Raw genomic sequence first — 57,671 nt, 5'->3', positions numbered from 1 at the left:
AATGATTGCGGGAACGACGTCGCGGCCGAGCTTGACGTTGATCGTCTTGCGCCCGTTGAGATTCAGCAGCTTGGCGAGCGGGCTGGATACCCATACGATCCGCTCGGGCTGCTGCGTGAAATGGACGTTACATAGGGTCAAACTCATGGAATACCCTCCCAGATGATCGAAGCAGGATGTATCGCGCGTAGGCGAGCGGTCTATCCGCGGCTAGCTGAACGGCCGCCGGTCCGGCGCACGTCATGGCGGCGCGGCCGGGCTTGGTGTTCGCTTCCAGGAACCAGATTCGGCGGTCCCGGTCGATTCCGTAATCCAGTCCGAGTTCGGCGAAGCGGCCGTACAGATGTTCCAGTCGGGCGACGACGGCAAAGGAGACGCGCTCGACGTCCTGCAGCAGCTCCGCGGAGGCCGCTTCCCCGAACAGGGCGGACAAGTAGTCGTCCGCATTTTTCGCGCGGCCGCCGCCGTGCAGGTTCGCCGTCACCGACCCGATCAAGCCGCAGCGCACCGCGGTCCCCGTGCGGGTCCAGCGCCCGCTGCCGTCCTTCTGCATGAGCACGCGCAGGTCGTAAGGTTCGCCTTTCACGCTTCGCAGATCGAGCAAGGGCTGCATCAGATAGGCGCGCCTGCCGATCCACCGGTCGATGCGACGCAGCGCCTCTCCCTGCTCCATCCGATCGTAGCGGAACGGCCGGTTGGCGGCGTCGCGGCCGGTCATGGCGATCGCGTCCGCTTCGCGCTGCCGGGTGACGGCCATGACCCTGCGCCCTTGCGAGCCGTGCGAGGGCTTCAGGAACGCGGATTCACCTTGCGACTGCAGCCAGCCGGAGAGCGAAGCGGGACCGCGATAGCGCGCGCTGGGCGGCAGGATCGCCCGGACGTCTTCGCAGCGGGACAGCGCCCGCTGCACCTCGGCTTTGCCGGGGAGCCTCCCGTTGAGCAGCGTGAACCGGCCGTCCGATCTCATCCGATACAGGCCTTCCCGGTATCGGTACCGCGCCGCGGCGCCATCCGGCCAGGCCCGGTCGTAGAGGACTTCCGGCGCTCGCGCTTCCGCGCGGAGCCAGCCGCCTTCCGGCGACCGCCGCCAGCCTTGAACGGTGCGCTGCGCGCCGTCCCAGGTCGACGGATCGAACGCGAACGCGTCCAGTCCGTGGCGTGCAGCGGCTTCGAGCAGACGGCGCACGAAGAACGCCTCGGCGAACGGCTGCGGACTTACGGTCCGCGTCCGCTCGCTTACGAGGATCCCGAGCGCGATGGCGCGCGGACCGCGGTCCGCCGCGTCCGGCCTTCGGGCTTCGCGCCTTGCGACGACGACGCGGCGAGGCGCGTCGTCAAAATCCGGAGAGATAGCGGGCATATTGAATCATCATCCGTACCGAAGGACGGATTTTCCCCTCGTTTAATGGTGTATTATCGTTCTTGGACGGCTTCGAATTCACTTCCAGAAGCCAGATTCTGCCGGACGTATCGAGCGCGAGATCGATGCCGAGCTCGCCGAAGTGGGCGGGGATGTGCGTCTCGATCCCGCGGGAGATGTCGAGCGCAGCCCTGTGCAGCCGGGCGGAGGCGTCCTTGCGGCTCGCGAGCGGCAAGTTCGACTTGGCGACCGAGTCCCGCACGGTGGCGAGCGTTCCCCCTCGCGCCAGGTTGGAGACGTAATGCTGGTTGCCTGCGGTCCGGCCGACGATGGAGGTGACAGTCCATTTGCCGGTCGCGTTCTTCTGCGTAAGGGCGCGGAAGTCGATCGGCCGCCCGCCTGCGTCGATGAGCGTCAATCCTTGCTGAATCAAGTACCGTACTGTCTTCATTTTGCCGCTGATCGCGGAGAACAGCTTCAGCAAGTTCGGGTACGTCTGCCGCTTTGCGCCGCCCGTCGTCGTGAACGACGCCTGCCAGCCTTCCTGCCCGGCCCTGGACAGCCGAATGATCCCTTTGCCCAAGCTGCCGCGCACCGGCTTCAGGAAGACGACCGGGTACCGCGAACACATGCTCTTGAGCATCGTATAGTTAAGCAGAGAATGCGAATCGGGCAAGTATCGCTGCAGGGAAGCGTCCGTCTTCAGCGCGCTGAACACCTCGGACTTGTCGAGGAATTTCTCGTTGAACACTTGCGCGCCGTGCCGCTGCTTGATCTCGCCGAGGAACTTCTGAACGCTCGGACGGTTCTCCAGTTTGCGGGAAGTCAGGCGATTGTTGACGACGTCCGGCGCGGGCAGCGTCGTCTTGTGCCAGCCCGATTGATATACCCAGCCCTCCACGTTGCCGCCTTGCCCCCCGATGCCGTCCGGGGTGAAGAAATAGACGAACGCGCCTTGGTTGCGGCAGGCGGTGACGAGTTCCCGGCAGAACATCGTGATGGAGCCGAACGGTTTGTCGGGCTGCTGCGGATACTCGCGGCTGACCAGAACGCCGATCACCGGTCCCAGGGAGAGGGTGCGCGTCGCTTGGCGATACTGCATGCGCAGCGGCGTGCCGGTCTGGATGCCCATCCGCCTGGCCAGCGAATGGCTGATGCGCAATCCGTCGTAGCGCGGAACGGAGACGACGGTTACGGATTGCTTGAACGATCCGAATTGAAGAACAAGATGCTGTTGGGCCGGGATTTTGGCTTGCTTCATCACGGATTCCCCCAGCATCAGGACGTCGTCGGCCATCACGCCGGAGCTGATGACTTGAACGTCGATTTTTGGGGTAGGCATGGTCGTACTCCTTCCACCGTGCTTCTAGACTTTGGCGAAGGCTTCTAATGGGCTCTCGTAGGCGACCTTTCCCGGGGGCAGGCGAGAATACTCCATCATATGAGGACATCTATCTATAGGTGATTGGCCACCATTGCCCAAAAACACTATACTGAAGAGGACGGCGAACGGAAGAAATCGAAAGCGCGAATGGATGAAAACGCGCGCTGAAGCGGGATAAAACGGTTTCCGAACAGCCTTGCCGCGCGAGCGGGCGGTCGGCGGAAGCGCTGCCGCCGGCCCGGCCCAAATGCGGCGGAGCGGTCTTCCGACCGAGGAGAGCGGCGTCTCCGGACGCCGCCGCGTTCGGACGGGGAACCTTAGACATCCAATCGGGCTGAGGCGTAGGATCGGAAGAGGTTTAGTTGCATTTGTGCAACGGTTTCAGCTGTATGGAGGGCTTTGGCGCGTTTTAGTTGTAAAAGCACAACATATTCGGAAGAATTCCGGGTAAAACGCCAAAAATGGCCTAACAAGTTGTACGTTTGCAACGAAATGGCCTTTGGACGATTTATTGACGAAATAAGTTGTTCGTTTGCAACGAAATGGCATTGGACGATCACTTGGACGACATGGGATGCACGATAGCATCTAGCGTTCTTGTCTGCGATCATGGATCGGGGAGATTGGAAGTGAAGCGCTAGCGCAAGAGAGGGGGATCCCCCATTAGCGAGCGCCGGTTCGAGAGAAGCTTCGGCGAAGCGGTGCTGTCTATCGATGACGTGCACGGAGATTACGAAGGAGCGGCTTATGACGAGACGACATCATGCCGGCTCATTTGGACAGGGAGGCGGACGAGATGAACGGAGCCGAAGCATGGACGCGGCTCGAGAACGGTTGGATTCAAATCAAGGTGCCGCTGCCCTTCGCGCTGCGATGGGTCAACAGCTACTTGCTGCCGGGAGACGGCGGCTTCACGGTCGTCGATCCGGGACTGCGGTCGGCGGAGACGGAAGCTTGCTGGCAAACGGCGCTCGCGGCGCTCGGCATCCGATGGGAGGAGGTGGCGCGGATCGTGCTCACGCACCATCACCCGGACCACTACGGCCTGGCCGGCTGGCTGCAGCAGCGGACGGGCGCGCCCGTCTATCTGTCGGCTACGGCGCACGGCTATGCCCGCCGGCTGTGGGGCGAGGGAGAGACGTTCTCGGCGGAGCTGATCGCGGCTTTCCGGGCGCATGGCTTGCCGGACGCGCTCGTGCCGGCGATGCAAGCGCACTTGGATAGCGTGAAGACGCAAGTGTATCCGCAACCCCAGGAGGTGCGGACCGTCGGCCCGGGCGAGAAGCTGGCGTTCGGCGGAGCCGAGTGGGCGCTGATCGGCGGGGAGGGGCACGCGCCGGGGCACCTCTCGTTCTACGACGCGGCCTCGCGGCAGCTGCTGTGCGGAGACCAGGTGCTGCCGGACATCACCCCCAATATCGGGTGGATGCCGGATGCGGACCCCGATCCGCTGGGCGCGTATCTAGACAGCCTGGCGGCGATGCGCCAGCTCGCGGTCGGCCGCGCGTATCCGGGCCATCGCGATCCCTTCGGCGCGTTCGGCGAGCGGGTCGAGGCGCTGATCGGCCATCACGACCGCCGGCTGCGGCGGATGGCCGAGCTTGCCGCCGAAGCGGGCGAGCCCGTGAGCGCGTTCGCGATGTGCGAGCGGCTGTTCGGCGCGCGGCTGCAGGGCAACGCGCACAACCTGCGGTTCGCCATGGCCGAGACGATTGCGCACCTGGTGCGCCTGGAGCTCGGCGGCGTCATGGCGCGAATCGAGGATCGGCATCCCGGCGCGGCGGAGTCGGAGGGGCCGTTCGTCCGCTTCGCGTTGACGTAGGGAGCGGGCGGCGGCACGGAAAGCCGCCATGTCCGCATCGCTTCCGGCTTCGCCAAAAAAGCCTTAGCCAGACCGCCGTCACGGATGCGGCAAGTCTGCTAAGGCTTTTTTTGGCGATTGCGAATCAGACCTCATCTCCGTCTTGCAGCACGTCCATCAAGAGCTGCAGCCGCGGCGCGATGCTGCCGGGGATGCCCTCGTGTCCGTAGTAGCGGTAGACGGCGATCTCTTTCTCGCACGCCAGATGGTTGTAAGCGGCGAATACCGTGGACGGCGGCGTGATCGTATCGACGAGCCCGACGCAGACCCAAGTGCGGCATTGAACGCGGGGAGCCAGGTTCATGACGTCGAAGTAAGCGAGCGTCTCCCGCGCCTTCGCCTCGATCTCCGGATAGGAGGAATAGCGGCGGAAGTATTCGTTCAGTTCGCCGTACGGTCCGTCGGGCGCGATATCGATCGCGCGGTCGAAGTTAGAGAGGTACGGATATTCCGCGAGCGCCAGCTTCGGCGCGTCCGACAGCGCGGCCGCGGCGAGCGTGATCGCGCCGCCTTGGCTGCCGCCGACGACCGCGATGCGCGAGGCGTCCACCTCGGGCATCCCCTGCAGCACCTCGATCGCCCGCACCGCGTCCATATAGACGCCTCGGTAATAGTAGGTCTCGCGGTCCTGAATGCCCTTCGTCATCCAGCCGGAGACGTGCCCGTTCGGGGAGACGACGTTGTCGACGCTCTCGCCCTGCTGGCCGCGGACGAGCATCTGCAGCACGGCGTAGCCTTTGAGGGCCAGGTTCACCGTGTCGTGCAGATTGTGGTCGCTGCCCCAGTTGTAGCCGTGATACTGCACGATGCCCGGCAGCGGGCGATCGCTGTCGGGCAGGGCCAGATAAGCCTCGATCCTGGCGTGGTTGAAGCCTGGGTAGAAGACGCGGTACACCGTCAGACCGCGCACCGGATAAGGCATGCGCGCGCGCTCCGACTGGAGCGGCACCCGCGCCAATTCGGCCAGCGTGTCCGACCAGAACGCGTCGAAGTCCGGCCGTTTGGTCAGCTCGGGCCGGTAGGCCCGAAGCTGCTCCAACGGTAAATCGAATGGCTGCAACATGGCTGTTTCCCCTTTTCCCCGTCATACAGAATTTTATGTTTCACGCCTAATCGTTTCTGTATGACCTCCGATAAAAACGTCTCGTCCTCTTCCAAGGATGGTGAAGCCGTTTTTACTTGGAAGCGAAAGGTGTCCGGCCGCGCAGCCGCGCGAATGTCGCGCAGCCCGCAGCCGGAACGATTCCTTCGGTACCGCCGTTCGGTTCTCCCGCCCCGTACGACGGACAGGCCGCCGCCGAGACGAACGGTCCTCGGATCCTTTTCGCAAGGATAATTCGACGGCACGCTCCGCGGTTCCTCTTTTATTCGGAGAAATGATCCTTTTATTTGCCTTCTTGCTCCAATGCCTCCTGGACCGCTTCGCGCTCCGCTTGCTTGCGATGGGCGATGCGGCTGGAAGCCGCGGCCGCGATCGCGCCGACGATGTCGTCAAGGAACGTATGGCAATCCTTGCCGTTCTTCTCGTTCAGCTTCTTCAGCACGCCCGGCTTGAACTTGTCGACGTAGCCGAAATTCGTGAAGCCGATGCTGCCGTAGACGTTAACGATGCTGAGCGCCAGCACTTCGTCGCAGCCGTACAAGCCTTCGTCGTGCTTGATCATATCCTGCAGCGGCGGGAGGAGCTTGCCTTCCTCCGCCAGCATATCCAGCTGTATGCCGGTCAAGATCGCGTTCTGCACTTCCCGCTTGGATAGGACGGCCTCCACGTTCACGACGCACTCGTCCAAGGTCAGCTCCGGGAAGTAGTCTTTCTGAAGCAGCATGACGAGCTGTCCGATCTGTTCTTTGGCGACGCCGCGCTTCGTGAGCCATTCTTCGGTCGCTTGCGCCACTACTTTGCTGTTGAGTCGGTAAATGCCTGGATTGGACATGGTCAGCACCTCTCTCTTCGCATCCATCATGGAACTCGCGCCGGACCCCGGTTCCATAGTTATGTGTATTCCCCGTCCCGGCGATTAGGATCGATTCCGATCTTCTCCTTGCCGACGCATGGACAATCTGTACATAAATATCTCGGGGGCTCGTATACATAGTACTACAATTCGGGGGATGTGAAAAACCAAGGGCTCCCCCGCACGGGAGGAATCGTTCATGATATCCAATGCCATGCGCAGCCGCTCCGCCAAACTGCTGGCCTCCGCCGGCCTAGCGCTGGTCATCGCGGGATGCAGCTTCACCGGCACCCAGGGCGCGAAGACGGAGCCGATCGATCAGCCGCCTGCCGATGTCGAATCGCAGATGCTTCAAGCGACGGAGCAGCAGCCGGCATCGGCGGGCGTCGCCGACGGGCTGACGGTGTATCTTCAGGACCGCAACGGGTTCGTCGCTCCGATGACGCTCAGCCGGCCGCAATCGGAGAACCTGGAGAGCGAGGGGGCCGCGTCCCCGGAGGAGACCGCGCTCTCCTGGATGACCGCCGATCCGAAGCTGGCGCAGCAACTGCCGCCGGGCTTCACGCCCATTCTTCCCCAAGGGACCAAGATCAAGTCGGTGGACAAGGATCTGGAAACCGGCATCGTCACGATCGACTTCGCGTCGCCGCTGCCGGCCATTCCGGCTTCGCAGGAACGCAAAGCGGTCGAGGCGCTCGTGTGGACGATGACGGAGCTGCCGGGCGTGGAGAAGGTACGGCTCGAACTGGACGGCAAGCCGCTCACGGCGATGCCTGCGTCGGGACTGCCGCTCGCGAGCGTCCTCACGCGCGACATGGGCATCAACCTTGAGCAGGCCGCCGGCGTGCAGGCGAGCCGCTCGATGGCCGTCACCCTGTACTTCTCCGCCAAGACCGCGGAAGGCGAAGGCTACTTCGTTCCGGTCACCCGTCTCGTCGAACGCCAGACCGACCGGGCGCGCGCCGCGTTGAACGAGCTGATCAAAGGACCGAGCGATACGAAGAAGCTGGACCCGGTTCTCGTAGCGGGCACGTCCGTCGAACAGCTGTCCGTGCTGTCCGATACGGTCGTCGTGAAGCTTCAAGAGAAGGGATGGGCGCCGAAGCTGCCCGTACCGGAAGTGCCTGCGGATATGATGCAGGCGCTCGTCCTGACGATGACGGAAGCGACCAAGGCCCCCAAAGTGCAGCTCGCGCTGAACGGCAATACCGAGCTGCTCGATTCGGACAACCGCTCCTACGCCCAGCCGGTCACCCGGCCGACGCAGATCAATGCGTTGTCCCGGTAAAGCTTGATTGGCTTGGCGAAGGTACCCTGCAGCCTGGCGGCTATCGGACCATGCCCGTGCCTTGGATCTTGACGTCGGTCCGCACTTCGAAGCGGATATCCGGATAGATCGACTTCCAGTGCTCCCAGGCTTTCTGCCGGCCACGGTGGATGGCGAGATAGTGCAGGCCGAACCCGTAAGGGTCGACGCCTTGGTCGCGGATCTTGTAGAGCAGCTGTTCGGTCGACTCGGAGAAGCGCTTGCCCATTCGCCGCTCCAGTCCGTGCCAATCCGCCTCCAGCACGCGCGGCGGACTCTGCTCCAAGAAGCCCGTCGCGCGGACGTGCAGGACGACCTTCGGATCGGTGCCGCCGACCATGGTGATCCAGCTTCGGAGCCTGGTGACGGCCATGACGATCCGGCCTTTCTCGGAAGGCATCGCCATCACCGCTTTGCGGATATCGTTGGCGGTCATATTGAACACTTGCGTCTCTTCCGGATTCAGGATGAGACGTATTTTGTTTTTGTCGAGCAGCGCCACGCGGTTGATCTGATAGGCATGCTGAGAGCTGCGGGCGACGGGGAGGATCGGGTCCAATCCGGTCTCGTACTCGCGGCGGTACAGGTCGAACATGTACTCCGTGACGGTATCGGAAGCCTCCGTGCCTTCATTGCCGAACGTGAGGAACAGCGCGTTGCCCGGATACCGCTCCGAGATCGGCTTCGTATGCAGGATGGAGGCCGCGTCGGGATCGCCGACCATGATGTTGGAGACGCCCTGGATATCTCTCCTGCGGGCAAGCCATTGCATGGCATCCTGGAATCCCTGCTTCTCGAGCATGCCTCTGCCGAAGACGAATTCCCGGCAGTGTCCGAATTCCAGCTCTTTGTCGACGTTGGACTTCAAGTGCCTCACGGCTTCGGCGATCGACGCCGCATCCACCGTCTCCACCTGGGCATGCGCGGTGCCGGCTTCGACCTTGGACGAGGTGAGCGCGAGACGGAGCGTGACGCGGTAGGGCTTCTCCGGATCGTCGGTTTGGTCGAATCCGGCCGATACGACGAAGAACCGCTTGTCGATGTCTTTCAATTGGCAGCCGCCAAGCGGCAGTACGAGCAGCGCCAAGAGCAGCCAGCCGACGCACGTTCTTCTCATGATCCGGTCGCCTTGCTCGCGGGATTGCCGGACGATTTCGGCGGGGCGCGTCTCCTCTGCTTGCTCCTCCGATCCATATAGACGAACAGCAGCAGCAGGGCCGTCAGGATCACCTCGATGAAGAATCGGCTTACCAGCCAGATCTCGCTCAATATGCGATTGCGCAAGTCGTTCGTAAAATAGGCGTACGCGAACGTGATCGCGGCCAGCGCGATGCAGACGTACCAATTGACGGCGGGCACGCGCGGCTGGTCCGTCGCAGGCGGGTATCTGCGAAAGCAGGCTTTGAAAAATTCCATCGCCGTATGCCACGTGTTCATGACGAACAGCAGCGAGAGGAGCGTGTAGAGCAGCAGGAAAAGATACAGGACGCGTTGGATGAACCCGTACTTCATGATGAGGCAATCCGTCGTTACGCTCCAAATATACAAGTAATTCCCTACCGCTTGGGTACCGTGGAATCCGATCGGCACGAAGAAGGAGACGAGAAGGAACATGGTGCCGATCAGCGGGATGATCCAGCGGTAGCGGAGCTTGTAGCCGGGCTTGGTCAGGCGGTTGAACAGGGTCGCGTTCATGGCGCCCGAGAAGACGAAGGTCGCGGCATAAAAGGAGATCGCGGACGGGGGCTTGGTGACCTGGTTCGCGACGATCCAGATCGCATCCCAATCCAGCCAGGGGCTGAGCATAGCCTTGAGCAGAATCCAGAAGATCATAGGCGTGCTTAAGATCAGCAGCATCTCATTCGTGAATTGAACGGAGCGGGAGCACCTGGAAGCCGCCCAGATGCAGGCGATCGCCATGATCGTCAAGTTGATGTACGGACTCGTCTCGGGATTGAAGAACAGTCCGATCGTATTCGAATAGGAGTAGAGGACGATGATGCCCCCGGTTGCCCATATGACGATTCCGATGCCGTTGAGGAAGCACGCCAGCCACCGGGGCAGGAACCGGTCGAAGATCTCGGGCAGACCGAGACCGGGGAAGCGCTGGAAGCAGGATGACGTCAAGTAGGCGATGAGCGTGCCGGCGGCGATCGCCAGCGGTATGGCCGATACGCCGCCGCTGAACCGATGGCTGATGAGCAGCGCGGGGACGAGCATCATGATGTTCATCAACCCGACGTAAACGACATGATAATAGTAGAACCGGATCAAACCCGGATCACCCCGCTTTCTGATGCGCTGGATTTCGCTTGTTCTTTTTCTTTTTCTCGTTGATGAACAGGGCGAAGTACGGCTCCCCGAAACTGCGCATGTTGCACAGGTAAACGATCAGCATGAACAAGGTGACGACGACGCCGATCAAGCCGGAGAAGATCGATACGGCGACGAACAAGTACTTAAGGACGCGGATGAAGTAGCTGAACGTCGAATTGGGGATGACGAAGTTCGAGATGGCCACGACCGAGGTGACGATGATCATGATGCTGCTGACGAGCGCGGCCTGCTGAGCGGCCTGTCCGAGAATCAAACCGCCGACGGTGGCGGCCGTCGAACCGACGAACCGGGGGAGGCGGATACTCGCTTCGATCAGCGCTTCGATCATGAACAGCATGATGAGCACCTCGATGAACGAAGGATAAGGGACCGCCGCCCGGCTGCCGTCGATCGTGAAGGCGAGCTGGACGCGGAATACTTCCGGATTGTACGAGACGACGGAGATGTACAGCGCGGGCAGCGTCAAAGTCAGCAGCATGGCGATGTAGCGCAGGACGATCAGGAACCGGCTCATCCAGAACGGCTCGTAATAATCGTCCATCGCGCTCAGAAAGTCGAAGAAGCGGACGGGCATCAGTAGGACGAACCGGCTCCCGTCCAGCATGATGACGATCTTGCCTTTGTTCAGATGCATCGCCGTACGGTCCGGACGCTCCGTCACCAGGATGACCGGGAACATGCGGTGCCGCTTGTGGGACATGAGCTTGACCAACTGGCCGGCGGCCAGGATCAGATTTTTGTCGACCTCGTCGAGCCGGGAACGGACCTCTTTGAGCGTCGTCGGGTCTACCTTGTCCCGGTCGTACAGGAGCATGATTCGGGATTGGGAAGCGATGTCGTTCTTCTCGTGCCATTCCACGCCGAGCGACTTCGAATTGTACAGCGTGCGAATCAAGTTCAAGTTGAGGTCCAGGTCTTCCGTATAGGCGGATTGAGGACCTTGCAGAGACGCCTCGACTTGGGTCGGATCGGGCTTCGTCTGCATCTTGCGGATCGCGCCGAAAGCGAAGGTCTCGCCTTCGTACTGCAGCAGGACAAAGCCTTTGAGCAGCAAGCCGGACCACTCCTCCGGCTTGTCGGCGCGAATGAACCCGAGATCGGCATGCAGCATGCGGCGGAATTCGTCGGGATCGAACCGGTAAGAGAAGGGGACAAGGATGCCGTCCTTCACTTGATTGATATCGCACATGCCGGGGAAGAAGCAGAACTCCATCTTGGTATAGCCGTTATCCATCGTCTCCGTGATGAGATCGTCGGGGTTGCCGAGCTGATCCCGGACTTCTTTGAGCATTTTCCCTTCCCTCCCTTCTATTTCCATTCCGCTTTAGATTGCCCGGATAGCGGCTCGTCATACGAAAGCGGCGGAAGCGGCCAGGCTAGCGGAAGCCGGGGGTGCTTTTGCCCATGGACTTTGGTAAAATGGGAGGGATTTCGGCTATGCGCTGCTGCCGGGCTACATTGAGGAGGAACATCCATGAGAACGGACGGAAGAAACCCAAGCGACCTGAGACCGTTCGCGGTCACGCTTCATCCGAATAAATACGCAGAGGGCTCCGTGCTCATCGAAATGGGAGACACGAAGGTGCTGTGCACCGCGACGGTGGACGAGAAGGTGCCGCCGTTCCTGAAGGGACAGGGCAAAGGCTGGGTGACGGCCGAGTACGCCATGCTGCCGCGAGCGACGCAGACCCGCAATCAGCGGGAGTCGATCAAAGGCAAGCAAGTGGGCCGCACGATGGAGATCCAGCGGTTGATCGGCCGGGCGCTCCGCTCCGTCGTGAGCCTGGAAGCGCTAGGAGAACGGACGATCACGCTCGACTGCGACGTGCTGCAAGCCGACGGCGGGACCCGCACCACTTCGATCACCGGGGCGTTCATCGCGCTCGCGCTCGCTATACATAAGCTGTCCGCCCATACGAACTTCGCGAAGTATCCGCTGACGGACTATCTGGCTTCGGTCAGCGTCGGCTCGCTGCAAGGACAGACGCTGCTCGATCTGAACTATGCCGAAGATTCGAAGGCGAAGGTCGACATGAACGTCGTGATGACCGGCGCGGGCGCCTTCGTCGAAGTGCAAGGCACGGGGGAAGAGGCGCCGTTCACGCGTTCGGAACTGGACGAGATGCTGGCGCTCGCCGAAACGGGCATCGCGCGGCTGATCGCGCTTCAGCGGGAGACGCTGGGCGAGGCGGGCGCGCGGATCGGGACGGCCAAAGTATGATCCGGTCCGGGGATACGCTGCTCGTCGCGACGCGGAACCGGGGCAAGACGGCCGAGTTCCGCGCGGCATTCGCGGGTCTCGGCGTTGAAGTGCGGGACTTGAACGATGCGCCGGAGGGTATTCCGGACATCGTCGAGGACGGCGCGACGTTCGCCGACAATGCGCTGATCAAGGCCCGGATCGTCGCGGAGGCGACGGGGCTGCCCGCGCTGGCGGACGACTCCGGGCTCTGCGTCGACGCGCTGGGCGGCGCGCCCGGCGTGTATTCGGCCCGCTATGCCGGCGAAGGGGCGACGGATGCCGACAACAACGCCAAGCTGCTCCGCGAACTGGCCGCCGCCGGCGCGAGCGCTCCGGCCGGAGCCGCCGCCGGCGCGCCGGGCGCCCTTAGCGCCGCCCGCTTCGTCAGCGCGCTCGTCCTGTACGTCCCGGGCGGAGAGACGAAGACGTCCGAAGGCGACGTCGGCGGGTACGTGATCGCGGCGCCGCAAGGCGATGGCGGCTTCGGCTACGATTCGCTGTTCTGGCTGCCGGCTTACGGCCGCACGATGGCCGAGCTGACGACCGCGGAGAAGAACGCGGTCAGCCACCGCGGCGAGGCGCTGCGGCGGCTGCTCGCGCAGCTGTGATCGGCCGCCGCTGACGGCTTGAAGCGAATAGGAACATGTGAACACCCTACCATCCATTTGGATGCGTAGGGTGTTTTTTTGTAAACCATTTAGAATTTATAAGTTTCGTGTTTATCCGTTTCTAAAGGGTCTCCGATCAAAACGTCTCGCCCTCTTCTGAGGACGGCGAAGCCGTTTTTACTTGCACGACCGTTGGAAAGTATCATTTTTCGTTGCACAGGCAAATTTTAATGGCGCTTACAACCCGCTAAACTTAAGGTCAACCAGCACAGCGATACAGGAGGAATGAACGTGGCGCAGCTCTCCGCGCAAACCAGCAAACCAACCGCCAAGCGGTCCGGCAACGTGTTCGTCCGGTATTTCCGGCAGTGGGACATTCAACTGATGGTATGGCCGGGTTTGCTCTTGATCTTCACCTTCAGCTATATCCCGATGTACGGGATTCTGACCGCCTTCAAGGACTATAACATTCTGAAAGGGTTCGCGGACAGCCCCTGGGTCGGGTTCAAGCACTTCCAGGACTTTTTCTCGAACCATGACTTCGCCCACGTCATGCGCAATACGATCATCATCGCGCTGCTGAAGCTTGCGATCGGCTTCCCCGCTCCGATCATCCTGGCGCTCATGCTGAACGAGGTCCGGCACGCGTTCTTCAAGCGGCTCGTGCAGAGCGTGACTTACTTGCCGTACTTCCTCTCGTGGGTCATCGTCGCGGGAATCGTCATCTCGATCCTCTCGGTGGACAACGGCAGCATCAATATGGCGCTGCAGGGCGTCGGATTGATCGACAGCCCGATCAATTTCCTCTCGATCCCGCAATACTTCTGGACGATTCTGATCACGACGAACGTGTGGAAGGAAGTCGGCTTCGGATCGATCGTGTTCCTCGCGGCGATCGCGGGCATCGACCCGCACCTGTACGAGGCGGCGGAGATCGACGGCGCGAGCAAGTTCAAGATGATGTTCCTCATCACGCTGCCTTCGATCATGCCGGTCGTCGTCATCTTCCTCATCCTGGCGATCGGCAACCTGCTGAGCGCCGGCTTCGAGGACATCCTTCTCCTGGCGAAGAACCCGCTGCTGCGGGGCGTGTCGGACGTCATCGACACGTACGTGTACCGGATCGGCATCGAGAACATGCGCTATTCCTTCGCGACGGCGATCGGATTGTTCAAGGCCGTCATCAGCGTCATCCTGCTCGTCATCGCGAACCAAGCGGCCCGCCGATCCGGCAACAGCTTGTGGTAAGACGGCAACATTGAACTAGGAGGCCCACCGAATGCACAGATTGAACGCAGGCGACCGAACGATGCTGTACCTCATTTATTTCCTGCTCGCGCTGCTGACCTTCTCGACGTTCTACCCGTTCTGGAACGCGCTCGTCATCTCCTTCAACGCCGGCCAAGATACGTCGCTGGGGGGCGTAACCTTCTGGCCCCGCGCGTTCACGCTGGAGAATTACGATATCATTTTCAAGGACGACAGGCTCCTGAACGCCTTCGCCATCTCGGTCGCCAAGACCGTCGTGGGGACGGTCGCTTCGATCTTGGCCACGGCGATCTTCTCCTACGGGATGACGCTTCCCGGCCTGATCGGACGCCAATATTACATGATCTTCTGCATGATCACGCTGTACTTCGGCGGAGGCCTCATTCCGACCTATCTGCTGATCCGCGATCTTCATCTGATGAATTCGTTCCTGGTCTATATCGTTCCGGTACTCATCAACGTGTGGAACATGATCATCTTCCGCACCTTCTTCAAGGGTCTGCCCGAAGGGCTGCAGGAAGCCGCCAAGATCGACGGCGCCGGCCATTGGGGCACCCTGTTCCGGATCGTGCTCCCCCTGTCCGGTCCTGTCATCGCGACGCTGTCGCTGTTCACGGCGGTGAACCAGTGGAACGAGTGGTTCTATGCCAGCATCTACATCGAGAACGCGCATCTGCTGCCGATCCAGACCATCCTGCGGCAGATCCTGAACTCCAATATCGTCACCGAGAACGTCTCTACGCTGGATGCCGGCGCGCAGGCCGCCCTCGGCAAGGTGCAGAAGGTGACGAGCAAGTCGCTGTCGATGGCCGTCATGATGGTCGCGACGCTGCCGATCGTCTGCGTGTACCCGTTCGTCCAGCGCCACTTCGTCAAGGGCGTTCTCGTCGGATCGCTGAAGGAATAAGCGATTTTTACCCCCGGGTTTAGCGCATTTTGCTTGAACCATAGATTATACTTAATCCAGAGAGGGGCATTACCAGAATGAGAAAGTCGAAGAGAGCACTACTCGGCTCATTCGCCGGCGTGTTCGTGCTGGCGTCCGCGCTTACGGGCTGCGCGGGCAGCAAGGACAAGAACGCGGAAGGATCCTCGTCGCCCGCGGCGTCCCCGAGCGCCAGCGCGTCGGCCGGCGTGTCGGCGTCCGATTTGTATGAACTCGGCAAAGAGCCGCTGACGATCTCCCTGTACGGCCATTACGATTGGTATGCCGCGCCGCCTTGGGGCGAAGACGAAGCGTCGAAGTGGATAAAAGAGAACAAGAAGCTGGGCATCAACTTCATTCAATCCGGCGGCGACGCGAAGAAGAAGCTCAGCACGATGATGGCCACCAAGGAGCTTCCGGACATCATCTGGATGGACCGCGGCTCCGCCGAATACGAGATGCTGCGCCAAGCGGACATGCTCGTGCCGTTCGACGATTATATGAAGAAATACCCGAACCTGCAGAAATATCTGTCCCCGGAGACGGCCAACCTGCTCCGCGCGGACGACGGCAAGCTGTACCAATTCCCGAACTGGTACACGAACAAAGACAAGCCGAACGGCAACGCCGGCTACGTCGTCAACAAGAAGATCTACGAAGAGCTCGGCTCTCCGAAGCTGGAGACGACGGACGATCTGTATGAATACCTCAAGGCGGTCAAGGCCAAATACGGCAACGACATCATCCCGTTCGAGCCGGAGCTCGCCGTCGACGGTCAAGGCCTAGACGTCCTCTACTCCGCGTTCGGCGAGAACGCGTTGAACCGCTGGATCGGCAACCGCGCCGTACCGTCCGGCGACAAGATGACGTCCGTCTTCAAGGACCCGGTCTACCGCGAGTCGATGCAGTACGCCTCCAAGCTGTTCCGCGAGAAGCTCATGACGCAGGACGCCATGACGCAGACCCGGGACCAGGTCATCGAGAAGGTTAACAATGGCAAAGTCGCCGTTTATGCCTCTTCGAGCCCCACGGACATCGCGGCCAAAAGCCAGGAGCTGCTCGTCGCGAAGAATCCGAACGCCGGCTACTTCATGATCTGGCCGATCGCGAAGCCCGGTCTCGACAAGAACAAGATCTACCCGGGCACGTACGCGACGCTCGGCTGGAACGTCGCCGTCATCACCAAGTCGGCCAAAAATCCGGAAGCCGCGTTCGCCGTGCTCGACTGGATGACCGGGCCGGAAGGCATGAGCGTCCTGAACTGGGGACCGGAAGGCAAGTATTGGGAAGGTCTGGAAGCCGACGGCGTCACGCCGAAGTTTAAGGACGCCTACTGGCAAGACGCGAAGGGCTTGGCCGAACTGCAAGCCGTGACGAACAACCTGATCTTCGTCGGCAACACCGTCTTCACCGATCTGACGAAGGGCAAGTACGAAGCGACGCTGAAGGACGAACAGCGCAGCTGGACGCTGAAATGGCAGTTCGACATCACTTGGAAAACTCAAGCGGACGCGACGGAATATGCGAGCTTGAGCCCGGCGAAGGACAGCCCGGAAGGCATCATCCAAACGGCGGTCGAGGATATCTGGGACGAATCGAGAGCGCAGGCGCTGTTCGCGAAGAGCGACGACGAAGTGCTCCGGATTCTGGACAAAGCGGATCAAGACGCCATGGCGGTCGGCTATCAGAAGCTGCTGGACTTCCAGACGGAGAGATGGCACCGCAATCAGAAGATCATGAAGGGCGAGCAATAATAGCATTCATAGCGGCAGCAAGGAGAGTATACGCCATGTATGCTCTCCTTTGCCGTCGATCGGGAGGGGGGCTTGGGATGTACAAGGTGCTGCTGGCGGACGACGAGATTCTGGATCTGGAGGGCATGCGGACGTTCATTCCGTGGCCGGAGCTGGGGCTGACCGTCGCGGGCGCCGTGAACAACGGCTTTGCGGCCTGCGAGGTGATCGAATCCGAGAAGATCGATATTCTCGTGACCGACATCCGCATGCCGAACATGTCCGGACTCGAGCTGGCCAAGCGCGCGCAGGCGGTTCAGTCGGACCTTCGGGTCATCTTCGTGAGCGGCCATCAGGACTTCCAATACGCCAAGCAAGCGATGACGCTGAACGCGAACGGCTACGTGCTGAAGCCGATGGACGACAAAGAGCTGATCGCGGCGCTCATGGGCGTCAAGCGCGAACTGGATCAGGGGAAGCGTCGGCAGGAGGAGAAGGAAGCGTTCCGGCAGCTCGTGCCCATCGCCAAGAACGAGTACTTGCTCCAGCTCCTGGAGTCGCCGGCGGAGGAGCTGTCTTCTCCCGCGTTGAAGCGGGCTTACAGCCTGGACCGGCTGAATTGGCCGATCCGCGTCGTCGTGCTGGAGATCGACGACTATACGTGGAAGCTGAACCCGTATTCGGAATTCGAGCGCAAGGCGCTGCTGAACCGGTTCTATGCCATGCTGTCGGCTCGCCTGACGGAGCACGGCATTCACGACGTCTGCCGGCTCTCGAAGCAGCGGACCGCCTTGCTGCTCGGATCGGATGTTCCGCTGGATGTCATGGGCGCCTTAATGGACCGGGTGCGGGAGACGTTCCCCTTCACGGTCACGCTCGGCCTCGGGAACGCCGCGCACGGCTTGTCCGAGATTCATGCCGCCCATTCGGGAGCCGTCGCCGCCTTGGAGCAGAAGATGCTTCGAGGCAAAGGCAGGCTGCTCGTCTACGAGGAGAGCCGGCATGCGGATCTCGAAGACCTGAAGGGTCTCGACGGACATCTGGCGACCATGCTGCAGGCGATGGCCCGCTACGATCTGGTCCGCGCCCACGACGAGCTGTCGAGCGTCTTCCGGCTGGCCGCCCAGCTCGGCTCCAAGATCACGATCCGTCACTTCTCCATGTACGTTATCTTGAAGCTGAACGAGCATCTGCGCGGGATGCGCGAGGACTTGTTCCGGCTGCTCGGGCTCGAATTGAAGAATCTGGATATTCTGCTGCAGTTCGAGACGATCGACGACATCCATTCCTGGCTGCGCCGCAAAGTGTTCGAGCTGTCGGAGACGCTGCAAGCGAAAAAGCAGTCGAAGAACGGCAGGCTCGTCGAGAGCGTCGTGGCGCACGTGCGGGAGCGGCTGCAGGAGAACATCACGCTGCGCGAGGTGGCGGAACGCTTCTCCTTCTCTCCGAACCATCTCGGACTGTTGTTCAAGGAAGAGACCGCGCGCAACTTCAGCGAATTCGTCATCGACCTGCGGATGGAGAAGGCGCAGCGGCTGCTGCGGGAGACGAAGCTGAAGATTTACGAAGTGGCCGACCGGGTCGGCTATCGATATTTGCCCTACTTCAGCCGTCAGTTCAAGGAGACGACCGGCATGACTCCGATGGCGTACCGACGGAAGCATTGAACGCTGGCAGCCCAAGGAGGAGAGAGCGATGCCGCCGCCGCGCGCGAAGCGAAACTATTGGTCATTCGGCTACAAGCTCATGCTGTCCTACGCGGCGCTGATCATGATCCCGGTCCTGCTCGTCGGCTACGCGGCCAATTCGGTCTTCGTCGATTCGATCCGCGAGAAGACGCGAACCAATATGCAAGGCACTCTGCACCAGATGATGGACAATATCGCATACCGCATGGAGGATACGCAGCGAATCTCCGACATGCTGTATTTCGACGACACGCTGGCCAGTCATCTTCGTCATTTCGAGGCCGGCTGGGTCAATTACGAGGCGACCAAAAAGGATCTGATGCCCAAATTCCGGACGGCGCTGGGCGCCACGAACCGCAAGATGTGGATGTCGTTCTATCTGCACAACGAGATGTTCCCGGAGATCTACAAGAACTACGGGGATGCGGATCCGCTCTCGCTCCGCGATCAGCAGTACGATTGGTATCATATCAAGCGGATCGCGAACAAGGACTGGTACCGGAACTATCCGGAGGAGCAATACGGCAAGACGCTGCGGTGGAAGCAAATCGAGGACGACGGCCGCTACAGCCGCATCTCGCTCCTGCGGCGGATCGTGGATCTCGGTCCGAAGGACGCGAAGGAGATCGGGTTCCTCCGCATCAGCGTTCGGCTGCCGGATTTGTTCGAGAGCGTGGACTTTAAGAAGATTGGCGAAGGGACGACCATCTTCATCACGGACGAGCGAAGGCGCATCGTAACCTCCTCCGGAGCGCTGCCGCTGGCCAAGGGAGAGGTCTGGGAGGCGAGAGCGGCGGGGGATCAGCTCCTGATTCAGCAGACGCTGCCGGGTCTCGGCTGGACGCTCGCCGCGATCGTCCCCGTGAACCTGACCGAGCAGGATTCGCACAAGATCCAGCTGCTGACGGCGCTGATCTGCGCGGCCTGCTTCCTCGTCTTCTCGGCGGCCGGCATCTTCATCTCCCGCTTCTTCTCCAAGCGGGTATCGAAGATCGTATCGGTGCTGGATTCCTTCCAAGGCGGCGAGTTCCACAAGCGCATCCATTTCAAAGGCAACGACGAGTTCACCCAGATCTCGTTCGCGCTGAACGATATGGGTCAGAACATCGGCCGGCTGATTCGCGAGGTGTACTTGAAGGACCTGCAGAAAAAAGAAGCCGAGCTCGCTTCGCTTCAGGCGCAGATCAACCCGCACTTCCTATATAATACGCTGTCTTCCATCAGCCGGTTGGCCAAGTTCGGCGAGGTGGACAAGCTGCATCGCATGGTGCTCGACCTGGCCAAGTTCTACCGGTTGTCGCTCAGCGACGGGAAAAACATCATCCCGGCCTTCAACGAGCTGGAGCAAGTCAAAGCCTACATCGACATTCAGAAAACGAAATACGGGGAGCGCATGAACGTCCTCTACGAGATCGATCCGGCCATCGCCGGCTATCGGATGCTGAAGCTGACCATCCAGCCGTTTGTCGAGAACGCGCTGGAGCACGCCTGGTGCGGGGACCGCATCGGCTTGCGCATCGCCGTCCGGCTGGAGGAAGGCAACATCGCGATTCTGGTCATCGACGACGGCGTGGGCTTCCACCCGAACCGGATTCAGGAGATCTTCGGGCCGGCGGACGGCGTTCAGGCCGGATACGGCATCCGGAACGTCGACCAGCGGATCAAGCTGCACTTCGGCAAGGAATACGGCGTGTCGATCGCGAGCCGTCCGGGGATCGGCTCGACGGTGCGGATCGTCTTCCCGGCGATCAAGCTCGCGGAGGATCGCGAGCGATCCGCCTAGCGCGCCGCTCCCCGGCAAGGAGGAGCGGCGCTTCGCATGGGGAACGGCAAGGCGCTGCCCCGTCTCTTCAACGCTTCGCGCTGACGGGGGCGAAGCCGGTTCCGCCGGTTAGACGATCTTCACCTTGTAATGCCGAAGCCAGAAGTCGACTTGAAGCAGATAGGCAAAAAGCTGCGGGCCCGACATCAACTGCCCGAACCAAGGCAGGTTGGTGTTCGCGTCCGCGGACACCGCGATCTCCCGGACGCGGCGCACGTCGATGAGCGGGAACAGGGGCGAAGACGGATCGTCCAGCCGTTCCAGCAGGCGGTCGCGCACGGCGGACAGGTAGTTCGGGTTGTGCGTCTTCGGATAAGGGCTCTTCTTGCGATACAGCACGTCGTGCGGCAGGACGCCCTCCAACGAGCGGCGCAGGATGCCCTTCTCCCGGTCGCCGGCCATCTTCAGCTCCCAAGGAATATTCCATACGTACTCGACGAGGCGATGATCGCAGTACGGCACGCGGACTTCGAGGCCGGCGGCCATGCTCATCCGGTCCTTGCGGTCGAGCAGCGTCGGCATGAAGCGGGTGATGTTCAAGTAAGACATCCGCCGCATGCGGCGCCGCTCTTCGGACTCGCCCGCCAGCGCCGGGACTTCCCCGACGGCCTGAGCGTAGCGGTCGCCCAGATACTCCTTCGGCTTCACTTTGCCCAGCAGCTCCGGCGAGAGGATGCTCTCCCGCAAGTCCGCGGACAGCGACCAAGGGAACGTCTCGGCTTCCAGCGCTTCTTGCCGGTGGAACCAAGGGTAGCCGCCGAAGATCTCGTCGGCCGCTTCGCCGGAGATGGCGACGGTCGCCCCCTTCTTGATCTCCCGGCAGAACAGATACAGCGAAGCGTCGATATCCGCCATCCCGGGGTAATCCTTCGCCAGCACCGCCGTCTCGAGCGCCTCGACGAGGTCGGGCGTGTCGAATTGGATCGGATGATGCTCGGTCGACAGGTGGTCGACCATGCGCGCGATCCAAGGCGCGTCCGCGTTCGGCTGGAAGGCGTGCGCTTTGAAGTGCTTGTCGTTGTCCGCGTAATCGACGGAGTAGGTATGAACCGTCCCTTGGGCCGTCCGATTGTAGTAGGCGACGGCGAGCGCCGTCAGCGCGCTGGAGTCGAGGCCGCCCGACAACAGCGTGCAGACGGGCACGTCGGAGGCCAACTGCCGCTCCAGCGTATCGGTGAGCAGCGCGCCCACCCGCTCCGCCGTCTCGCCTTCTCCTTCTTCGTGCGGCCGGCTCTCCAGCTTCCAGTAGGCGGATATCTTCATGCCGTCGCGGTCGTAGGTCAGGGCGTGGCCGGGCTTCAGCTCCGCCATGCCCCGCCAGACGCCGTGTCCGGGCGTACGCGCGGGACCGAGCACGAAGATCTCCGCCAGCCCCTCGCCGTCGATCTCGGGCTGCACGTCGGGGTGCGCCAGGATGACCTTCGGCTCCGAACCGAACAGCAGCCGTCCCTCTTCCCTCCGGTAGAAGAGCGGCTTGACGCCCAATCGATCCCGCGCCATGAACAGCCGTTCCTCCTCGGTGTTCCATACCGCGAACGCAAAAATGCCGTTGAATTTCTCCACGCATGCGGGGCCCCATTCCACATACGCTTGCAGCAGCACTTCCGTATCGCACGACGTGCGGAACGCATAGCCCAGCGATTCCAATTCCCTCTTCAGCTCCGGCGCGTTGTAGAGCTCGCCGTTGTAGACGACGACGCAGTCCTGATCCTCCGAGCGCTTGACCGGCCGCACCATCGGCTGCGCGCCGTTCGCGGGATCCATGACCGACAGCCGGCGATGGCCGAAGGCGCAGTGGCGCGACAGCCAGGTGCCGGAGGCGTCAGGCCCGCGCAGCTCCATCGTCTCGGTCATCCGCTCGAGCACGTCCGCCTGCTGCGTCAAATCCGTTCTCCAATCGATCCAACCGATAATTCCGCACATGGAAGCAGCTACCTCCCCAAGTTTCGCGATGGCCGTTTATGACAGGGCAGGGACCTATCCTCTGATGGATATGCGAAAAAAGGCATAAAATGTCTGTCCGGGTGGAGAAAATAGCGGAGAGACGATCAGGGAAGGGGCGAACGATTGATGGACGACGACCGCAAGACCTATTACGTGGCTGTAGGGGCCGGACAGATTCTGGAGGACCCTACGGTCGCGCCGTTCGAGTTCGCGATCCGGGCGAACGACGAAGAGCTGAACAAGCTGCAGGATCGGTTCGAGGATCTGTCGAGCGCGGACGAAACGACCGCGTTCCGCTATGCGGACTGGGTGTCCGGCAGCGACAAGGAGATGCTGGGCGAATACGATCGGCAGATGAGAGGCATCTATAGCTTGCTCTATGAGTTGGGTACGGAAGAGACCAAGCGGCATATCGAATCGGCCGGTCTGCTGGAGGAGGATTAACGCACCGATGCTGAACGTGCGACACGCGATGTTTCGCCGGGTGCTGGAGCGGGGAGAGCAACGCTACGCGGAAGTGGAAGTGCACACGGACGCTCCGCGCGACCCCGAGCTGCTGGCGTATTTTCGCCGGGAAGGCAACGGGAGCTTCCAGCTCGTCCGGGTCATCAGCCATGCAGCCGATCATGAATGGGACTGGTTCGACAACAGCATGCATGCGGGCTATCAGGACGTGACGGCACGCATGTTCAACGGACCGAGCCATGGGGCGCCGGACGACAGGCATGCGTTCGGCCGGCGGATCTTGGAGCGCGAAGACATCCAGGCGGAACTGGCGCGCCATTTGCCGTGACGGTTCGGGCAGGCGAGGGGGTCCCGCTCGTTCGGTGCCGAAGCGTCTCCGATCGGGCAGCGCGCTCGCCGCTAGGCTGTCGAATTCATCTGGCGTTGAGGGAGGAGGTGTGTCCGTAATGGCTGGCAAACGCAAGAAAAATAAAGGAAACAATTACGCCGAGCGAGGCGAGGAATTCGCGGAAGCGGTCATCAAGCAGCATGACGAGCAGCATCCCGCGCAGAACAGTCCGGCAACGCCGCATAACCGATAGACGCAGGTAAACCGCTTTGACGATAATGCCGAATCCGGCTTACCTCCGAGCCGCTTCCAAGGTCGGTCCGACGACCCTGGAAGCGGCTTCCTGTTTCGTCTATGATAGATTTGTAGAGTCGGTTGTTCGATATCATAGAGAGAAGAGGAGCTTCGGCATGATCAGCATGAACGGCAAGAAAACGGCTTGGGCGGCGGCGCTGCTGGCGGCGTTTGCGATCCTGGCCGGATGCGCAGGGAACGGGAAGGATGCGGCGGGAAACGGCGGAAGTCCGAGCGCGACGGAGCAGCGGGAGGCGACGCCGGCATCGGTGACGGCGTCCGGCGAGACGCCCGCGGCGAGCGTCGCGCCTGGGCCAGAGGCGTCCGCGAGCGCGGTGCCGAGCGACGAGCCGACCGAGAGCGCCGCTTCGGCCGCGGCGCCTAGCGCCGAGCCGGAGGACGAGCGCGATACCCGCGTGCCGGGCGGCACGGTCGAATATACGGCGAAGGGAGGCGCGAAGGCCGCGAAGCTGCCGCTTTTCGGCATGAAGCAGGTCACTTACGGGGCGGACGACGGGGCGAATGCCTACAAGACCGTACCCGATCAGCCGCTGCCCGCCGTCGGCTTCGACATTCCGCCCGCGCAGCAGAAGGCGCTCGCCGCCTATTGGCTGGATATCGACGCCCGCGGGTATGCCTTGCTCATGCTGGGACCGGCGGCGTGGACCAAGGCGAGCGGAGCGGTCGGCGCGAACGGCTCGTTCGGCATCCGGCTGGAGAACGCGGAAGACGCGCTGGAATACCTCGCGACGTACGATACGGCTGGCGGCTGCCAAGGCTGCGCGATCTCTTCCATCGGTCTTTATTTCCCCGAGCTGGCCAAGTGGGCGGACGAGCAAGGATTCTCGGTCGAGCCGTCCGGCGAAGCGCCGTACATTCGCGCGAAGGCGTATGGCAAGCACATGATTACCTTCGAGGCGAAGAGCGACAAGGCCGGGTACGTGCGGCTGGGCGCGGCCTATCAGGAGCATGACGGCGGAGGCGCCTGGTTCCGCTCCATGACGATTCAAGTCAAGAAGGCGAGCAAGCCGTTGGCCGAGACGATCGTGGCGTACTATACGAAGATGTACGGCGGAGACGAGGGCGGAGAAGCCGAATCTTCGGCAGGGAAGTAATCGGCCATTGAAACATGGTTGCATAAACACTCTGGAGACGTATTGGATACGTCTCTTTGGTTTGACTGAGGGGAGACCGTATAAAGTGAGCAATTGGTACGGTTACACTTTTCCGTCGACATCTTACTTCAACGCGGCGAGAATAACGCCGACGGTAATCAGAGCGACGCCGATACCGTGAGGTTGCCGAATCGTCGGCGCGTCTTGCATGGTTTTCGGAATAGCGGATCGTAGAAGGATAACGTAAAGCAATCGATCAGTTACGGGAAGCCGATACAGCACGTTGATATCCTCGCCCGGCTCGAATAGATGTAAAATATAGGGACGGCGAGATCCTTGGCGGCTGTATCATCAAAGATGTAATGAAGAAAACCTCGAATCCCTTATGAGACAAGGAATCCGAGGTTTTTGCATAAGTATCAAACTTGATCAATCGAGAAGAAGTGGCGTCCCGGAAGGGATTCGAACCCCTGACCGACGGCTTAGAAGGCCGTTGCTCTATCCAGCTGAGCTACCGGGACACAGCTTGATTATCTTACCACAGGGACGGGGATGCGCTCAAGAGGAAAAATGCAATCGGGGCCGTTTTTTTACAATGATTTGACCATGTGCCGGAAAGCGTGGCCGTTAATCTCGATCTGCTTGTCCTCCTCGTAGCCGCGTTTCAGGTAGATCGCGTAAACCTTCTCCTTGTCCAAGTCCACGTTCAGCGCAATCTTGCGGCGGCCTTCGCGCAGCGCCCAGGTCTCGGCCTCGGCCATCAACGCCTTCGCGTAACCGCGCCCCTCGTATGCCGGGAAGACGGCCAGCGCGTCGATGTAGAATTCGTCGTCGTCGGCTTCGACGTCCATCGCGGGGGCGGCGCCGAGCCGCTGCCGCACATGGTCGAGCACGGGACGATACAGCGCCTCCGCGTGCGCCCCGTCATAGCAGAGGATCATGCCGGCGACGGCGCCGTCTTCCGCGGTCAACACGAGGTAGCGATCCGCGCTGAAGCGGTTGCCTGGGGCCAGATAGTAGCGTTCGAGCTGCGCCAACGCCGAGGCCTCTTCAGCCTCTCCCGTGAGTTGATAAGCAATGTCTTGGATGGCGAGCAGAACCAGCCGGGCGACGGCTTGGCGATCGGACGGCAGCGCTTGGCGTACGTTCAAAGAGAATACCTCCGGTTCATCGTAAGTCACCGCAACACCTCCAGGACGCTTGAATAAGAACGCATGTTCCTGCTATAATGGGAACAAAGGTTCGAACGAGGGGGCTGGCGGCATGAAGATCGAGCATTATGTAGGTCGGAGCGCAGAGATCGTCTACCTGGAGAGCAAGGGATCGCTCGCGGTGAAGCGGGTCTCGATCTACGCGGTGCGGGGCGGCAAGGTTCGGGTGCTGGACTGGAAGCGCAAGTCGTTCGCGACGCTGCGCGCGGACCGGATCCTGTCGGCGATCCCGGTCATCGGGCGCGTATCCTAAACCGTAGGATGCCCTAGCCTAACAAAAAAAGCCCGAAGCATCGGGCTTGGCAGCATCGAATAGATGGAGCGGGTGAAGGGAATCGAACCCTCGCCTCAAGCTTGGGAAGCTGGCGTTCTACCATTGAACTACACCCGCAAAGGCTATACATAGCAAGATGTATGATAGCACAGGGAGTCGGCAAAATCAATATCGACAGGCGTCTTTTTCCTTTTTGCCCAAGGTTCGTGATATAATGCGGGTGAATCGGCAGCGTATGCCGAACGGAGAAGGAAGGGGTTCGATTCGTGGCCGACTCCACCAAGGATAATTTGGTCTTGTTCCCCAAGACCTTGGATTATTATCAGATTCAATTGACGCGCATGCTGGAGACGGAACGCTACGGCGAAGCGAAGGGGCTGCTCGGCTTCCTGCTGCAGTGCGGCGGCGAAGCCGAACGCCACCATACCGAGTGGCAGGCGCTGCTGGGTTGGCTGGAAGCGGCCTTCCCGGAAGCCTCTTCTTCCGGTCTTCCGGGCAGCTTTGACGATGAAGATCAGGACGGCGATGCCGAAGACGGGCTCAGGCAGCGCGTCGTCGACCGGTCGGGACAGGACGCGGAATACATTCCCCGCCTGATCGCCACGTTATTCAACGTGGACGATCCCGAGCAGCAGCTCGTCGCGCTGGGACAGCTGGCCCACGTCGAGCACCCGGACGTCGAGGCCGCGCTTCGGCGCTGGCTGGGGGAGCGCGAGCGCCATCCGCTCGTGCAATTCCGGGTGCTGCAGCAGCTGCGCAAGCTAGGCGCGTCCGGGCCGGCCGCCATGTGGCGCGAAGGCGAGAACCTCCTCGTGGAGATCGAGCAGACGCCTCTGCAGTTCGAGGACTATCCGCAGGCCGTTCAGGATGTGCTGGACCGCGTCCGCCAGACCGCCGAGGTGTCCGATCCTACGCTCGCCTATTTCGCGGAGGAGATGTGGAAGGAGTGCGCGCAGACCGCGTATGGCACCCCCGTGTTCAGGCGGATGATGGAGGACGATGACGGCGCTTCCGACGTCTGGGCGGCCGGCTTGCACCAGTTTCTCCTCGAGAAGCTGCACGCCCAGTCGAACGACGAATGGGTGCGGGAGCAGTATGGCATTACCGGCGATTTGCGCTTCCGGTACGAGCAAGCGCTGCGTTGGCTTCGGCAATATGCCGGAGAAGGACGCCCGTAATCGGCGGATTTGCCTTGAATTCGCCTTCCGGGTTGTTTATAATAGAGTGGTTTATGTAAATCGGCCGCGTATGGGCGGCAAGTTGTCCTCGGAGGGGAAAGCATATCATGAAAGCAAATTGGGAAAAGATAGAGAAGAACGTCGGCGTATTAGAGGTTGAGATCGACGAGGCGAAAGTCGCCGAAGCATTGGACAAGGCATTCAAGAAAGTCGTGCAAAAAGTGAACGTTCCCGGATTCCGCAAAGGCAAAGTGCCGCGCCGGATCTTCGAAGCGCGCTTCGGCATCGAGAGCCTGTATCAAGACGCCATCGACATTCTGCTCCCAGGCGCGTACAGCGAAGCCGTCGACCAAGCCGGCATCACGCCGGTCGACCGTCCTGAAGTGGACGTCGAGCAATTCGCGCAAGGCCAATCGTTCAAGTTCAAAGCCAAAGTAACCGTGAAGCCCGAAGTGACGCTGGGCGACTACAAAGGCATCGAAGCGCCCGCCGCCGAGCCGGAAGTATCCGAAGAGGAGATCAAGGCTGAGCTGGAGCGTCTGCAGCAGCGCCATGCCGAGCTGGTTGTCGTGGACGAAGGTCCCGCGCAGCAGGGCGACACGACGATCATCGACTTCGAAGGCTTCCTGGACGGCGTGCCGTTCGAAGGCGGCAAGGGCGAGCGCTACTCGCTCGAGCTGGGCTCCGGTTCGTTCATTCCGGGCTTCGAGGAGCAAGTCGTCGGCCTGAACATCGCCGAGGAGAAGGACATCGACGTGACGTTCCCGGAGAACTACCAAGCCGAGAACCTCGCCGGCAAAGCCGTCGTGTTCAAAGTCAAGCTGCACGAGATCAAGCGCAAGAACCTGCCGGAGCTGGACGACGAGTTCGCGAAGGACGTCAGCGAGTTCGATACGTTCGAGGAGTACAAGCAGGATCTGTCGGCCAAGCTGAAGGAGCGCAAGGAGAAGGAAGCCGAAGCCGCACGCGAGAACGCGGTGATCGACAAAGCCTCCGAAGCGGCCGAAGTCGAGATTCCGGAAGCGATGATCGAATCCGAGATCGAGAACATGATGAAGGATTTCGAGAGCCGCCTGCGCATGCAAGGCATGACCCTCGATCTGTACTACCAATTCAGCGGTCAGGACGAAGCTGCGCTGAAGGGTCAAATGCGCGTCGACGCCGAGAAGCGCGTTCGCAACAACCTGGTCCTCGAAGCGATCGCCGAAGCCGAGAAGCTCGAAGTGTCCGATTCGGATCTGGACGAAGAGCTCGAGAACCTGTCGAAGATGTACAACCGTCCGGCCGAAGAGCTGCGCACGATCTTCACTTCGAACGGCTACCTGGACACCCTCAATGCCGACTTGAAGGTCCGCAAAGCCGTCAAATTCATCGTCGAGCAGAGCAAGACCGCCTAAACGGCGCCTCTGCATCGGACGTCAAACTCCATTGGCACCCCCACATAACGGCAAGGCACGTGTATCCCGCGTGCCTTCTTTTTCACCCTACATATGCGTCATGATCGGGCCAAGGCCCGTCAACATGACATTCGCAAGGCAACGTGTTAGAATATTACCGAACTCGACTCCACTTTAGAAAAGAGGTTGGCACAAATGAACTTAGTTCCAATCGTCGTTGAACAGACGAACCGCGGAGAACGTTCTTACGACATCTACTCCCGACTGCTCAAGGACCGGATTATCTTTCTAGGCAGCGCGATTGACGACGATGTCGCCAATCTCATTATGGCTCAACTGCTTTTCCTCGCGGCGGAAGACCCGGAGAAGGATATTCACCTCTATATCAACTCCCCTGGCGGTTCGGTCACGGCCGGCATGGGTATTTACGATACGATGCAGTTCATCAAGCCCGACGTGAGCACGATCTGCGTAGGCATGGCTGCCAGCATGGGGTCTCTCCTGCTGACGGCCGGCGCGCCCGGCAAGCGGTTCGCCCTGCCGAACAGCGAGATCATGATTCACCAACCGCTTGGCGGCGTTAGAGGGCAGGCATCGGATATCAAGATCCACGCGGACTGGATTCTCAAGACCAAAGAGAAACTCAACCGTATCTATGTGGATCGTACCGGGCAACCTTACGAGAAGATCGAACGCGACACCGACCGCGACAACTTCATGAGCGCGGAGGACGCGCTGGCGTACGGGCTGATCGATAAGGTGATCACCTCGCCGACCAACGTTTAAGGAGGGTTTCCATGTTCAAATTCAACGACGAGAAGGGCCAGCTCAAGTGCTCTTTCTGCGGCAAGTCGCAGGATCAGGTGCGCAAGCTGGTCGCCGGACCCGGCGTCTATATATGCGATGAGTGCATCGAACTGTGCACGGAGATCGTAGAGGAGGAGCTCGGCCACGAGGAAGAGCTCGATCTGAAGGATATTCCGAAGCCGATCGAGATTCGCAATATTCTCGACCAGTACGTCATCGGCCAAGAGCAAGCGAAGAAGTCGCTGTCCGTCGCGGTCTACAACCACTACAAGCGGATCAACTCGCAGAGCAAGATCGAAGACGTCGAACTGCAGAAGAGCAACATCATGCTCGTCGGTCCGACCGGCTCGGGCAAGACGCTGCTCGCGCAGACGATGGCGAAGATCCTGAACGTGCCGTTCGCGATCGCGGACGCGACGTCCTTGACGGAAGCCGGCTATGTCGGCGAAGACGTCGAGAACATCCTGCTCAAGCTGATCCAAGCCGCCGACTACGATGTAGAGAAGGCCGAGAGAGGCATCATCTATATCGACGAGATCGATAAAGTGGCGCGCAAATCCGAGAACCCGTCCATTACCCGCGACGTGTCCGGCGAAGGCGTGCAGCAGGCTTTGCTGAAGATTCTCGAAGGCACGGTCGCTTCCGTTCCTCCGCAAGGCGGACGCAAGCATCCGCACCAAGAGTTCATCCAGATCGATACGACGAACATTCTGTTCTTGTGCGGCGGCGCGTTCGACGGCCTCGAGCAGATCATCAAGCGCCGGATCGGCAAGAAAGTCATCGGCTTCAGCGCCGCCCTCGAAGGGCAGAAGGAACTGAAGCCGGGCGAGTATCTGTCGCTCGTCCAACCGGAAGACCTGCTGAAGTTCGGCTTGATTCCGGAATTCGTCGGCCGTCTGCCGGTCATCTCCTCCCTGGAGCCGCTCGACGAAGCCGCGCTCGTCCGGATTCTGTCCGAACCGAAGAACGCGCTCGTCAAGCAATACCAGAAGCTGCTGGAGATGGACAACGTGAAGCTGGAATTCGAAGCCGGCGCGCTCGAAGAGATCGCCCGCGAGGCGATCAAGCGCAACACGGGCGCGCGGGGACTGCGGGCCATCATCGAGGGCATCATGCTCGAAGTGATGTACGAAGTGCCGTCCCGCGACGACGTGACGAGCTGCGTCATCTCCGAGAAGGTCGTTCGAGACAAGATCGCGCCGGAGCTCACGACGAAGAAAGGCAAGAAAAAAGAAGAAAGCGCGTAAGCGCGCGGTCCTGCGCCGGCAGGCGGCGAAGAACGTATTCGCCGCCGATGCCGGGTTACCGGCAGTCGCGACTTCACCGCTTGAAGTCTGCCGGGTTCCACCCCTAGCTGCGGTTTTTAACCGTGCCTACGGGGTGGACTTTGGCGTATACGGGGAGAATGGGGAACTATGTATCTACGAACCGATACCGTGCCGGTCAAGGTGGGGAATCTCACCATCGGCGGGAACAACGAAGTCATCCTGCAGAGTATGTGTACGACAAAGACGGCGGACGTGCAAGCGACCGTCGCGGAGATCAAGCGCTTGGAGGAGGCGGGCTGCCAGCTCGTCCGGGTAACCGTCAACAACAAGGAAGCGGCGGAAGCGATCAAGGAGATCAAGAAGATGATCTCGATTCCGCTCGTCGCCGATATTCACTTCGACTATCGGCTCGCCCTGCTCGCGATCGAGAACGGCATCGACAAGGTCCGCATCAATCCGGGGAATATCGGTCGCCGGGAGAAGGTCGAGGCCGTCGTCAAGGCATGCAAGGAAAAAGGCATTCCGATCCGCATCGGGGTGAACGCCGGTTCGCTCGAGAATCACTTGCTGGAGAAGTACGGCTATCCGACGCCCGAAGCGATGGTCGAGAGCGCGCTGTTCCATATCGGCATCTTGGAGGAGCTCGATTTTCACGATATTATCGTCTCTCTTAAAGCCTCCGACGTTCCGATGGCGATCGCGGCCTATACGAAGGCGGCCGAAGTCATCAAGTACCCGCTCCACCTGGGCATCACCGAAGCCGGCACGCTGTTCTCCGGCACGGTCAAGAGCGCCGCGGGGCTCGGCGTCCTGCTGAACGCGGGCATCGGCAATACGATGCGCATCTCGCTCAGCGCCGACCCGGTCGAAGAGATCAAGGTCGCGCGGGAGCTGCTGAAGACGTTCGGCCTCATCACCGACGCGCCGACGCTCGTCTCTTGCCCGACGTGCGGCCGGCTGGATATCGATCTGTTCGCGGTGGCGAACGAGGTCGAGGAGTACCTGTCGAAGCTGAAGGTTCCGATCAAGGTGTCCGTGCTGGGCTGCGCGGTCAACGGTCCCGGCGAAGCCCGCGAAGCCGATATCGGCATCGCCGGCGCGCGCGGAGAGGGCATGCTGTTCCGCTACGGCGAGATGATCCGCAAAGTGCCCGAAGCGGACCTGGTGAACGAGCTGAAGCGGGAGATCGACAACATCGTCGCCGCCTACAATGAGACGGGGGTCATCCCCGGCCGGAAGCACTAGGGGGGAGCGGCGTTCATGACGGACATGCATCATGATGGCGGAACGAGCCGCCAAGGCCGATTCAAGACGACGTTGTTCTGGATGCTGGCGGCATTCGCGCTGCTCTGTCTGCTGGCGGCATGCGGGAAGCAGGGGGATTCGCAAGCCTCGCCCGACGCTTCCGGCGGCGGACATTCCCATACGACGCCGAACGGCGATCTCCAGGTCGAGACGGCCTCTCTGCGGGAGATGCCGAACTTTCTGGACGGCGCTTCCGACCAGGTGAAGCTGGCCTACGCGGCGGCGGCCAAGCTGAAGGATACGCTGCAGTACATTCCTTGCTACTGCGGATGCGGCGAGAGCGTCGGCCACAAGGACAACCTGGACTGCTTCATCGCGGCCGTGCGCGAGGACGGGACGGTCGTCTGGGACGATCACGGCACCGGCTGCGGCGTCTGCCAGCTGATCGCGCTGCAGGCGGCACAGATGAAGTCGCAGGGTATATCGGACTTGGAGATTCGCAAGTACGTCGACGAGACCTACAGCGTCGGCTACGCGAATCCGACGGATACGCCGATGCCGCAAGCCTAATCGCGTATCGGCCATTCGAATCGAATCACTATAAGGAGCTAAGCGGGATTCGCCTGCTTGGCTTTTTTGTTTCCGCGTCGAAAGGGGCGGTGTTGCGGCATCTAGGGATGTCTCACGTCCCGCGAGGACGGGTAAGGGTAGAGATAGCCTGCTACCCTACCTGGAGGTGCATGGGAATGACGAGAACTGAAATGCAAGCCTGCATCGACGAATGTATCCGCTGCATGCAAGCGTGCAACGCCTGCTATGAGGCGTGCTTGAAGGAAGACGGCCTGGAGATGATGAGGACGTGCATCCGGCTCGACCGGGAGTGCGCGGACATCTGCGGCTTCGCGGCCCAGGCGATGGCGCAGGGCAGTACGTATTACGGCGAACTGTGCTTGATCTGCGCGGAGGCTTGCGAGTCTTGCGGCGCCGAGTGCGCCAAGCACGAGACGGAGCATTGCCGGCGGTGCGCGGAAGCCTGCTACGCTTGCGCGGGAGCGTGCATCGCGCTCGTCGACGCGTCCGTCGAAGCGCACGGATCTCCGACGGCTTGACGATTGTTGGCGCGATCGCGCGCGGTCATGACTATATCCCCCTGCATTCGGGCAATACTACCAAGTATGAGCCCGTTTACCGGATTTTTTGGCGCGTGTGATGACGCCAAGGCAGGGAGAGGATGAGGACAATGACCTTGAGCACTATACTGATGCTCGTTCAAGTGTTTTTCGCCGTCGTGATCGGCGTTTATTTCTGGAACTTGCTGCGCAACCAGAAGAGCAACCGGACGGCCGTCGACCGCGAATCGCGCAAAGAGATGGATAAGCTGCGCAAGCTGCGGTCGATCTCGCTCACGAAGCCGCTGTCGGAGAAGACGCGGCCCGCGAGCATGGGCGACATCGTCGGGCAGAAGGAAGGCCTGCGCGCGCTGAAGGCCGCGCTGTGCAGCAGCAATCCGCAGCACGTGCTCGTCTACGGCCCTCCTGGCGTCGGAAAGACGGCGGCGGCGCGCGTCGTGCTGGAAGAGGCGAAGAAAAACCCGGTGTCGCCGTTCCGCCTGGAGGCGAAGTTCACCGAGATCGACGCGACGACGGCGCGCTTCGACGAACGCGGGATCGCGGATCCGCTGATCGGTTCGGTGCATGATCCGATCTACCAAGGCGCGGGCGCCATGGGCGTGGCCGGTATCCCGCAGCCGAAGCCCGGCGCGGTCACGAAGGCGCACGGAGGCATCCTGTTCATCGACGAGATCGGCGAGCTTCATCCGATTCAGATGAACAAGCTGCTGAAGGTGCTCGAAGACCGCAAGGTTTACCTGGAGAGTGCCTACTACCATGCGGAAGATCCGAATATTCCGCTGTATATCCACGATATTTTCCAGAATGGGCTGCCTGCGGACTTCCGCCTCGTCGGCGCCACCACGCGTTCGCCGAACGAGCTGCCGCCCGCGCTGCGCAGCCGGTGCATGGAGATCTACTTCCGGCCGCTGCTGCCGGAGGAGATCGGGCAGATCGCGGAGAACGCGATCGCCAAGATCGGCTTCCCGCCGCAGCCGGAAGCGGTCGAGGTCGTGAAGCATTACGCGACCAACGGCCGCGAGGCCGTGAACGTCATTCAGCTGGCCGCGGGGCTTGCCCTGTCCGAGAACCGGGAGCGCCTCGGCGCTGCCGATATCGAATGGGTCGTGAACAGCAGCCAGCTGCCGCCTCGCCCGGACCGCAAGGTGCCGACGGAGCCGCAGGTCGGACTCGTCAATGGTCTCGCGGTGTTCGGACCGAGCATGGGCGCGCTCCTCGAGATCGAGGTGACGGCGATGCCCGCTCAGCCGGGCAAGGGCTTGTTCACGATCACCGGCGTCGTGGAGGAGGAGGAGATCGGGGGCGGTCAGCGGACGCTGCGCCGCAAGAGCATGGCCAAAGGGTCGGTGGAGAACGTCCTGACCGTCCTGCGCCGCTGCGGCCTGCATCCCGAGCACTTCGACCTGCACATCAACTTCCCGGGCGGCACGCCGGTCGACGGACCGTCCGCGGGTATCGCGATGGCGGTCGCCATCGCCTCGGCCATCAAGAACCAGCCGGTCGACAACAAGCTGGCCATGACCGGCGAGGTGAGCATCCATGGCCGCGTGAAGCCCGTAGGCGGCGTTATCGCCAAGGTGGAGGCGGCGTTCCAGTCGGGCGCCGAGCAGGTATTGATACCGAAGGAGAACTGGCAAGCGATCTTCGAGGGACTCGAGGGCGTGAAGGTGATCCCCGTCGAGACGATGTCGGACGTCTTCTTCCACGTCTTCGGGGAAGCCACCCTCACCGTCCCGTCGGATCTGGAGGCGGGCGACCGGCCGATCCCCGCGGACGCGTACGCCGCCGCTCCGTCGGTGTCGATCCTGCATGCCGGGTCGGCCGACGCCGCACGCTCTACGCGCCGCGGCGAAGGGCACCCGCAGCCCGGAGCCGGGGCGCTCGGCGAAGCTTGAAGATCGGCCAACCCAACGCCGTCCTGCGGGGCGGCGTTTGCCATGTCCGCCGTTCGGCCGGAGAGGCTGCCGCCCGGTTTTTTGCGGCGGGCTTGAAGTTTTGATACAATGACGGAAGTATTCGGAATAGAATAGGGAATCCTAACCATTCCGAGTAAGCCCTACAAAATTTATCGTTCGCGCTTGAGGAGGTGCCGTCCATATGGGTTCGAGCAAGACGAAAAGCCGTTCTCTGCCTCTATTGCCCCTGCGAGGGCTGCTCGTCTACCCCAGCATGGTTCTACATCTGGACGTAGGCCGGGAGAAATCGATCAAAGCGCTAGAACAGTGCATGATTGACGATCATATGATCCTGCTCTGTTCGCAATCCGAAATCAATATCGAGGAACCGACGCAAGACGATATCTATCGCGTCGGCACCATCGCCAAAGTCCGCCAGATGCTGAAGCTGCCGAACGGCACGATCCGGGTGCTGGTCGAAGGCGTCATCCGCGCGGAGATCGAACAATATTTGCCGAACGAAGGCTTCTACGAAGTCGTCGCCCGTGAGCTGCCCGAAGAGCTCTCCGGGGACTCCGAGACGGGCGCGCTCATGCGCGCCGTGCTGAGCCAGTTCGAACACTATATCAACCTGTCCAAGAAGGTGACGCCGGAGACGCTCGCGGCCGTGTCCGATATCGACGAGCCGGGCCGCTTGGCGGACGTCATCACGAGCCATCTGTCGCTCAAGATCAAGGATAAGCAGGAGATTCTCGAGACCGTGGACGTGCGCGTCCGCCTGGAGAAGCTGCTCGACCTCCTGAACAACGAGCGCGAAGTGCTGGAGCTTGAACGCAAGATCAGCCAGCGCGTCAAAAAGCAGATGGAGAAGACGCAGAAGGAATATTACCTTCGCGAACAGATGAAGGCGATCCAGAAGGAGCTCGGCGAGAAGGAAGGCCGGGCCGGCGAAGTCGAGGAGCTTCGCAGCCAGCTCGAAGAGGCGAAGCTGCCGGAGAAGATCGCAGCCAAGGTCGAGAAGGAGATCGACCGGCTGGAGAAGATGCCGGCTTCCTCCGCCGAAGGCGCCGTCATTCGCACGTACGTGGAGTGGCTGCTGGCGCTGCCGTGGAGCAAGGTGACCGAGGACCATCTCGATCTGGCCAAGGCCGAGCAGATCCTCGAAGACGAGCACTTCGGCCTCGAGAAGCCGAAGGAGCGGGTGCTGGAGTATCTGGCCGTGCAGCAGCTGGTCAAAAAGCTGAAAGGCCCGATCCTCTGCCTCGTCGGCCCTCCGGGCGTCGGCAAGACGTCGCTCGGCCGTTCGATCGCCTCGTCGCTCGGACGCGAGTTCGTCCGCATCTCGCTCGGCGGGGTGCGCGACGAAGCGGAGATCCGGGGCCACCGCCGCACGTACGTCGGCGCGATGCCGGGCCGCATCATTCAAGGGATGCGCTCGGCGGGCACGCAGAACCCCGTCTTCCTGCTCGACGAGATCGACAAGATGGCCAGCGACTTCCGTGGCGATCCGTCCTCGGCGATGCTGGAGGTGCTCGATCCCGAACAGAACGGCACGTTCAGCGATCACTACATCGAGATGCCGTTCGACTTGTCCAACGTCATGTTCATCACGACGGCGAACGTCGCGCATCAGATTCCGCGTCCGCTGCTGGACCGGATGGAAGTGCTCTACATTCCCGGCTACACGGAGCTGGAGAAGCAGCAGATCGCCCTCCGCCACCTGCTGCCGAAGCAGAAGCGCGACCACGGCTTGACCGAGGAGCAGCTCGAGATCGAGCCGGACGTGATGCTCCAGCTGATCCGCGGCTATACGCGCGAATCCGGCGTCCGGAACCTGGAGCAGCAGATCGCGGCCATCAGCCGCAAGGCGGCGAAGCTGATCGTCGCGGACGCTTCGGCCGCGCCGGTGAAGGTAGATGCCGCCAAGCTGAAGGAGTTCCTCGGCCCGGCCAAGTTCCGCTACGGCATGGCTGAGCAGGAGGACCAGATCGGCGTCGTCACCGGGCTCGCCTGGACGGAAGTCGGCGGCGAGACGCTCGTCATCGAGGTGACGATCATGCCGGGCAGCGGCAAGCTCACGCTGACGGGCAAGCTGGGCGACGTCATGAAGGAGTCCGCCCAGGCCGCGCTCAGCTATACGCGCAGCCGCTCGAAGTCGCTCGGGATCGATCCGCAGTTCCATGAGAAGAACGACATTCACATTCATATCCCCGAAGGCGCGATTCCGAAGGACGGTCCGTCGGCCGGCATCACGATCGCCACGGCGCTCGTCTCCGCCCTGACGGGCAGCCGCGTGAACCGCGAGGTCGCGATGACCGGGGAGATTACGCTCCGCGGACGCGTCCTGCCGATCGGCGGCCTGAAGGAGAAGTCGCTCGCCGCTCTCCGCGCGGGCATCAAGAAGGTGCTGCTGCCGAAGGACAACGAGCGCGACCTGCGGGACGTTCCCGACAGCGTCCGCCATGAGATAACGTTCGTTCCCGTCGCGCATATGGACGAAGTGCTGAAGCATGCCTTGTCCGACCCGCTGCCGGCCGTACCGGACGAAGAAGGCTCGCTCGTCGCGGGCGCGGCCGCGATCGGCGCGGCCGGGGAAGGCGAAGCGGAAGACACGCCGCCGCTCGGCACGCATTAAGCGAGGCACGCAAGGACAGGAGAATAGGTTCTTTATGAAGATTAAGTCCAGCGAATTCATCATCAGCGCCGTAGGACCCAAACAATACCCCGAGGACGGCTTGCCGGAGATTGCTCTGGCAGGCCGTTCCAACGTGGGCAAGTCCTCGCTGATCAACCGGATGCTGCTGCGCCGCAACCTGGCCCGGACAAGCGCCCAGCCCGGCAAGACGCAGCAGCTCAACTATTACCGGATCAATGAAGAGCTCTACTTCGTGGACGTGCCCGGCTATGGCTACGCCAAGGTATCCAAGACGGAGCGGGAAGCTTGGGGCCGCATGATCGAACTGTACTTGCGAGAACGCGAACCTTTGCGTCTCGTCATTCAGCTCGTGGACCTGCGTCACCCGCCCACCGCCCTCGACATCTCGATGTACGAGTGGCTATCCCATTACCGGATTCCGATCTGCATCGTCGGCACCAAAGCCGACAAGCTCTCCCGCAACCAGGTGCCCAAGCACGGCAAGATCGTGCGCGAGACGCTCGGGATGCCCAAGGGTCAGCCGCTTGTCCTGTTTTCATCCGAGACCGGAATGGGTAGAGATGAATTATGGAGCATCATCGCGCAAGCGGCCGATATTCCGCTTAACTCCCCCTCGGAACCGCAGAATGACCCGCAGGAAACCGAGGATAACGGCTAATCTTCTGGGCGAATCCCGGGAGGAATCGATTTTTAAGCATTTTTCCTGAAAAATCGGGTTTCGGTCGGGAGGAAACGGATTCGGAATTATCGTATAATTAAGGTGAAGCAAGAAGTACTCACCTTCGTTACAAAATGGAATTGAGGAGATTTTATGGCTCAACGGGTAGCCACGGAGTATGTTAACGCCAGTCTGACATTGACGGAAGCCGAAATGCCGATCTTGTTCTCGATTTGCGGGACGCAGCAGTTACGCCAGCAAGTATTCGTGCTGGACAACGGCAATCATGAGGTGGTCCTAGAAGACGACGCCGGCGGGGAGACGATCCGCTTAACCTTTGAGCGCAACAACGGGAATTACGTATGCGCCTTGTCCTGCACGGTCGTTCAGCAGAAGCTGACCGACACGCTCCGCAAGCTGGTGGCCGCCTTCAAGGGGGACGCCGTCGTCAATCGGATTTACCCGGGCTTTACGATGGTTTATCATTATTTGCGCGGCAAGGTCGTTCGCATCGTCGAGATCAAGGGCGAGCTCATCCGCACCGTATTCGAGCACAAGGACGCGCTCGGCCTGATGGAATCCCGCTTCAAGCTTTGTTCGGTCGAAGACGAGATCGCCATCGTGCGGAACGCCGTCAACGAGCTGCTGGATCTGCGCAACGCGCGGACGGATGCCGGCGAGATCGCGGAGATCGACGAACGGCTCAGGCACCACAGTCGGTTGTTATTCGCTCTAGAAGCCTAATCGCATATGCACCAGGCCTGCCGGGACGACCGGCAGGCTTTTTTCATTTTTGCTTAACTTCCTTAACTTTCGCTTATGTTTACCTGAAAAAGGAATAAAAAGCATTTACCTGCAATAGACAACCCCCTATATTGAGAAAGGATGAAATGGCCAATCTTATCGGGGGTGTCGAAATGAGAAAGCTGCGCGCGGCCTTGCCGCTGTTGACTGCGCTTGCCCTTCTGCTGTCCGGCTGCAGCGGCAAGTCGTCGAAGGAAGCGCTGAAACCGCTGGACGAGAAAGAGCAGGCGAAGATCAAGGTCATGTTCTGGGACCAGAACTACTTTTTCCAGGAGTACGGCAATCTGTTCATCAGCAAGTTTCCGAACCTGGATATCGAAGTCGCGAATATGCAGTCTATCTATAACAGTGAAGCCGATCCGACGACGGCGTTCGAGAAATTCGTGGAAGAGAACAAACCGGACGTGCTGATGCTGTTTATGGATCAGCTCGGGAGCTTTGCCAAAGCCGGCAAACTGTACGCGTTAGACCCGGTTATCAAGCAAGACAACTTCGATATTGCCGGCATTCAACCCTCCGTGGTGAACGCGTTAAGAGAGAAGGGGGACGGGCAGCTATACGGCTTGAGCCCGACCTTCGGCAGCAAGGCGTTGTTCTATAATGCCGATCTGTTCCAAAAATACGGGGTCGAGCCGCCTCGCGACTCCATGAGCTGGGAAGAAGTGATGGCGCTCGCCAAGCGTTTCCCAACCGATGGCCCGGAGGATGAACGGATCTACGGCTTGAACACGGAGACGTACGATACGCTGGATAGACTGGTCTACACGATAGCCGCTACGGAGAAGCTGCGGCTGCTGAACGCGGAAGGGACGCAAGTCATGATCGACAGCGACGCCTGGAAGAAGGTGCTCCAAACGGTGGTCGACGCCATCCGCTCCAAAGCGATCCATCTCGCGTCGGAGGAAGATCGGAAGAAGCTTCAAGGCGCATTGATGATGGAAGACTTGTACAAAATGGACATGTTCCTCATGGGACGGTCGGCGATGACGGTGGCCTCCGGCGGCGAAATTCAAAGCCTCCGCCAGGCGAAGGATCAGATGAAGAGCGTCAAGCCCGTGAACTGGCAGATCGTAACGGCGCCCGTCGATCCGAGCAACCGTAACCAGAGCGGCAGCATCGACTTATACAATATCTTCGCGGTGAACGCCGCTTCTACGAATCAAAGGGCGGCTTGGGAATTCGTCAAATTTGTGAACGGAGAAGGCTACGCCAAGATCAAAGGCAAGAGCGGCGCCTTCGGCGACTTCCTCTCCCGCACGACTTATATGGCGGAACAGGATGGACGCAGTTTGGAACCGTTCTACAAGTTGGATCCGCAGCCGGCGTTCTCCATCTTCCCCGAACGGATCCCCGGCAACTTCTATGGAGACTACACGCAGGGCATGGCCAAAGGGCTTGACGCGGCAATCAAGGGCGAGAAGACGCTAGACGAAGCCGTCGCTGCGATAAAGGAAGAGTTGCAGCAAGCGCTGACCGTTGCCCGCAAAGCGGACGAGCGGAAAAAGGCCGAGCAGGCCTCGGCATCCCCCTCCGCCGGATAAGGCGATTTGCCCGAACGGCCGCGATCGCCGCATACGCGAAGCGCGGTCGTTTGGTGCGTGTTTTCGCCCGAAAAAAACTGTTGCATTTCCCCCGGATAGATGTTATTTTTATTTTCGTTGACAACACAATAGGAACCAGGATTCACTCAGGAATGGAATGCGATGGTCAGCAGATTCCCTCGAGAAGTGAATGACGTAGGTCCTAGCGGATGAAATCAGCTTCACATTTTATTCCTAGGAAGGGGGAACCGACAGTGGAATACTCTACTTTCGGACGGCACGTAGCGGTTGATACATGGGGGGTCGACTTCGATCTTCTCAACAGCGCAGAACTTCTCCAATCGCACATGGTGGAAGCAGCCGAAGCTTGCGGCGCAACCGTTCTCTCGGTTCAAGCCAAACAATTTGAGCCCCAGGGCGCAACGGTTCTCGTTATGCTGTCGGAGAGCCATCTCTCCATTCACACGTATCCTGAAAGAGGCTTTGCCGCCATCGACTGCTATACCTGCGGCGAGACGGTCGATCCTCAGCTTGCCATCGACTACATGGTGAACGTGCTCAAGCCGAAGAACACCTACGCGAAGAAGCTCGTTCGCGGCATGGGCGAGATGAAAGTCGAAGAACCTACAATCAAACAGGCCGAACTGGTGTAATGATCCGTAGCGCCGTTCTTGCTTAGAGCATGCATGCAAGCCATGAGGCGATCCTCATGGCTTTTTTAATTGCGCGGGACTCCTTGGGAATATCGGGCACCGATGTCGCCAACAATAGGGAATAGGCGGCGCGTTTGTCGCAAAGTTTTCATAAACGGATCCCGGCCAAACGGACGAACTATGCTATAATACTTGTTGATATGCAGGTCTGTCGTTTGACGCTGCGCACGGATTCCAGAAAGGCAGGTGAACGCCCGTGCATCTCATCGCAGTCGGATTGAATTACCGGACGGCACCGGTCGAGGTCCGGGAACGCTTCGCCCTCTCGGAACAGGAACTGCCTCAGGCGCTCGACGCCTTGAAGCGAACGACGGGCATCCTCGAATGCGTCATCGTTGCGACCTGCAACCGGACGGAGCTATACGCGGTGGTCGACCGCCATTCCTTGTGCGGCCACTACATTCGCGCTTTTATGGAACAATGGTTCAAGCTCCCGCGCGTGGAGTTCAACCGCCATTTGTATATGTACGAGGACGAGCAAGCGACCCGGCATCTGTTCCGCGTCGCCTGCGGCCTGGATTCGATGGTCATCGGAGAGACGCAGATCCTCGGGCAGGTCCGCGACGCGTTCTTCCTGGCGCGGGAGCGGAAGGCGACGGGCACGCTGTTCAACCGGCTGTTCCAGCAGGCGGTCACGGTTGCCAAACGCGCCCACACGGAGACGTCGATCGGCGAGAGCGCCGTATCGGTCAGCTACGCGGCGGTCGAGCTCGGCAAGCGGATCTTCGGCCGCTTCGACAACAAGAAGGTCATGATCGTCGGCGCCGGCAAGATGAGCGAGCTGACGGTCCGGCATCTGACGGCCAACGGCGCCAAGGAAGTGCTCGTCGTCAACCGGACGCTCTCCCGCGCGGAGGAGCTGGCCGGCAAAGTGGGCGGCGTCGCCTTGACGATGGAGCAAGCTCTCGAACGGCTGCACGAAGCGGATATCGTCATCAGCAGCACCGGCGCCCAGCGCTTCGTCCTCACGCGGGGAACGGTCGAGCAGGCGATGGCGCGCCGCAAGAAGAAGCCGCTCTTCCTCATCGATATCGCCGTGCCGCGCGATATCGAGCCGGGCTGCGGCGATCTCTCGAACGTCTACTTGTACGATATCGACGACCTGGAAGGGATCGTCGAGACCAACCTGGCGAAGCGCCGGCAGGAGGCCGAGGTCATCGAGCAGATGATTGGAGAAGAGCAGGAAGCGTACCGTTCCTGGTATGCGACGCTGGGCGTCACGCCGCTCATCCGCGGCTTGCAGGAGAAGGCGTCCGCGATTCATGAGGAGACGCTGGACAGCCTGCTGCGCAAACTTCCGGAATTGGATGAGCGTCAAGTCAAAGTCATCCGCAAACTGACCAAGAGCATGGTCAGCCAGATGATCCACGATCCGATCCTTCGCGTGAAGGAGATGGCGGCGGAGAAGCGCGGCGACGCGTCGATGAACCTGTTCGTGCAATTGTTTGCCCTGGAGGAGGAGGTCGCGCGTCTCAAGGCGGCAACCAAGGCGGAGGAGAAGTCGCGCGCCGCGGCGGCGGCCGAAGCGGATTCGAAGCCGGCCGAGCGCGCTGCGGCGGCCGGCGAATCTCCCTCGCTCCTGTCCCAGTTGGCCGGTGCGCTCCGTTGAGCTTGACCGGCCCGCTCCGGGCGGATAGCGCGAGGATGCGGGAGGCGAAGCCGCCATGTTGACGAACGATTGGCTGACGGATGCCGTATTGTACGTTTACGCCCTGAGTCTGCTGTTTTTCGTATCCGATGCCGCTTACGGCAAACGGAACGGGAGACGGATCGGAACAGGGCTGCTTGTTTTCGTCTGGATTTTGCAGACCGCCTTTTTGCTAGATTTGCTCTTGCGCCACTTCTCGGTGCCCGAGGTGACGCTGCAGGAATACGCCTTCTTCGTCTCGTGGCTCCTCGTCTCCTTCTCGTTCGTCATCCACTGGATCGTGCGCGCGGAGCTGCTCGTGCTCCTCGTCAACGCCGTCGGCTTCGCCGTGCTGGGGCTCAACTTGCTCCAGCGGCCGGGCCAGGAGATCGCGCTGGCGCCGTCCGAAGTGTCCCATCGGCTGCTCGTGCTCCACATCAGCCTGATCACGGTCGCCTTCGCGCTGCTCACGGTGGCGGCCGTCTGCGGCGGGATGTACTTGTTCCTGCACGGCCGGCTCAAGCGGAAGAAGTGGGGCGGCGTCATGAGCCGGATGCCGAGCCTAGAGACGATGGACCGATACGCGTTCCGCTCGGGCCTCGTCGGCGTGCCGCTGCTCCTGCTGGCGCTCTCGACGGGTACCGCCGCGCTGCTGCTGGAAGGGCATTACGCCAAGCTGCTGGACGAGAAAGTGCTGCTGTCGTATGCGGCCGGGGCGCTGTATCTGACGGACCTGCTGCGCCGGTGGACTTCGAACGAGGACGCGGGCCGCGCCGCGCGCTGGAACCTGATCGGGTACGCCTTGCTGATCGCGGACTTCTTCGCGAATTCGTTCTCTTCCTTCCACCGATGGATCTAGCGAATCCCGCTTGGGAGAAAGGGGACGAAAGGCCATGACGCGATATTATCCGGTCATGCTGCGCATCGAAGGCAAACGCTGCGTCGTCTTCGGCGGCGGGGCGGTGGCCGAACGGAAGGCGGCGGGGCTGCTCGAGGCGGGCGCCGCCGTGACGGTCGTCAGCCCCACGCTCACGCCGCTGCTGGAGACATGGGCCGCAGACGGCAAGATCGCGGCTGACCGACGGCTCGGCGCGGCGGACGACCTCGACGGCGCGGCGCTGGCGTTCGCGGCGACCGATCGCCCGGAAGCCAATCGGCGGCTGGCGGAGGAGGCGCGGTTGCGCGGCGTTCCCGTCAGCGTGGCGGACGACGGGGAAGCGGGCGACTTCGTCGCGCCGGCCGTCGTCCGCCGGGGCGATCTCGTCTTCGCGGTGAGCGCGTCGGGCGCCGGTCCCGCGCTCGCGGCGCGGCTCGCCGGCGAGCTGGCGGAACGCTACGGCCCCGAATACGGGCCGCTCGCGGCGGCGCTGCGGCGCGTCCGCGCCGAGGTGAGGGCGGCCGTGCCCGATGCCGCGGACCGGAGGCGGCTCCTGCGGACGGCCGTCGGCGACGCCGCGCTGGCCGAATGGCGGCGGCTCGGACCGGATGCCGCAGGCGCTGTGCTGCTGGCTCGGCTGCGGGCGCTGGCCGAAGAGGAAGAGGGCCGTCGCGGGCGCGGCGAACCGCCGGACCCGCCGGGATTCGCGCATTTCTCATGAACGGCACGCGTACCAGGATGCAACCTATATCGTTTATCGAACCGGGAGGAAGCCAGTCATGCGAACCATTATCGTCGGGACTCGCCAGAGCGCGCTAGCGCTGACGCAGACGGGACAAACCGTCGATCGCCTGCGTCGGATCTGCGAAGAAGCGGGTTTGCCCTTTGCATTCGAAGTCAAACCGATCGTGACGCGCGGGGACCGGATCCTCGACGTCACCCTCTCCAAAGTCGGAGGCAAAGGCTTGTTCGTCAAAGAGATCGAGCAGGCGCTGCTGGACGGGGAGATCGACTGCGCCGTGCACAGCATGAAGGATATGCCGTTCGATCTGCCGGAAGGGCTGACGATCGGATCGGTGCCGCTCCGCGAAGATCCGCGCGATTGTCTCGTCAACCTGCACGGCTATACGCTGTCCGATCTGCCGCCGGGCGCCCGGGTCGGCACCAGCAGCCTGCGCAGAGGCGCGCAGCTCCAAGCGCGGCGGCCCGATCTGCGCATCGAGTCGCTGCGGGGCAACATCGATACGCGGCTGCGCAAGCTGGAGACGGAAGGGCTCGACGCGATCCTGCTCGCGGCGGCCGGCTTGCGCCGGATGGGATGGGCGGATCGGATCACGGCCTATATCGATCCGGAGGACTGTCTGCCGGCCGTCGGCCAGGGAGCGCTAGCGGTCGAGTGCCGCGCGGACGACGAGCAGGTGATGTCGCTGCTCGCACGCTTGAACGACGGCAAGACCGAACGCGCCGTCCGGGCGGAACGCCGCTTCCTCGGCCTCCTGAACGGGGGCTGTCAGGTGCCGATCGGCGCCTATGCGGTAGCCGGCTCCGGCGAAGAAGGCGGCGAGGTGTCGCTGACCGGCATGGTCGCCTCGCCGGACGGCGGCCGCTTGCTGCGCGCGACCGCGCGGGGAACCGACCCGGAAGCGGTCGGCTCGGAAGCGGCGGAGGCACTGCTGGCCCAAGGAGCGGACGCGATCCTGGCGGAAGCGAGGGAATGACGCCATGACCAAAGGCAAAGTGTACCTGGTCGGCGCGGGTCCGGGCGACCCGAAGCTGATTACGGTTCGCGGCTTGGCGGCGCTGAAGCGCGCGGACGTCGTCGTGTACGACCGTTTGGCCGGCCCGCAGCTGTTGCAGCAGCTGCCCGCGGAGACCGAGCGGATCTACGTCGGCAAGCGTCCCGACCGCCATACGATGAAGCAGGAGGAGATCAACCGGCTGCTGGTCGATCTGGCGCTGCAGGGCAAGACGGTATGCCGCCTGAAGGGCGGCGATCCGACCGTCTTCGGCCGCGTAGGCGAAGAAGCCGAGCTGCTCCGGCAGCACGGCATCGACTTCGATATCGTGCCCGGCATCACCTCCGCCATCGCCGTGCCCGCCTATGCGGGCATTCCCGTGACGCACCGCGATTGGGCCTCATCCTTCTCGATCATTACCGGACACGAGAGTCCGGACAAGCTGGACCGCATGATTCATTGGGACAAGGTGACGAACGCGACGGGCACGCTCCTGTTCCTGATGGGCGTCGCCAAGATCGGCTATATCAGCGAACAGTTGATCAAGCACGGCCGGTCGCCGGGCACCCCGGTCGCCCTCGTCCGCTGGGGAACCCGGGCGGAGCAAGCCACGCTGGTCGGCACCTTGGGCGATATCGAGGCCAAGGTCGCGGAGGCGGGCTTCGAGCCGCCGGCGGTCATCGTCGTCGGCGACGTCGTCCGCCAGCGCGAGACGCTGAAGTGGATGGAGAACAAGCCGCTGTTCGGCTGGCGGGTGCTGGTCACGCGCGCCCGCGCGCAAGCGAGCGAGCTGACGGAGCGGATCGACGAGCTGGGCGGGGAGCCGTACGAATTCCCGGTCATCGAGACGCGCCCCCAGTCCGAGCCTGGCGCGATCCGGGCGATCGAAGAAGCGCTGGCGGAGGCGGAGACTTACGACTGGGTGATGCTGACGAGCCCGAACGGCGCGGAGCACTTCTTCGCATGGCTTTGCCGTACCGGGACGGACATCCGCCGCTTCCACCGCGCCCGGTTCGCCGCGGTCGGGCCGAAGACGGCCGAGGCGCTGCTGGCCAGAGGCGTGATCGCCGAGGCGCTGCCGTCCAAGTTCCAGGCGGAAGGGCTGTTGGACAGCCTGGTCGCCGAACTGCGGCCCGGCCAGCGGGCGCTGCTGCCGCGCGGGGATCTCGCGCGGGAGGTGCTGCCCCGCGAGCTCGAGGCGCGCGGAGTAGATGCGGTCGAGCTGGACGTGTACGAGAACCGGCTCATCGTCCCGCAAGACGACGGCCGGCTGCTCGAGATGCTGCGCGCCGGCGAGATTCACGTCGTGACCTTCACCAGCTCGTCTACGGTGACGAATCTGCTCGAAGCGCTGCGCCGGTTGGGCGAGACATCGCCGGCCGAGCTGCTCTCGGGCGCCATCGTAGCCTGCATTGGACCCGTGACCGCCCAGACGGCGGCCGCGAACGGCTTAAAGGTCGCGATCCAGGCGGATCAGGCGACCATCGACGGATTGGTCGAAGCGCTGGCGGCTTACCGCCGGGACCCGACTTCTCGCTCGAACTAGAAAGGAGCGTTATCCATGACATTTCCCATTACGCGCCACCGCCGGCTGCGCCGCACGCCCGCGATGCGCAACCTGGTGAGAGAGACTTATCTGCATCCGCACGACTTCGTCTATCCGCTCTTCGTCGTACCCGGCGAAGGCGTGAAGACGGAGATCGCTTCGATGCCCGGCGTCTACCATTACTCGGTCGACCGGCTGGAGGAAGAAGTGCGGGAGATTCAGGCGCTCGGCATTCAAGCGGTGCTGCTGTTCGGCATTCCCGAGCACAAGGACCCGATCGGCACGTCCGCGTTCGAGACGGACGGCATCGTTCAGCAGGCGACGCGGCGTATCAAGGCGCTCGCGCCGGAGCTCGTCGTCGTCGCGGATACGTGCCTGTGCGAATTCACCGACCACGGCCATTGCGGGGTCGTTCACGGCACGGGCGCATCGGCGGTCGTCGACAATGACGAATCGCTCGCCCTGCTCGTCCGCACCGCCGTCTCCCAAGCCGCCGCCGGCGCCGATATCATCGCGCCCTCCAACATGATGGACGGCTTCGTCGGCGCGATCCGCCAAGGCCTCGACGAAGCCGGGTTCGAGGAGATTCCGATCATGTCCTACGCGGTGAAGTATTCGTCCGCGTATTACGGTCCGTTCCGCGAGGCCGCCCAGTCGGCGCCGCAGTTCGGCGACCGCAAGACCTACCAGATGGATCCGGCCAACGTCCGGGAAGCGCTGCGCGAAGCCGCGTCCGACGCGGCGGAAGGCGCGGACATGCTGATGGTCAAGCCGGGCCTCGCGTATCTGGACGTCGTGCGCGTCGTGAAAGAGCGATTCGACCTGCCGCTCGTCGTGTACAACGTGAGCGCGGAGTATTCGATGGTGAAAGCGGCCGCGCTGCAGGGCTGGATCGACGAACGGGCCATCGTGCTCGAGACGCTGACGGGTATGAAGCGCGCGGGCGCGGACCTCATCATCACCTATCACGCAAAGGATGCCGTCCGCTGGTTGAACGGACAGTATAGCGATTTCCAATCCAGATAGTGGGAGTGTGCCGAAAATGACCGAATTTCGCCGAAAACGCTCGGATTCCCGCTCCAAAGCGGCCTTCGAACGGGCTAAGAAATCGATCCCGGGCGGCGTCAACAGTCCCGTCCGCGCCTTCAAGTCGGTAGGGCTCACGCCGGTCGTCATCGATCGGGGGCAGGGCAGCCGCATCACGGACATCGACGGACAGAGCTACATCGATTACGTGCTGTCTTGGGGACCGCTGATCGCGGGTCACGCCCACCCCGAGGTCGTGGAAGCGATCAAGCGGACGGCGGAGAAAGGCACGAGCTTCGGCGCGCCGACCGAGATCGAGACGGAGATGGCCGAGCTCGTCTGCGCGCGCGTCCCTTCGATCGAAGTCGTCCGCATGGTGAACTCCGGCACCGAAGCGACGATGAGCGCGATCCGTCTCGCGCGCGGCTATACCGGACGCAGCAAGATTCTGAAGTTCGAAGGCTCCTACCACGGGCATGCGGACAGCCTGCTGATCAAGGCCGGCTCCGGCGTGGCTACGCTCGGCTTGCCGGATAGCCCGGGCGTGCCGGAGAGCACCGCCGCGCTTACGATCGCGGTGCCCTACAACGATCTGGCCTCCGTCAAGCTGGCCTTCGAGCGGTTCGGCGAAGAGATCGCCGCGGTCATCGTCGAACCGGTCGCGGGCAATATGGGCGTCGTCCCGCCGCTGCCCGACTTCCTCGCGGGCTTGCGGGAGATCACGTCGAAGGCCGGCAGCCTGCTGATCTTCGACGAAGTCATGACCGGGTTCCGCGTCCATCTCCACTGCGCGCAGGGACTGTACGGCGTGACGCCCGATCTGACCTGCCTCGGCAAGGTCATCGGCGGCGGCCTCCCCGTCGGCGCCTACGGCGGGCGCCGGGAGATCATGGACCGCGTGGCGCCGGTCGGTCCGATCTACCAGGCCGGCACGCTGTCCGGCAATCCGCTCGCGATGGCGGCCGGCTACGCGACGCTAAGCCTGCTGACCGAGGACGCTTATCGGCAGCTGGAGAAGCTGGCGATCCGGCTCCAAGCGGGACTCGAGCGGAACGCGGCCGAATACGGCGTGCCGATGACGGTGAACCGGGTCGGCTCGATGGTCTGCCCGTTCTTCACCGACAAGCGCGTCATCAACTTCGAGACGGCGCGCTCGTCCAACACGGAGCGGTTCAACGTCGTGTTCGGCCGCATGCTGGACAGCGGCGTCAACCTGCCGCCGTCGCAGTTCGAAGGCTGGTTCCTCTCGACCGCCCACGCCGAAGCCGATATCGACGAGACGGTCGAAGCGCACCGGACCGCGCTGCAGAAGCTTTAAAGCCGCCAGAATGCGGCGTCCGCCAGCCCCTTGCCCCGCGTTCCCGCGGGCAAGGGGCTGTTTGCGTCTTCGCGATTCCATAGGCATGCCCGCCTTCCTGCGGCATATAGATAAATAGGGAGTGAAGCCTGCCCTCCTAGACAGGGGAGGGCGTCTACGCCGAAAGGAGGACGTGAATCGTGACGGAATCGTTAAACGGTCTGCGATTCGATATTTACGAGAGAGTGCATCTGCCGGACGATGTGGCGGCGATCGAGGAATTGGAAGAGATCGAGCTCGTCCCGCACATGCAGGCGCTGCCGCAGGACGATCAGGTGCTGCTCCGGGGGCATCTGCTGCTGACGGGCGCGTACAAGTCGCAAGAGGATCCGGAATCCTTGCGGCAACTCGAGCATTGGATTCCCGTCGAGATCTCGTTGCCGCTGAATCGGGTGGAGCGCATGGAGGACTTGGCGATCGAGATCGACAACTTCGACATCGATCTGCTATCCACGCGCACGCTGAACGTGACCGGCGTGCTCGCGCTGCGCGGCCTGCAGGTCGCATCGCCCCAAGCGCCCGTCTGGCGGGAGGACGGCTTCACGGTCGTCCATCAAGCGCCGCTCGCCGCGCCGGAACAGGAGCAGGAGCCGCCCGCCGCCGCGCCGTATTATCAGCAGCAGCCGGGGCCGGTCTATCATCCTCCGTCTTACTACGGGGCCGATGCGACCCAGCAGACGCCGGAACAAGTTCCGGTCTGGTACGACCAGCAGCGCGTCTCGGAGCAGCTTCAGGCGCAGGCCGCGCAGCTGAGAGCCGAGGCCGAAGCGCGCGCCGCCGCCGAAGCGGAAGAGAACGCCTGGGTCGAGGCCCAAGCGCGGGCGGCCGCCCAGGCGCAGGCCGAAGCCGAAGCGCAGGCGGAAGCCGAGGCGAGGGCCGAAGCGGAAGCGGAAGCCTATGCCTATGCGGAAGCGGAGCGGCAGCGGCTCGAGCGGCTGGCGGCGGAACAGGAGCGCCAAGCCGCGTACGACGCGCTTCCGGATGCGGACGAGGCTTCGTTGTCGCCTTCGTCGGACCCTGCCGGCTATCGCGAACGCACCGCCGACGAAGTCGTGCAGGCGATCAAAGACGCGGAGGCGGGGAACGCCGCCGTTCCGTCCGTGTACGAGGTCGAGGTGCCGCTCGAGACGCAGGGATACGGCGTCCTGGAAGCCGACGCGCCGCTCTCGGCCGAGACGCCTCGGGAGGAGAAGCCCGAGCTGAAGGTCGCGCTGAACGGCAAGTCCGGAGACGCCGCGAACGCGGGCGCGGCTTCCTCCTTCGGCGTAGGCCTCCTCTCTCAACTCGGCGACAAAGGGGCGCGGCGCCAAGCGGAGCAGCTCGCGGCCGACGAAGCGCTGCAAGCGAGCGCCGAACAAGAGGCGGACTCCTCGGGCGACGAGCTGGAATGGACGCGGCTGTTCCTCGCCAAAGATCCGGCGCAGTCGTTCCGCAAGGTGAAGCTGTGCATCGTGCAGCGCGAAGACACGCTGGACGCGATCGCCTCCCGGTATAACGTGCAGTCCCGGGAGCTTCAGCTGTACAACCGGTTGAACGATCCGCACGTGGCCGAAGGCCAAATCATCTACATTCCTTAAAGCGCCGACCGAGAGAATGCGTCAAGCCATAGAGGACCGTCCCCGAGCCGATGGCGACCGGGGGACGGTCCTTTTTGCCGTTTGCGGCGAAGCGCCGGTCCGGACGCCCGCTTAGGCCTTTCTCCTGCGCGGCGGCTCTTATTGACTGCTCTTGGCCGGACGGGTATGATAGTGGAATAAAGACTTGGATAGGGATGAGTACGCAGATTCGGCCCTTCAGAGAGCGGGACCGCTGCCGCAAGGCAGCGCTGAGAGGTTCCGCAGGAAGCCGCCTGCCGAAGTCGCCCTGGAGTCTCCCGTTTGAACCGACGCTGAGAACGGGACGGCCGCAGCCGTTATCCTGCGCTGAAGAGCCGAGCGGCCCCTTGCGGCCGAGCGGAATGAAGGTGGTACCACGGAAGCGAACCTTTCGTCCTTTGCGACGGGAGGTTTTTGTGTTTGTTCGCCCTTCCCGAGCGGGTTCTTCCCGTTTCCGCGCCGGAAGGCCGCAGTTCCGACGCTGCGCCCCTATACGGGGCCGCGACCGTTTTGACTTGAGACCCATGTCCCTTTGGAGGTTGTATCCAGAATGAGCGAAATCGAGCAACGCAACACCCTCGAGCTGCCCACCACCTATGACCCGACGAGCGCCGAGCAGAAATGGTACGACGCCTGGATTCAAGGCGAATACTTCAAGGCCGGCGGCCGGCCGGACGCCCCCAAATATACGATCGTCATCCCGCCGCCGAACGTGACGGGCAAGCTGCATATCGGCCACGCGCTGGATCTGACGCTGCAGGACATCCTGATCCGCTTCAAGCGGATGCAGGGCTTCGACGCGCTCTGGGTGCCGGGCACCGACCATGCCGGCATCGCGACCCAAGCCAAGGTAGAGGGCAAGCTGCGCGAAGAAGGCGTCAGCCGTTACGACCTCGGCCGCGAGGCCTTCCTAGCGAAAGTCTGGGCTTGGAAGGAAGAGTATGCCGGATCGATCCGCAGCCAGTGGGCGAAGATGGGGCTGAGCCTGGACTATTCGCGCGAGCGGTTCACGCTGGACGAAGGACTGTCCAAGGCCGTCCGCGAAGTGTTCGTCCGCCTGTACGAGAAGGGGCTTATCTACCGCGGCAAACGCATCATCAACTGGGATCCGGCCGCGCGCACGGCGTTGTCCGACATCGAGGTCGAATATAAGGAAGTGAACGGCCATCTCTACCATCTGCGCTATCCGCTCTCGGACGGCAGCGGCGATCTGACGGTAGCGACGACCCGTCCCGAGACGATGCTGGGCGATACGGCCGTCGCGGTCCATCCGGAGGACGAGCGCTACCGCCATCTGATCGGCAAGACGCTGCGCCTGCCGATCCTGAACCGGGAGATCCCGATCGTCGGCGACACTTATGTCGACAAGGAATTCGGCAGCGGCGCGGTGAAGATCACCCCGGCGCACGATCCGAACGACTTCGAAGTCGGCGCCCGCCACGACTTGCCGCAGATCATCGTGATGGACGAGAGCGGCAAGATGAACGAGAACGCGGGCCCTTACCAAGGCATGGACCGGACGGAATGCCGCAAGGCGATCGTGAAGGACCTGCAGGAGCAGGGCGTCTGCGTGCGCATCGAGGACCACGTGCACCAAGTCGGCCACAGCGAGCGCTCCGGCGCCGTCGTCGAGCCGTATTTGTCCACGCAATGGTTCGTCGCGATGAAGCCGCTGGCCGAAGCTTCGATCGAAGCCCAGAAGACGGGCAAAGGCGTCAACTTCGTGCCGGACCGCTTTGAGCGGACGTACTTGTTCTGGATGGAGAACGTGCGCGACTGGTGCATCTCCCGCCAGCTCTGGTGGGGCCACCGCATTCCCGCCTGGTACCACGAGACGACGGGCGAGATCTATGTCGGCGCGGAGGCGCCCGAGGGCGCGGGCGAGCCGAATTCGCCTTGGCGGCAGGACGAGGACGTGCTGGACACGTGGTTCAGCTCCGCGCTATGGCCGTTCTCGACGCTGGGCTGGCCCGAACAGACGGAAGACCTGAAGCGATTCTACCCGACCGACGTGCTGGTCACCGGCTACGACATCATCCCGTTCTGGGTGTCGCGGATGATCTTCACCGCATTGGAGTTCACGGGCACAGCGCCGTTCAAGGACGTGCTCATCCACGGGCTCGTGCGCGACGCCGAAGGACGCAAGATGTCCAAGTCGCTCGGCAACGGCGTCGATCCGTTCGAGGTCATCGAGAAATACGGCGCGGACGCGATGCGCTACATGCTGTCCACCGGCAATACGGCCGGGCAGGACTTGCGCTTCCGTTGGGAGAAGGTCGAACAGGCGCGCAACTTCGCGAACAAGATCTGGAACGCCTCCCGCTTCGCGCTCATGAACCTGGAAGGCTTCACTGCCGCGGATATCGACTTGTCCGGATCGCTGTCGACGGCCGACCGCTGGATTCTGCACCGGTTCCACGAGACGACGCGCGACGTGACGCGCTTGATGGAGACGTACGAGTTCGGCGAGACCGGACGGCTGCTCTACAACTTCATCTGGGACGATCTGTGCGACTGGTACATCGAATTCGCCAAGCTGACGCTGTACGGCAACGACGCGGAAGCCAAGCGCAGCACGCAGTCCGTCATCGCTTACGTGCTTGACCGGACGATGCGGCTTCTGCATCCGTTCATGCCGTACCTGTCCGAGGAGATCTGGCAGCATTTGCCGCACGAGCCGGGGGAGACGATCACCCTGGCGGCATGGCCGGTCTACGACGCCGCGTTCGAAGCGGCGGACGCCGTCGCGGAGATGGGTCTGCTCATGGAAGCGATCCGCGCGGTGCGCAACGTACGCGCCGAAGTGGGCGTCACGCCGGGCAAGAAGATCGAGATGATGGCGAAGCCGACGAACGCGGCTTCGGAGAGTATCCTACGCCGCAACGAGGAGTATCTGCGCCGGTTCTGCAACACGTCGCAGCTCACGCTCGACGCCGCACTGACGCCGCCCGATAAAGCGATGACGGCGATCGTCACGGGGCTCGAGATCTATCTGCCGCTCGCCGGACTGATCGATATCGGCCAAGAGATCGCCCGCCTCGAGAAGGAGCTGGCGACGCTGAACCAGGAAGTGGAACGCGTCGAGAAGAAGCTCGCGAACGAGGGCTACCTCGCCAAGGCGCCGGCTCAAGTCGTCGAACAAGAACGCGCCAAAGGCCAGGATTACCGCGACAAGCGCGACAAGGTGCTCGCCCGGATCGCCGAGCTGCGCGGTTGATGGAGGCGTAGGACCATGACAGCAGAAGAACAGTCGGGCGCGAATCGCGCGCAACCCGCCTTCCGCACGCCCGCGGAGGCGATCTCCTGGATTACGGGGCTCATGCCGACCGTCGGCATCCGGCCCGGTCTGGAGCGGATGACGCTGCTGCTCGAGCAGCTCGGCAATCCGCACCGCCGGCTCAAGTTCATTCATGTCGCCGGCACGAACGGCAAAGGCTCGGTCTGCGCCTTTCTGACGAGCGTGCTGCGGCAGAGCGGGTACGACGTAGGGACGTTCACGTCCCCGTACATCACGTCGTATACGAACCGGTTCCAATACAACGGAGAGGACATCCCCGGCGACGTCCTGCTCCAGCTGGCGAACCGGCTCAAGCCGTTCGCCGACCGGATGGCGGAGACCGAATGGGGCCCGCTTACGATGTTCGAGCTCACGACGGCGCTCGCCATCCTGTATTACGGCACCGTTTCCTTCCCCGACTACGTCGTCTGGGAGACGGGGCTGGGCGGCCGGCTCGACGTGACCAACGTCGTGACGCCGATCGTCAGCGTCATTACGAACGTCGGCCATGACCACATGGACTTGCTCGGCCCTACCCTCGCGGATATCGCGAAGGAGAAGGCGGGGATCATCAAGCCGGGCGTGCCGGTCGTCTCGGCCGCGTCGCAGCCCGAGGTCGCGGCGATCATGAAGGAGACGGCCGCCGCTCGCCAATCGACCTTGTACCTGATCGGCGAACAGTTCGCGTACGAGACGGCAGACGCGGCAGAGGACGAGCAGCGGTTCGACTTCCAAGGGCTGTTCCGCCGCTTGGACGATCTCGCCATCACGCTGAACGGCGCGCACCAGCAGACGAACGCGGCAACGGCCGTCATGACGATCGACGTGCTGCGCACGTATTACGCGCTGATCGTCGACGAGGAGGATTTGCGACAAGGCCTGCGGGCGGCGGCATGGCCGGGCAGGCTCGAGATGGTGTCGCGGGAGCCGCGCATCCTGCTCGACGGGGCGCACAATCCCGAAGGCATGGAGGCGCTCAAGGCAGCGCTTAGCGACGTATACGAGTACGATACGCTGAACGTGATGATCGCCATGATGCCCAACAAGAATCACGAACAATCGTTGCGGCATATACTACCAATGGTGAATACGCTCGTCATTACCGAGCCTGATTTCCATAAAAAAATGAACGCCGCCGAATTGGCAGCGGTCGCGCAGCGGCTGCAGCCTGAACTGGGCGGGCCGGAGCGCGTGATCGTGGAGCCGAATTGGCGCCAAGGACTCGATACGCTCCAAGATTTGGCGTCAAACGGCTCCGGCCGAACGCTGACGGTGGTCACCGGCACTTTGTACCTTATCGCCGATGTCCGCTCTTGGCTGCTCCATCATACGAATTCAGAAAAAGGCTGGTGAAGCGTCGTTGGCAACGGCTGAGCACGTACATTTTATCGGCATCGGCGGTTACGGGATGAGTGCCATTGCCAGAGTCATGCTGGAGATGGGCTATCGCGTGACCGGATCGGATGTGGTCCGTCAAGAGTTAACGGATAAGTTGGCGGCCAAAGGCGCGGAGATCTATATCGGCCACCAGGCCGAGAACGTGAGAGGCGCCAATCTGGTCGTCTATTCGACGGCGCTGTCCAAGGACAACGTGGAGCGCCAAGAGGCCGAGAGCCTGCAGATTCCTACCTTGCATCGCGCGCAGATGCTCGCCCGCCTGCTGAACAGCCGCACGGGCATCGCCGTCGCCGGCGCGCACGGCAAGACGACGACGTCGTCGATGATCGCGCTCGTCATGGAGACGGCCGGACTGGATCCGACCTACATCATCGGAGGCGAGATCGTCAACGTCGGCACGAACGCCAAGGCCGGCAAAGGCGAGCACGTCGTCGCCGAAGCGGACGAGAGCGACGGTTCGTTCCTGCAGTACGAGCCGGCCGTCGCGGTCGTCACGAACATCGAGGCCGATCATCTCGAGAACTACGACGGCGACTTCGGCAAGCTGAAGGCAGCCTACGTGAAGTTCCTGCAGCACGTGCGTCCGGACGGGCGCGCGGTCGTCTGCGCCGACGACGAGAACGTCCGCGAGATTCTGCCGCTGGTAGGGGACCGGACGAACGTCGTCACGTTCGGCATCGCGCATCCGGCGGCCTATACCGCCGCCGACATCGAGCTGGGCGACCGCCAGGCGTCGTTCTCGGTCGTTAAGGGCGGACAATCCCTCGGCGTCATCCGGCTGTCGGTGCCGGGCCGCCATAATGTCTACAACGCGCTGGCGACGGTCGTCGTCTGCCTGGAAGCGGGTATTCCGTTCGCGCGGATCGCGGAGGCGATCGTGGAATTCCGCGGCGCCAAACGGCGGTTCCAGGTGCTCGGCGAAGTGAAGGACATGCTGGTCATCGACGATTACGCGCATCATCCGACGGAGATTCAGGCGACGATCCAGGCGGCCAAAGCGACCGGCAAACGGATCATCGCCGTTTTCCAGCCGCAGCGCTATACCCGGACGTACTTCCTGCTGGACGCGTTCAGCAGGGCGTTCGAAGACGCGGACGAGGTGATTATCACCGACATCTACTCGCCCGCCGGGGAGCAGCGGATCGAGGGCGTCACCTCGCAGCGGCTCGTCGAGCTGATCGAGAAGAACAGCAATCCGAACGTCGCCTACGTGCCGACCAAGGAGGAAGTGCGCGACCTGCTGGCAATCCGCGTCGTGCCCGGCGATCTTGTCATTACGATGGGCGCCGGCGACATCTGGAAGGCGGGCGACGAGCTGGCGCGCCTCCTGCGGGAGCGCGAAGGCGTCTGAGCTTCCGAGCCGCCGCGCGCCTAGATGGCGTGCATGTCCAAACATGAAGACGTCCGAACCCGGTTGCGCGGTTCGGGCGTTTTTTTTGTGCGACCGAAAGCGTGGGGGAAAGGCGTTCCCGTGCAGGATCGTTCAAAGAGCGTATGTAAACGACCTACATCGCGCGTTTCCGCTTAGTAGCGTTCAAAGAGAGTATGTAAACTACCTACATCGCGCGTTTCCACGCAGGAGCGTTCAAAGAGCGTATGTAAACGACCTACATCGCGCGTTTCCGCGCAGGATCGTTCAAAGAGCGTATGTTAACGACCTACATCGCGCGTTTCCGCTTAGTAGCGTTCAAAGAGCGTATGTAAACGACCTACATCGCGCGTTCCCGCATAGTAGCGTTCAAAGAGCGTATGTAAACGACCTACATCGCGCGTTTCCGCGCAGGAGCGTTCAAAGAGCGTATGTAAACTCAATGGCATT

General features: G+C 62.0%; 48 protein-coding genes and 2 tRNA genes (1 of these 50 running past the window's edge). 38 read left to right on the top strand and 12 right to left on the bottom strand.

The window, feature by feature from the left end; genetic code table 11:
• The 3 genes in view from H7C19_RS16745 to H7C19_RS16735 are tightly spaced (each overlapping or abutting the next) and all read right to left on the bottom strand, a layout consistent with a single transcriptional unit that may run on beyond the window.
• A protein-coding gene (locus H7C19_RS16745) for a YheC/YheD family endospore coat-associated protein (protein ID WP_185143809.1) crosses the window boundary here: on the bottom strand, positions 1–147 show its beginning. 1,227 nt of this gene lie to the left of the window's left edge; the window shows 147 of its 1,374 coding nt (coding positions 1–147); the start codon lies at positions 145–147; its stop codon lies off the left edge, out of view.
• On the bottom strand, positions 128–1,360 hold the full coding sequence (locus H7C19_RS16740) for a YheC/YheD family endospore coat-associated protein (RefSeq protein ID WP_185143808.1): 1,233 nt from the start codon (positions 1,358–1,360) through the stop codon (positions 128–130). The genes H7C19_RS16745 and H7C19_RS16740 overlap by 20 nt, the downstream gene beginning before the upstream one ends.
• A complete protein-coding gene (locus H7C19_RS16735) occupies positions 1,335–2,702 on the bottom strand; it encodes a YheC/YheD family endospore coat-associated protein (protein WP_185143807.1) in 1,368 nt (455 codons plus the stop codon). The genes H7C19_RS16740 and H7C19_RS16735 overlap by 26 nt, the downstream gene beginning before the upstream one ends.
• Before the next feature lie 805 nt (positions 2,703–3,507).
• Between H7C19_RS16735 and H7C19_RS16730 the strand changes: the two genes are divergently transcribed.
• Positions 3,508–4,566, top strand: a complete 1,059-nt coding sequence (locus tag H7C19_RS16730; protein ID WP_246469566.1) for an MBL fold metallo-hydrolase — start codon at positions 3,508–3,510, stop codon at positions 4,564–4,566.
• Between the two features lie 124 nt (positions 4,567–4,690).
• On the opposite strand, the gene H7C19_RS16725 is transcribed toward H7C19_RS16730, so the two are convergent.
• A complete protein-coding gene (locus H7C19_RS16725; protein WP_221469303.1) occupies positions 4,691–5,665 on the bottom strand; it encodes an acetylxylan esterase in 975 nt (324 codons plus the stop codon).
• 325 nt (positions 5,666–5,990) lie between these two features.
• Positions 5,991–6,539 (bottom strand): phosphatidylglycerophosphatase A family protein, encoded by a 549-nt coding sequence (locus tag H7C19_RS16720; protein WP_185143805.1) that lies wholly within the window; start codon positions 6,537–6,539, stop codon positions 5,991–5,993.
• A 220-nt stretch (positions 6,540–6,759) separates the two neighbouring features.
• On the opposite strand from H7C19_RS16720, the gene H7C19_RS16715 reads away from it, so the two are divergent.
• Positions 6,760–7,848 (top strand): GerMN domain-containing protein, encoded by a 1,089-nt coding sequence (locus tag H7C19_RS16715; protein WP_185143804.1) that lies wholly within the window; start codon positions 6,760–6,762, stop codon positions 7,846–7,848.
• Positions 7,849–7,888: 40 nt separating this feature from the next.
• Here the strand turns inward: H7C19_RS16715 and H7C19_RS16710 are convergent, their stop codons facing one another.
• The 3 genes from H7C19_RS16710 to H7C19_RS16700 are packed head-to-tail and all read right to left on the bottom strand — an operon-like array spanning position 7,889 to position 11,494.
• Positions 7,889–8,983, bottom strand: coding sequence for a Ger(x)C family spore germination protein (locus tag H7C19_RS16710; RefSeq protein WP_185143803.1), 1,095 nt, complete (start codon positions 8,981–8,983; stop codon positions 7,889–7,891).
• Entirely contained in the window at positions 8,980–10,140 is a 1,161-nt protein-coding gene (locus tag H7C19_RS16705; protein WP_185143802.1) for a GerAB/ArcD/ProY family transporter, read from the bottom strand. Before H7C19_RS16705 ends, H7C19_RS16710 begins: the two co-directional genes overlap by 4 nt.
• A gap of 7 nt (positions 10,141–10,147) precedes the next feature.
• A complete protein-coding gene (locus H7C19_RS16700; protein ID WP_185143801.1) occupies positions 10,148–11,494 on the bottom strand; it encodes a spore germination protein in 1,347 nt (448 codons plus the stop codon).
• A gap of 183 nt (positions 11,495–11,677) precedes the next feature.
• Here H7C19_RS16700 and rph point away from each other — a divergent pair, with 183 nt between their 5' ends.
• The 7 genes from rph to H7C19_RS16665 all read left to right on the top strand — a co-directional run bounded on the left by rph (position 11,678) and on the right by H7C19_RS16665 (position 20,451).
• Complete coding sequence (gene rph, locus H7C19_RS16695) at positions 11,678–12,424, top strand: ribonuclease PH (protein WP_185143800.1); 747 nt, start codon at positions 11,678–11,680, stop codon at positions 12,422–12,424.
• A complete protein-coding gene (rdgB, locus tag H7C19_RS16690) occupies positions 12,421–13,053 on the top strand; it encodes an RdgB/HAM1 family non-canonical purine NTP pyrophosphatase (RefSeq protein WP_185143799.1) in 633 nt (210 codons plus the stop codon). The genes rph and rdgB overlap by 4 nt, the downstream gene beginning before the upstream one ends.
• A 285-nt stretch (positions 13,054–13,338) precedes the next feature.
• Positions 13,339–14,301, top strand: a complete 963-nt coding sequence (locus H7C19_RS16685) for an ABC transporter permease (RefSeq protein ID WP_185143798.1) — start codon at positions 13,339–13,341, stop codon at positions 14,299–14,301.
• A 31-nt stretch (positions 14,302–14,332) separates the two neighbouring features.
• Positions 14,333–15,229 (top strand): carbohydrate ABC transporter permease, encoded by an 897-nt coding sequence (locus tag H7C19_RS16680; RefSeq protein ID WP_185143797.1) that lies wholly within the window; start codon positions 14,333–14,335, stop codon positions 15,227–15,229.
• Between the two features lie 77 nt (positions 15,230–15,306).
• The gene (locus H7C19_RS16675; protein WP_185143796.1) at positions 15,307–17,001 is read left to right on the top strand and encodes a type 2 periplasmic-binding domain-containing protein; all 1,695 of its coding nucleotides are present in this window, start codon (positions 15,307–15,309) and stop codon (positions 16,999–17,001) included.
• A 77-nt stretch (positions 17,002–17,078) separates the two neighbouring features.
• A complete protein-coding gene (locus tag H7C19_RS16670; protein ID WP_185143795.1) occupies positions 17,079–18,647 on the top strand; it encodes a response regulator in 1,569 nt (522 codons plus the stop codon).
• A gap of 28 nt (positions 18,648–18,675) precedes the next feature.
• A complete protein-coding gene (locus tag H7C19_RS16665) occupies positions 18,676–20,451 on the top strand; it encodes a sensor histidine kinase (RefSeq protein WP_246469565.1) in 1,776 nt (591 codons plus the stop codon).
• Between the two features lie 108 nt (positions 20,452–20,559).
• Here H7C19_RS16665 and asnB read toward each other — a convergent pair whose 3' ends face one another.
• On the bottom strand, positions 20,560–22,413 hold the full coding sequence (gene asnB / locus H7C19_RS16660) for an asparagine synthase (glutamine-hydrolyzing) (protein ID WP_185143794.1): 1,854 nt from the start codon (positions 22,411–22,413) through the stop codon (positions 20,560–20,562).
• 147 nt (positions 22,414–22,560) lie between these two features.
• On the opposite strand from asnB, the gene H7C19_RS16655 reads away from it, so the two are divergent.
• The 4 genes from H7C19_RS16655 to H7C19_RS16645 all read left to right on the top strand — a co-directional run bounded on the left by H7C19_RS16655 (position 22,561) and on the right by H7C19_RS16645 (position 24,636).
• Positions 22,561–22,878 (top strand): hypothetical protein, encoded by a 318-nt coding sequence (locus H7C19_RS16655; protein WP_185143793.1) that lies wholly within the window; start codon positions 22,561–22,563, stop codon positions 22,876–22,878.
• A gap of 7 nt (positions 22,879–22,885) precedes the next feature.
• On the top strand, positions 22,886–23,227 hold the full coding sequence (locus H7C19_RS16650) for a hypothetical protein (RefSeq protein WP_185143792.1): 342 nt from the start codon (positions 22,886–22,888) through the stop codon (positions 23,225–23,227).
• Between the two features lie 118 nt (positions 23,228–23,345).
• Entirely contained in the window at positions 23,346–23,480 is a 135-nt protein-coding gene (locus H7C19_RS35275; protein ID WP_281384888.1) for a hypothetical protein, read from the top strand.
• Between the two features lie 157 nt (positions 23,481–23,637).
• Positions 23,638–24,636: a DUF4850 domain-containing protein gene (locus tag H7C19_RS16645; RefSeq protein WP_185143791.1), complete on the top strand. Its 999-nt coding sequence runs from the start codon at positions 23,638–23,640 to the stop codon at positions 24,634–24,636.
• A gap of 444 nt (positions 24,637–25,080) precedes the next feature.
• Here the strand turns inward: H7C19_RS16645 and H7C19_RS16640 are convergent.
• Together H7C19_RS16640 and H7C19_RS34850 are read right to left on the bottom strand one after the other, a co-directional pair.
• Positions 25,081–25,157: transfer RNA gene (locus H7C19_RS16640), tRNA-Arg, on the bottom strand.
• Between the two features lie 69 nt (positions 25,158–25,226).
• On the bottom strand, positions 25,227–25,817 hold the full coding sequence (locus H7C19_RS34850) for a GNAT family N-acetyltransferase (protein ID WP_185143790.1): 591 nt from the start codon (positions 25,815–25,817) through the stop codon (positions 25,227–25,229).
• Between the two features lie 82 nt (positions 25,818–25,899).
• Between H7C19_RS34850 and H7C19_RS16630 the strand changes: the two genes are divergently transcribed.
• Entirely contained in the window at positions 25,900–26,100 is a 201-nt protein-coding gene (locus H7C19_RS16630; protein ID WP_185143789.1) for a hypothetical protein, read from the top strand.
• Between the two features lie 64 nt (positions 26,101–26,164).
• Here H7C19_RS16630 and H7C19_RS16625 read toward each other — a convergent pair.
• Positions 26,165–26,238, bottom strand: a tRNA-Gly gene (locus tag H7C19_RS16625).
• Positions 26,239–26,387: 149 nt separating this feature from the next.
• Here H7C19_RS16625 and H7C19_RS16620 point away from each other — a divergent pair.
• The 24 genes from H7C19_RS16620 to murC all read left to right on the top strand — a co-directional run bounded on the left by H7C19_RS16620 (position 26,388) and on the right by murC (position 57,203).
• Positions 26,388–27,299, top strand: coding sequence for an acetate and sugar kinases/Hsc70/actin family protein (locus H7C19_RS16620; protein WP_185143788.1), 912 nt, complete (start codon positions 26,388–26,390; stop codon positions 27,297–27,299).
• A gap of 107 nt (positions 27,300–27,406) precedes the next feature.
• The gene (gene tig, locus H7C19_RS16615) at positions 27,407–28,696 is read left to right on the top strand and encodes a trigger factor (protein WP_185143787.1); all 1,290 of its coding nucleotides are present in this window, start codon (positions 27,407–27,409) and stop codon (positions 28,694–28,696) included.
• Positions 28,697–28,891: 195 nt separating this feature from the next.
• Positions 28,892–29,482 carry an ATP-dependent Clp endopeptidase proteolytic subunit ClpP gene (clpP, locus tag H7C19_RS16610; RefSeq protein WP_185143786.1) on the top strand — a complete coding sequence of 197 codons (591 nt, stop codon included), beginning with the start codon at positions 28,892–28,894 and terminating at the stop codon, positions 29,480–29,482.
• Positions 29,483–29,493: 11 nt separating this feature from the next.
• Positions 29,494–30,750, top strand: a complete 1,257-nt coding sequence (gene clpX / locus H7C19_RS16605) for an ATP-dependent protease ATP-binding subunit ClpX (protein WP_185143785.1) — start codon at positions 29,494–29,496, stop codon at positions 30,748–30,750.
• Between the two features lie 168 nt (positions 30,751–30,918).
• Positions 30,919–32,016 carry a flavodoxin-dependent (E)-4-hydroxy-3-methylbut-2-enyl-diphosphate synthase gene (gene ispG / locus H7C19_RS16600; protein ID WP_185143784.1) on the top strand — a complete coding sequence of 366 codons (1,098 nt, stop codon included), beginning with the start codon at positions 30,919–30,921 and terminating at the stop codon, positions 32,014–32,016.
• A gap of 15 nt (positions 32,017–32,031) precedes the next feature.
• Entirely contained in the window at positions 32,032–32,586 is a 555-nt protein-coding gene (locus H7C19_RS16595; RefSeq protein ID WP_246469564.1) for a PCYCGC motif-containing (lipo)protein, read from the top strand.
• A gap of 176 nt (positions 32,587–32,762) precedes the next feature.
• Complete coding sequence (locus H7C19_RS16590) at positions 32,763–33,125, top strand: four-helix bundle copper-binding protein (protein WP_185143783.1); 363 nt, start codon at positions 32,763–32,765, stop codon at positions 33,123–33,125.
• Between the two features lie 131 nt (positions 33,126–33,256).
• Positions 33,257–35,041 (top strand): ATP-dependent protease LonB, encoded by a 1,785-nt coding sequence (lonB, locus tag H7C19_RS16585; RefSeq protein ID WP_185143782.1) that lies wholly within the window; start codon positions 33,257–33,259, stop codon positions 35,039–35,041.
• A gap of 202 nt (positions 35,042–35,243) precedes the next feature.
• Positions 35,244–37,676, top strand: coding sequence for an endopeptidase La (lon, locus tag H7C19_RS16580; protein WP_185143781.1), 2,433 nt, complete (start codon positions 35,244–35,246; stop codon positions 37,674–37,676).
• Between the two features lie 34 nt (positions 37,677–37,710).
• Positions 37,711–38,355, top strand: coding sequence for a ribosome biogenesis GTP-binding protein YihA/YsxC (gene yihA / locus H7C19_RS16575; protein ID WP_185143780.1), 645 nt, complete (start codon positions 37,711–37,713; stop codon positions 38,353–38,355).
• 153 nt (positions 38,356–38,508) lie between these two features.
• Entirely contained in the window at positions 38,509–39,099 is a 591-nt protein-coding gene (locus H7C19_RS16570; RefSeq protein ID WP_185143779.1) for a non-ribosomal peptide synthetase module, read from the top strand.
• 173 nt (positions 39,100–39,272) lie between these two features.
• Positions 39,273–40,700 (top strand): extracellular solute-binding protein, encoded by a 1,428-nt coding sequence (locus H7C19_RS16565; RefSeq protein ID WP_185143778.1) that lies wholly within the window; start codon positions 39,273–39,275, stop codon positions 40,698–40,700.
• Positions 40,701–40,954: 254 nt separating this feature from the next.
• Positions 40,955–41,353, top strand: a complete 399-nt coding sequence (gene speD / locus H7C19_RS16560; RefSeq protein WP_185143777.1) for an adenosylmethionine decarboxylase — start codon at positions 40,955–40,957, stop codon at positions 41,351–41,353.
• A gap of 256 nt (positions 41,354–41,609) precedes the next feature.
• Complete coding sequence (hemA, locus tag H7C19_RS16555) at positions 41,610–43,022, top strand: glutamyl-tRNA reductase (protein ID WP_185143776.1); 1,413 nt, start codon at positions 41,610–41,612, stop codon at positions 43,020–43,022.
• A gap of 55 nt (positions 43,023–43,077) precedes the next feature.
• Complete coding sequence (ccsA, locus tag H7C19_RS16550; protein ID WP_185143775.1) at positions 43,078–43,899, top strand: cytochrome c biogenesis protein CcsA; 822 nt, start codon at positions 43,078–43,080, stop codon at positions 43,897–43,899.
• A gap of 10 nt (positions 43,900–43,909) precedes the next feature.
• Positions 43,910–44,638 carry a precorrin-2 dehydrogenase/sirohydrochlorin ferrochelatase family protein gene (locus H7C19_RS16545; protein ID WP_246469563.1) on the top strand — a complete coding sequence of 243 codons (729 nt, stop codon included), beginning with the start codon at positions 43,910–43,912 and terminating at the stop codon, positions 44,636–44,638.
• A 58-nt stretch (positions 44,639–44,696) separates the two neighbouring features.
• On the top strand, positions 44,697–45,635 hold the full coding sequence (gene hemC, locus H7C19_RS16540; protein WP_185143774.1) for a hydroxymethylbilane synthase: 939 nt from the start codon (positions 44,697–44,699) through the stop codon (positions 45,633–45,635).
• Between the two features lie 4 nt (positions 45,636–45,639).
• The gene (gene cobA, locus H7C19_RS16535; RefSeq protein ID WP_185143773.1) at positions 45,640–47,199 is read left to right on the top strand and encodes a uroporphyrinogen-III C-methyltransferase; all 1,560 of its coding nucleotides are present in this window, start codon (positions 45,640–45,642) and stop codon (positions 47,197–47,199) included.
• A gap of 15 nt (positions 47,200–47,214) precedes the next feature.
• The gene (gene hemB, locus H7C19_RS16530; RefSeq protein ID WP_185143772.1) at positions 47,215–48,225 is read left to right on the top strand and encodes a porphobilinogen synthase; all 1,011 of its coding nucleotides are present in this window, start codon (positions 47,215–47,217) and stop codon (positions 48,223–48,225) included.
• Positions 48,226–48,241: 16 nt separating this feature from the next.
• Positions 48,242–49,543 (top strand): glutamate-1-semialdehyde 2,1-aminomutase, encoded by a 1,302-nt coding sequence (gene hemL, locus H7C19_RS16525; protein WP_185143771.1) that lies wholly within the window; start codon positions 48,242–48,244, stop codon positions 49,541–49,543.
• Positions 49,544–49,722: 179 nt separating this feature from the next.
• Entirely contained in the window at positions 49,723–51,159 is a 1,437-nt protein-coding gene (locus tag H7C19_RS16520) for a LysM peptidoglycan-binding domain-containing protein (RefSeq protein WP_185143770.1), read from the top strand.
• A 568-nt stretch (positions 51,160–51,727) separates the two neighbouring features.
• Complete coding sequence (locus tag H7C19_RS16515) at positions 51,728–54,394, top strand: valine--tRNA ligase (RefSeq protein WP_185143769.1); 2,667 nt, start codon at positions 51,728–51,730, stop codon at positions 54,392–54,394.
• Positions 54,395–54,409: 15 nt separating this feature from the next.
• On the top strand, positions 54,410–55,807 hold the full coding sequence (locus tag H7C19_RS16510; protein ID WP_185143768.1) for a bifunctional folylpolyglutamate synthase/dihydrofolate synthase: 1,398 nt from the start codon (positions 54,410–54,412) through the stop codon (positions 55,805–55,807).
• Positions 55,758–57,203, top strand: coding sequence for a UDP-N-acetylmuramate--L-alanine ligase (gene murC, locus H7C19_RS16505; RefSeq protein ID WP_376775373.1), 1,446 nt, complete (start codon positions 55,758–55,760; stop codon positions 57,201–57,203). Before H7C19_RS16510 ends, murC begins: the two co-directional genes overlap by 50 nt.
• Positions 57,204–57,671 lie beyond the last annotated feature (468 nt).

The sequence above is a fragment of the Cohnella nanjingensis genome, from assembly GCF_014212125.1.
Classification (GTDB): domain Bacteria; phylum Bacillota; class Bacilli; order Paenibacillales; family Paenibacillaceae; genus Cohnella; species Cohnella nanjingensis.
Note: the sequence above shows the minus strand (reverse complement) of the source record. Positions and strands in the feature narration are given on the sequence as shown.

Excerpts from the sequence above, each read along its gene's own strand:
- H7C19_RS16590 (WP_185143783.1), top strand. The coding sequence starts at position 32,763 with ATGACGAGAACTGAAATGCAAGCCTGCATCGACGAATGTATCCGCTGC.
- H7C19_RS16715 (WP_185143804.1), top strand. The coding sequence starts at position 6,760 with ATGATATCCAATGCCATGCGCAGCCGCTCCGCCAAACTGCTGGCCTCC.
- ispG (WP_185143784.1), top strand. The coding sequence starts at position 30,919 with ATGTATCTACGAACCGATACCGTGCCGGTCAAGGTGGGGAATCTCACC.
- H7C19_RS16670 (WP_185143795.1), top strand. The coding sequence starts at position 17,079 with ATGTACAAGGTGCTGCTGGCGGACGACGAGATTCTGGATCTGGAGGGC.
- H7C19_RS16710 (WP_185143803.1), bottom strand. The coding sequence starts at position 8,983 with ATGAGAAGAACGTGCGTCGGCTGGCTGCTCTTGGCGCTGCTCGTACTG.
- clpP (WP_185143786.1), top strand. The coding sequence starts at position 28,892 with ATGAACTTAGTTCCAATCGTCGTTGAACAGACGAACCGCGGAGAACGT.
- H7C19_RS16720 (WP_185143805.1), bottom strand. The coding sequence starts at position 6,539 with ATGTCCAATCCAGGCATTTACCGACTCAACAGCAAAGTAGTGGCGCAA.
- H7C19_RS16665 (WP_246469565.1), top strand. The coding sequence starts at position 18,676 with ATGCCGCCGCCGCGCGCGAAGCGAAACTATTGGTCATTCGGCTACAAG.
- H7C19_RS16515 (WP_185143769.1), top strand. The coding sequence starts at position 51,728 with ATGAGCGAAATCGAGCAACGCAACACCCTCGAGCTGCCCACCACCTAT.
- murC (WP_376775373.1), top strand. The coding sequence starts at position 55,758 with ATGTCCGCTCTTGGCTGCTCCATCATACGAATTCAGAAAAAGGCTGGT.
- H7C19_RS16645 (WP_185143791.1), top strand. The coding sequence starts at position 23,638 with ATGATCAGCATGAACGGCAAGAAAACGGCTTGGGCGGCGGCGCTGCTG.
- hemB (WP_185143772.1), top strand. The coding sequence starts at position 47,215 with ATGACATTTCCCATTACGCGCCACCGCCGGCTGCGCCGCACGCCCGCG.
- tig (WP_185143787.1), top strand. The coding sequence starts at position 27,407 with ATGAAAGCAAATTGGGAAAAGATAGAGAAGAACGTCGGCGTATTAGAG.
- lon (WP_185143781.1), top strand. The coding sequence starts at position 35,244 with ATGGGTTCGAGCAAGACGAAAAGCCGTTCTCTGCCTCTATTGCCCCTG.
- H7C19_RS16680 (WP_185143797.1), top strand. The coding sequence starts at position 14,333 with ATGCACAGATTGAACGCAGGCGACCGAACGATGCTGTACCTCATTTAT.
- H7C19_RS16740 (WP_185143808.1), bottom strand. The coding sequence starts at position 1,360 with ATGCCCGCTATCTCTCCGGATTTTGACGACGCGCCTCGCCGCGTCGTC.
- H7C19_RS35275 (WP_281384888.1), top strand. The coding sequence starts at position 23,346 with ATGGCTGGCAAACGCAAGAAAAATAAAGGAAACAATTACGCCGAGCGA.
- H7C19_RS16565 (WP_185143778.1), top strand. The coding sequence starts at position 39,273 with ATGAGAAAGCTGCGCGCGGCCTTGCCGCTGTTGACTGCGCTTGCCCTT.
- rdgB (WP_185143799.1), top strand. The coding sequence starts at position 12,421 with ATGATCCGGTCCGGGGATACGCTGCTCGTCGCGACGCGGAACCGGGGC.
- ccsA (WP_185143775.1), top strand. The coding sequence starts at position 43,078 with ATGTTGACGAACGATTGGCTGACGGATGCCGTATTGTACGTTTACGCC.
- H7C19_RS16685 (WP_185143798.1), top strand. The coding sequence starts at position 13,339 with ATGAACGTGGCGCAGCTCTCCGCGCAAACCAGCAAACCAACCGCCAAG.
- H7C19_RS16595 (WP_246469564.1), top strand. The coding sequence starts at position 32,032 with ATGACGGACATGCATCATGATGGCGGAACGAGCCGCCAAGGCCGATTC.
- H7C19_RS16655 (WP_185143793.1), top strand. The coding sequence starts at position 22,561 with ATGGACGACGACCGCAAGACCTATTACGTGGCTGTAGGGGCCGGACAG.
- H7C19_RS16650 (WP_185143792.1), top strand. The coding sequence starts at position 22,886 with ATGCTGAACGTGCGACACGCGATGTTTCGCCGGGTGCTGGAGCGGGGA.
- H7C19_RS16735 (WP_185143807.1), bottom strand. The coding sequence starts at position 2,702 with ATGCCTACCCCAAAAATCGACGTTCAAGTCATCAGCTCCGGCGTGATG.
- H7C19_RS16570 (WP_185143779.1), top strand. The coding sequence starts at position 38,509 with ATGGCTCAACGGGTAGCCACGGAGTATGTTAACGCCAGTCTGACATTG.
- H7C19_RS16675 (WP_185143796.1), top strand. The coding sequence starts at position 15,307 with ATGAGAAAGTCGAAGAGAGCACTACTCGGCTCATTCGCCGGCGTGTTC.
- H7C19_RS16510 (WP_185143768.1), top strand. The coding sequence starts at position 54,410 with ATGACAGCAGAAGAACAGTCGGGCGCGAATCGCGCGCAACCCGCCTTC.
- clpX (WP_185143785.1), top strand. The coding sequence starts at position 29,494 with ATGTTCAAATTCAACGACGAGAAGGGCCAGCTCAAGTGCTCTTTCTGC.
- H7C19_RS16700 (WP_185143801.1), bottom strand. The coding sequence starts at position 11,494 with ATGCTCAAAGAAGTCCGGGATCAGCTCGGCAACCCCGACGATCTCATC.
- yihA (WP_185143780.1), top strand. The coding sequence starts at position 37,711 with ATGAAGATTAAGTCCAGCGAATTCATCATCAGCGCCGTAGGACCCAAA.
- cobA (WP_185143773.1), top strand. The coding sequence starts at position 45,640 with ATGACCAAAGGCAAAGTGTACCTGGTCGGCGCGGGTCCGGGCGACCCG.
- hemL (WP_185143771.1), top strand. The coding sequence starts at position 48,242 with ATGACCGAATTTCGCCGAAAACGCTCGGATTCCCGCTCCAAAGCGGCC.
- H7C19_RS16630 (WP_185143789.1), top strand. The coding sequence starts at position 25,900 with ATGAAGATCGAGCATTATGTAGGTCGGAGCGCAGAGATCGTCTACCTG.
- rph (WP_185143800.1), top strand. The coding sequence starts at position 11,678 with ATGAGAACGGACGGAAGAAACCCAAGCGACCTGAGACCGTTCGCGGTC.
- H7C19_RS16730 (WP_246469566.1), top strand. The coding sequence starts at position 3,508 with ATGCCGGCTCATTTGGACAGGGAGGCGGACGAGATGAACGGAGCCGAA.
- lonB (WP_185143782.1), top strand. The coding sequence starts at position 33,257 with ATGACCTTGAGCACTATACTGATGCTCGTTCAAGTGTTTTTCGCCGTC.
- asnB (WP_185143794.1), bottom strand. The coding sequence starts at position 22,413 with ATGTGCGGAATTATCGGTTGGATCGATTGGAGAACGGATTTGACGCAG.
- hemC (WP_185143774.1), top strand. The coding sequence starts at position 44,697 with ATGCGAACCATTATCGTCGGGACTCGCCAGAGCGCGCTAGCGCTGACG.